This window comes from Azotobacter chroococcum, from assembly GCF_002220155.1.
GTDB classification, from domain to species: domain Bacteria; phylum Pseudomonadota; class Gammaproteobacteria; order Pseudomonadales; family Pseudomonadaceae; genus Azotobacter; species Azotobacter chroococcum.
Genome location: NZ_CP011835.1, coordinates 3,208,820 through 3,264,684 on the forward strand (window position 1 = coordinate 3,208,820; position 55,865 = coordinate 3,264,684).

The 55,865-nt window shown below is 64.4% G+C and carries 58 protein-coding genes, 1 tRNA gene and 3 pseudogenes (2 of these 62 running past the window's edge); 35 read left to right on the forward strand and 27 right to left on the reverse strand.

Annotation, left to right across the window (positions count from 1 at the left end):
* The 9 genes and pseudogenes from ACG10_RS14875 to ACG10_RS14915 form a co-directional block, all read right to left on the reverse strand.
* Positions 1-690 (reverse strand): annotated as a pseudogene (locus ACG10_RS14875) (phage terminase large subunit family protein) (it extends 1,276 nt beyond the left edge of the window).
* A 4-nt stretch (positions 691-694) separates the two neighbouring features.
* Positions 695-1,264: a terminase small subunit gene (locus ACG10_RS14880; RefSeq protein WP_089168804.1), complete on the reverse strand. Its 570-nt coding sequence runs from the start codon at positions 1,262-1,264 to the stop codon at positions 695-697.
* Positions 1,265-1,420: 156 nt separating this feature from the next.
* Positions 1,421-1,747, reverse strand: coding sequence for a phage holin family protein (locus tag ACG10_RS14885; protein WP_089168805.1), 327 nt, complete (start codon positions 1,745-1,747; stop codon positions 1,421-1,423).
* Between the two features lie 328 nt (positions 1,748-2,075).
* On the reverse strand, positions 2,076-2,492 hold the full coding sequence (locus ACG10_RS14890) for a hypothetical protein (protein ID WP_157731462.1): 417 nt from the start codon (positions 2,490-2,492) through the stop codon (positions 2,076-2,078).
* 27 nt (positions 2,493-2,519) lie between these two features.
* Positions 2,520-2,915, reverse strand: a complete 396-nt coding sequence (locus ACG10_RS14895) for a hypothetical protein (RefSeq protein ID WP_089168807.1) — start codon at positions 2,913-2,915, stop codon at positions 2,520-2,522.
* 314 nt (positions 2,916-3,229) lie between these two features.
* Positions 3,230-4,981 carry a DUF5906 domain-containing protein gene (locus tag ACG10_RS14900; protein ID WP_089168808.1) on the reverse strand — a complete coding sequence of 584 codons (1,752 nt, stop codon included), beginning with the start codon at positions 4,979-4,981 and terminating at the stop codon, positions 3,230-3,232.
* The gene (locus ACG10_RS14905) at positions 4,981-6,030 is read right to left on the reverse strand and encodes a PriCT-2 domain-containing protein (protein ID WP_089168809.1); all 1,050 of its coding nucleotides are present in this window, start codon (positions 6,028-6,030) and stop codon (positions 4,981-4,983) included. Before ACG10_RS14905 ends, ACG10_RS14900 begins: the two co-directional genes overlap by 1 nt.
* A complete protein-coding gene (locus ACG10_RS14910) occupies positions 6,023-6,463 on the reverse strand; it encodes a hypothetical protein (protein ID WP_232487121.1) in 441 nt (146 codons plus the stop codon). Before ACG10_RS14910 ends, ACG10_RS14905 begins: the two co-directional genes overlap by 8 nt.
* Positions 6,464-6,922: 459 nt before the next feature.
* Entirely contained in the window at positions 6,923-7,162 is a 240-nt protein-coding gene (locus tag ACG10_RS14915; RefSeq protein ID WP_089168811.1) for a helix-turn-helix domain-containing protein, read from the reverse strand.
* Positions 7,163-7,280: 118 nt separating this feature from the next.
* Here ACG10_RS14915 and ACG10_RS14920 point away from each other — a divergent pair, with 118 nt between their 5' ends.
* The 3 genes from ACG10_RS14920 to ACG10_RS14930 all read left to right on the forward strand — a co-directional run bounded on the left by ACG10_RS14920 (position 7,281) and on the right by ACG10_RS14930 (position 9,329).
* Positions 7,281-8,159 (forward strand): LexA family transcriptional regulator, encoded by an 879-nt coding sequence (locus ACG10_RS14920; protein WP_232487122.1) that lies wholly within the window; start codon positions 7,281-7,283, stop codon positions 8,157-8,159.
* A 219-nt stretch (positions 8,160-8,378) separates the two neighbouring features.
* Positions 8,379-8,909 (forward strand): hypothetical protein, encoded by a 531-nt coding sequence (locus ACG10_RS14925; RefSeq protein WP_157731463.1) that lies wholly within the window; start codon positions 8,379-8,381, stop codon positions 8,907-8,909.
* 6 nt (positions 8,910-8,915) lie between these two features.
* Positions 8,916-9,329, forward strand: coding sequence for a type II toxin-antitoxin system YafO family toxin (locus ACG10_RS14930; protein ID WP_089168814.1), 414 nt, complete (start codon positions 8,916-8,918; stop codon positions 9,327-9,329).
* A gap of 32 nt (positions 9,330-9,361) precedes the next feature.
* Here the strand turns inward: ACG10_RS14930 and ACG10_RS14935 are convergent, their stop codons facing one another.
* Both ACG10_RS14935 and ACG10_RS14940 read right to left on the reverse strand, forming a co-directional pair.
* Entirely contained in the window at positions 9,362-9,634 is a 273-nt protein-coding gene (locus tag ACG10_RS14935; RefSeq protein ID WP_089168815.1) for a hypothetical protein, read from the reverse strand.
* A gap of 132 nt (positions 9,635-9,766) precedes the next feature.
* Positions 9,767-10,240: a DUF1654 domain-containing protein gene (locus ACG10_RS14940; RefSeq protein WP_332460667.1), complete on the reverse strand. Its 474-nt coding sequence runs from the start codon at positions 10,238-10,240 to the stop codon at positions 9,767-9,769.
* A gap of 40 nt (positions 10,241-10,280) precedes the next feature.
* Between ACG10_RS14940 and ACG10_RS14945 the strand changes: the two genes are divergently transcribed.
* The 14 genes from ACG10_RS14945 (at position 10,281) to ACG10_RS23805 (ending at position 17,859) form a co-directional block, all read left to right on the forward strand.
* Positions 10,281-10,466, forward strand: a complete 186-nt coding sequence (locus ACG10_RS14945; protein ID WP_089168816.1) for a hypothetical protein — start codon at positions 10,281-10,283, stop codon at positions 10,464-10,466.
* A 9-nt stretch (positions 10,467-10,475) separates the two neighbouring features.
* Complete coding sequence (locus tag ACG10_RS14950; RefSeq protein WP_089168817.1) at positions 10,476-10,760, forward strand: hypothetical protein; 285 nt, start codon at positions 10,476-10,478, stop codon at positions 10,758-10,760.
* Between the two features lie 25 nt (positions 10,761-10,785).
* A complete protein-coding gene (locus ACG10_RS14955; RefSeq protein ID WP_157731464.1) occupies positions 10,786-11,073 on the forward strand; it encodes a pyocin activator PrtN family protein in 288 nt (95 codons plus the stop codon).
* 24 nt (positions 11,074-11,097) lie between these two features.
* Positions 11,098-11,439, forward strand: a complete 342-nt coding sequence (locus tag ACG10_RS14960; RefSeq protein WP_089168819.1) for a hypothetical protein — start codon at positions 11,098-11,100, stop codon at positions 11,437-11,439.
* A 42-nt stretch (positions 11,440-11,481) separates the two neighbouring features.
* On the forward strand, positions 11,482-12,303 hold the full coding sequence (locus tag ACG10_RS14965; RefSeq protein ID WP_089168820.1) for a DUF2303 family protein: 822 nt from the start codon (positions 11,482-11,484) through the stop codon (positions 12,301-12,303).
* Between the two features lie 62 nt (positions 12,304-12,365).
* Positions 12,366-12,866: a hypothetical protein gene (locus tag ACG10_RS14970; RefSeq protein WP_089168821.1), complete on the forward strand. Its 501-nt coding sequence runs from the start codon at positions 12,366-12,368 to the stop codon at positions 12,864-12,866.
* Positions 12,863-13,429, forward strand: coding sequence for a 3'-5' exonuclease (locus tag ACG10_RS14975; RefSeq protein WP_089168822.1), 567 nt, complete (start codon positions 12,863-12,865; stop codon positions 13,427-13,429). Before ACG10_RS14970 ends, ACG10_RS14975 begins: the two co-directional genes overlap by 4 nt.
* Positions 13,426-13,866, forward strand: coding sequence for a hypothetical protein (locus tag ACG10_RS14980; RefSeq protein ID WP_089168823.1), 441 nt, complete (start codon positions 13,426-13,428; stop codon positions 13,864-13,866). The genes ACG10_RS14975 and ACG10_RS14980 overlap by 4 nt, the downstream gene beginning before the upstream one ends.
* Positions 13,851-14,111 carry a hypothetical protein gene (locus tag ACG10_RS14985; protein WP_089168824.1) on the forward strand — a complete coding sequence of 87 codons (261 nt, stop codon included), beginning with the start codon at positions 13,851-13,853 and terminating at the stop codon, positions 14,109-14,111. Before ACG10_RS14980 ends, ACG10_RS14985 begins: the two co-directional genes overlap by 16 nt.
* Positions 14,108-14,485: a hypothetical protein gene (locus ACG10_RS14990; protein ID WP_089168825.1), complete on the forward strand. Its 378-nt coding sequence runs from the start codon at positions 14,108-14,110 to the stop codon at positions 14,483-14,485. Before ACG10_RS14985 ends, ACG10_RS14990 begins: the two co-directional genes overlap by 4 nt.
* Entirely contained in the window at positions 14,482-14,778 is a 297-nt protein-coding gene (locus tag ACG10_RS14995; RefSeq protein ID WP_089168826.1) for a hypothetical protein, read from the forward strand. The genes ACG10_RS14990 and ACG10_RS14995 overlap by 4 nt, the downstream gene beginning before the upstream one ends.
* Positions 14,775-15,044 (forward strand): hypothetical protein, encoded by a 270-nt coding sequence (locus ACG10_RS15000; RefSeq protein ID WP_089168827.1) that lies wholly within the window; start codon positions 14,775-14,777, stop codon positions 15,042-15,044. The genes ACG10_RS14995 and ACG10_RS15000 overlap by 4 nt, the downstream gene beginning before the upstream one ends.
* Before the next feature lie 81 nt (positions 15,045-15,125).
* Complete coding sequence (locus ACG10_RS23800; protein ID WP_157731465.1) at positions 15,126-16,580, forward strand: trypsin-like serine peptidase; 1,455 nt, start codon at positions 15,126-15,128, stop codon at positions 16,578-16,580.
* A 10-nt stretch (positions 16,581-16,590) separates the two neighbouring features.
* On the forward strand, positions 16,591-17,859 hold the full coding sequence (locus tag ACG10_RS23805) for a hypothetical protein (protein ID WP_157731466.1): 1,269 nt from the start codon (positions 16,591-16,593) through the stop codon (positions 17,857-17,859).
* 86 nt (positions 17,860-17,945) lie between these two features.
* Here the strand turns inward: ACG10_RS23805 and ACG10_RS15005 are convergent, their stop codons facing one another.
* Positions 17,946-19,565, reverse strand: a complete 1,620-nt coding sequence (locus ACG10_RS15005; protein ID WP_089168828.1) for a recombinase family protein — start codon at positions 19,563-19,565, stop codon at positions 17,946-17,948.
* Between the two features lie 28 nt (positions 19,566-19,593).
* On the opposite strand from ACG10_RS15005, the gene rimO reads away from it, so the two are divergent.
* Positions 19,594-20,916 carry a 30S ribosomal protein S12 methylthiotransferase RimO gene (rimO, locus tag ACG10_RS15010; protein WP_089168829.1) on the forward strand — a complete coding sequence of 441 codons (1,323 nt, stop codon included), beginning with the start codon at positions 19,594-19,596 and terminating at the stop codon, positions 20,914-20,916.
* A 166-nt stretch (positions 20,917-21,082) separates the two neighbouring features.
* Positions 21,083-21,454 (forward strand): hypothetical protein, encoded by a 372-nt coding sequence (locus ACG10_RS15015; protein ID WP_227028829.1) that lies wholly within the window; start codon positions 21,083-21,085, stop codon positions 21,452-21,454.
* Between the two features lie 135 nt (positions 21,455-21,589).
* Here ACG10_RS15015 and ACG10_RS15020 read toward each other — a convergent pair whose 3' ends face one another.
* The 7 genes from ACG10_RS15020 to ACG10_RS15050 all read right to left on the reverse strand — a co-directional run bounded on the left by ACG10_RS15020 (position 21,590) and on the right by ACG10_RS15050 (position 28,764).
* The gene (locus ACG10_RS15020; RefSeq protein ID WP_039802816.1) at positions 21,590-22,540 is read right to left on the reverse strand and encodes an alpha-E domain-containing protein; all 951 of its coding nucleotides are present in this window, start codon (positions 22,538-22,540) and stop codon (positions 21,590-21,592) included.
* Positions 22,541-22,554: 14 nt separating this feature from the next.
* Positions 22,555-23,964, reverse strand: a complete 1,410-nt coding sequence (locus ACG10_RS15025) for a circularly permuted type 2 ATP-grasp protein (protein ID WP_089168830.1) — start codon at positions 23,962-23,964, stop codon at positions 22,555-22,557.
* A 400-nt stretch (positions 23,965-24,364) separates the two neighbouring features.
* On the reverse strand, positions 24,365-24,931 hold the full coding sequence (locus ACG10_RS15030; RefSeq protein ID WP_089169905.1) for a DJ-1/PfpI family protein: 567 nt from the start codon (positions 24,929-24,931) through the stop codon (positions 24,365-24,367).
* 155 nt (positions 24,932-25,086) lie between these two features.
* Positions 25,087-26,247, reverse strand: a complete 1,161-nt coding sequence (locus ACG10_RS15035; protein WP_089169906.1) for a phospholipase D-like domain-containing protein — start codon at positions 26,245-26,247, stop codon at positions 25,087-25,089.
* 194 nt (positions 26,248-26,441) lie between these two features.
* A complete protein-coding gene (locus tag ACG10_RS15040) occupies positions 26,442-26,774 on the reverse strand; it encodes an amidase (RefSeq protein WP_089168831.1) in 333 nt (110 codons plus the stop codon).
* A complete protein-coding gene (locus ACG10_RS15045; RefSeq protein WP_089168832.1) occupies positions 26,774-27,895 on the reverse strand; it encodes a serine hydrolase domain-containing protein in 1,122 nt (373 codons plus the stop codon). The genes ACG10_RS15040 and ACG10_RS15045 overlap by 1 nt, the downstream gene beginning before the upstream one ends.
* An 83-nt stretch (positions 27,896-27,978) precedes the next feature.
* Complete coding sequence (locus ACG10_RS15050) at positions 27,979-28,764, reverse strand: oxygen-binding di-iron domain-containing protein (RefSeq protein WP_089168833.1); 786 nt, start codon at positions 28,762-28,764, stop codon at positions 27,979-27,981.
* 274 nt (positions 28,765-29,038) lie between these two features.
* On the opposite strand from ACG10_RS15050, the gene olsB reads away from it, so the two are divergent.
* On the forward strand, positions 29,039-29,797 hold the full coding sequence (gene olsB, locus ACG10_RS15055) for an L-ornithine N(alpha)-acyltransferase (RefSeq protein ID WP_039802801.1): 759 nt from the start codon (positions 29,039-29,041) through the stop codon (positions 29,795-29,797).
* A 73-nt stretch (positions 29,798-29,870) separates the two neighbouring features.
* The gene (locus ACG10_RS15060; RefSeq protein WP_039802800.1) at positions 29,871-30,641 is read left to right on the forward strand and encodes a lysophospholipid acyltransferase family protein; all 771 of its coding nucleotides are present in this window, start codon (positions 29,871-29,873) and stop codon (positions 30,639-30,641) included.
* Between the two features lie 4 nt (positions 30,642-30,645).
* Here ACG10_RS15060 and ACG10_RS15065 read toward each other — a convergent pair whose 3' ends face one another.
* A complete protein-coding gene (locus tag ACG10_RS15065; protein ID WP_039802799.1) occupies positions 30,646-31,227 on the reverse strand; it encodes an acyl carrier protein phosphodiesterase in 582 nt (193 codons plus the stop codon).
* A gap of 120 nt (positions 31,228-31,347) precedes the next feature.
* On the opposite strand from ACG10_RS15065, the gene ACG10_RS15070 reads away from it, so the two are divergent.
* On the forward strand, positions 31,348-31,650 hold the full coding sequence (locus tag ACG10_RS15070) for an ArsR/SmtB family transcription factor (RefSeq protein ID WP_089168834.1): 303 nt from the start codon (positions 31,348-31,350) through the stop codon (positions 31,648-31,650).
* Positions 31,651-31,733: 83 nt separating this feature from the next.
* On the forward strand, positions 31,734-32,783 hold the full coding sequence (locus ACG10_RS15075) for an alkene reductase (protein WP_089168835.1): 1,050 nt from the start codon (positions 31,734-31,736) through the stop codon (positions 32,781-32,783).
* 55 nt (positions 32,784-32,838) lie between these two features.
* Here ACG10_RS15075 and ACG10_RS15080 read toward each other — a convergent pair whose 3' ends face one another.
* Positions 32,839-33,750 (reverse strand): ATPase, encoded by a 912-nt coding sequence (locus ACG10_RS15080; RefSeq protein WP_089168836.1) that lies wholly within the window; start codon positions 33,748-33,750, stop codon positions 32,839-32,841.
* 248 nt (positions 33,751-33,998) lie between these two features.
* Between ACG10_RS15080 and sodB the strand changes: the two genes are divergently transcribed.
* From sodB to ACG10_RS15120, 8 genes are all read left to right on the forward strand, one after another.
* Positions 33,999-34,580: a superoxide dismutase [Fe] gene (gene sodB / locus ACG10_RS15085; protein ID WP_039802791.1), complete on the forward strand. Its 582-nt coding sequence runs from the start codon at positions 33,999-34,001 to the stop codon at positions 34,578-34,580.
* Positions 34,581-34,733: 153 nt separating this feature from the next.
* On the forward strand, positions 34,734-36,788 hold the full coding sequence (locus ACG10_RS15090; RefSeq protein ID WP_089168837.1) for a putative bifunctional diguanylate cyclase/phosphodiesterase: 2,055 nt from the start codon (positions 34,734-34,736) through the stop codon (positions 36,786-36,788).
* Positions 36,789-36,908: 120 nt separating this feature from the next.
* Positions 36,909-38,234, forward strand: coding sequence for an imelysin family protein (locus tag ACG10_RS15095; protein ID WP_089168838.1), 1,326 nt, complete (start codon positions 36,909-36,911; stop codon positions 38,232-38,234).
* Between the two features lie 56 nt (positions 38,235-38,290).
* Positions 38,291-39,709, forward strand: coding sequence for a di-heme oxidoreductase family protein (locus tag ACG10_RS15100; RefSeq protein WP_089168839.1), 1,419 nt, complete (start codon positions 38,291-38,293; stop codon positions 39,707-39,709).
* Positions 39,710-39,724: 15 nt separating this feature from the next.
* A complete protein-coding gene (locus tag ACG10_RS15105; RefSeq protein WP_089168840.1) occupies positions 39,725-40,789 on the forward strand; it encodes an imelysin family protein in 1,065 nt (354 codons plus the stop codon).
* Between the two features lie 7 nt (positions 40,790-40,796).
* The gene (locus ACG10_RS15110) at positions 40,797-41,891 is read left to right on the forward strand and encodes a DUF1513 domain-containing protein (protein WP_089168841.1); all 1,095 of its coding nucleotides are present in this window, start codon (positions 40,797-40,799) and stop codon (positions 41,889-41,891) included.
* 184 nt (positions 41,892-42,075) lie between these two features.
* Entirely contained in the window at positions 42,076-43,731 is a 1,656-nt protein-coding gene (locus tag ACG10_RS15115; RefSeq protein ID WP_089168842.1) for a ShlB/FhaC/HecB family hemolysin secretion/activation protein, read from the forward strand.
* 103 nt (positions 43,732-43,834) lie between these two features.
* Complete coding sequence (locus tag ACG10_RS15120) at positions 43,835-48,190, forward strand: two-partner secretion domain-containing protein (RefSeq protein ID WP_089168843.1); 4,356 nt, start codon at positions 43,835-43,837, stop codon at positions 48,188-48,190.
* A 367-nt stretch (positions 48,191-48,557) separates the two neighbouring features.
* On the opposite strand, the gene ACG10_RS15125 is transcribed toward ACG10_RS15120, so the two are convergent.
* Positions 48,558-48,785, reverse strand: coding sequence for a hypothetical protein (locus ACG10_RS15125; protein ID WP_089169907.1), 228 nt, complete (start codon positions 48,783-48,785; stop codon positions 48,558-48,560).
* Between the two features lie 974 nt (positions 48,786-49,759).
* On the opposite strand from ACG10_RS15125, the gene ACG10_RS15130 reads away from it, so the two are divergent.
* Positions 49,760-50,458, forward strand: coding sequence for a substrate-binding domain-containing protein (locus tag ACG10_RS15130; protein WP_232487277.1), 699 nt, complete (start codon positions 49,760-49,762; stop codon positions 50,456-50,458).
* 515 nt (positions 50,459-50,973) lie between these two features.
* Positions 50,974-51,996, forward strand: coding sequence for a substrate-binding domain-containing protein (locus ACG10_RS15135; protein WP_089168845.1), 1,023 nt, complete (start codon positions 50,974-50,976; stop codon positions 51,994-51,996).
* Positions 51,997-52,141: 145 nt separating this feature from the next.
* On the opposite strand, the pseudogene ACG10_RS15140 reads toward ACG10_RS15135, so the two are convergent.
* The 4 genes and pseudogenes from ACG10_RS15140 to ACG10_RS15150 form a co-directional block, all read right to left on the reverse strand.
* Positions 52,142-52,716: pseudogene (locus ACG10_RS15140) on the reverse strand (IS481 family transposase); the annotation flags it as partial.
* Complete coding sequence (locus tag ACG10_RS24915) at positions 52,676-52,972, reverse strand: hypothetical protein (RefSeq protein ID WP_408608446.1); 297 nt, start codon at positions 52,970-52,972, stop codon at positions 52,676-52,678. The gene ACG10_RS24915 and the pseudogene ACG10_RS15140, both read right to left, overlap by 41 nt.
* A pseudogene (locus ACG10_RS24500) lies at positions 52,954-53,186 on the reverse strand (Arm DNA-binding domain-containing protein); the annotation flags it as partial. The gene ACG10_RS24915 and the pseudogene ACG10_RS24500, both read right to left, overlap by 19 nt.
* Before the next feature lie 140 nt (positions 53,187-53,326).
* Positions 53,327-53,400: transfer RNA gene (locus tag ACG10_RS15150), tRNA-Gly, on the reverse strand.
* 337 nt (positions 53,401-53,737) lie between these two features.
* Between ACG10_RS15150 and aroQ the strand changes: the two genes are divergently transcribed.
* Together aroQ and ACG10_RS15160 are read left to right on the forward strand one after the other, a co-directional pair.
* Positions 53,738-54,181, forward strand: coding sequence for a type II 3-dehydroquinate dehydratase (gene aroQ / locus ACG10_RS15155; RefSeq protein ID WP_039802770.1), 444 nt, complete (start codon positions 53,738-53,740; stop codon positions 54,179-54,181).
* A 4-nt stretch (positions 54,182-54,185) separates the two neighbouring features.
* Positions 54,186-55,040, forward strand: a complete 855-nt coding sequence (locus ACG10_RS15160; protein ID WP_089168846.1) for a shikimate dehydrogenase — start codon at positions 54,186-54,188, stop codon at positions 55,038-55,040.
* A gap of 161 nt (positions 55,041-55,201) precedes the next feature.
* Here the strand turns inward: ACG10_RS15160 and ACG10_RS15165 are convergent, their stop codons facing one another.
* On the reverse strand, positions 55,202-55,865 hold the 3' portion of the coding sequence (locus ACG10_RS15165; RefSeq protein ID WP_089168847.1) for a TetR family transcriptional regulator. The gene runs 2 nt beyond the window's last position; the window shows 664 of its 666 coding nt (coding positions 3-666); its start codon straddles the right edge of the window (only 1 of its three bases is visible, at position 55,865); it ends in the stop codon at positions 55,202-55,204.

A 55,865-nucleotide genomic window follows, 5' to 3' on the forward strand; every position in this document is an offset into this window, starting at 1 on the left:
CTGGGCGAACAGGTTGGCGATCCGCGAGGCGCCCTTGATGGTGGGCGAGCTGGAGAAGTAGATCTTGGCGTTGCGCCCGAAGGTGCTCGCGCGGGTCTCGGCCAGCTCGATCGGGTCGCCCTCGTTGTCGACGTCGACATCCCAGCGGTCGACCTCGTCGCCGTAGATGTAGCGCGCCGCCAGCTCGGCCAGGTTGGATGCCGAGCCGGCGGTGGTGGCGTACAGGGTGCCGCCCTCGAACTCCTTGGTGTCCATGGTGTTGCGCGCGTCGCGCGAGCGCGGCGAGGCGACCCGCTCGCGCAGCACGGGGGTGGAGTCGATGGTCTTGCCGACCCGGCCGCTGACCCGCTTGGCCAGGGCTAGGCTGGGCAGCAGCATGAGGATGTTGGCCGGGGCCATGTGGATGCAGCCGCCGATCCAGTTGAGGGCGATCTGCGTCTTCATCAGCTGCGAGGCGACCATGGTCACCACGCGTTTGGCGGGGTGGCTGGGTGACAGGCAGCGCATCGGCTCCCGGGCGTAGGGCGTGCGCTCCGTGCGGTACGGGCCGGGCTCGGCGGCGCCGGTTTCGCGCGGGATGCGCATGTATTCGTCGGCCCATTCGTCGACCCAGAGTTCCGGGTCGGGCTGCAGGCCGCGCAGGTAGGCCGAGCGGTACTGCTCGGCACCGTCGGCATACCGTTGGTTCATGGCGTCAGCTCGGCGGCTTGATGGCGTGTTCGAGGTCGGCGGCGCTCAGGCGGTTGGCGTCCTCGAGGACGCGGCGCAGGCCGGCGGTCAGCCGACGCTCGAGCTCCCAGGGATCGCTGATGGCGGCCAGCTCGGCGCCGATCTGCTTCGGCAGGCCGAGCAGCAGGTCGCGCAGCAGGCGCCCGGTGGCGAAGGCGGCATTCTCGACGGCCTCGCGCTCGACCAGTTCGCCGTCGCTCTTGCGGGCCTCGTTCTCGGCAAGACGCGCCAGGTAGTGCTCGCGCCGGGCCCGGGCTTTCTGGAAGTCGATGCCCTCGTCCTCGGGATGATCCAGCGGCGTGGCGGCGGGTGCCAGGTGGGCGGTCACGCCACGCTCGACGCGCTCGCGCTGGTGGCGTTCGGCGACGCCGGCCTTGCTGGGGTCGGCGGTGCGCTGGAGCAGGGCTTCGGTGGCGGCGACGTCGACCTTGCCGGCGGCCGTCATGACCAACCGACCCTGCTTGGCCAGCTTCGAAACATAAGGCTTCGACCAGCCCTTATGCGCCGCGAATTCGGACTTGCTGAGTTCGATCATGAAGACACCTGTTAACCGTTTAACGGCAATCGTTAACCTGTTAACCCCCCGTTAACTAACCTCCAGGCCCAGCCGCTAACACAGAATCGCGGCTCATATGACCCGTACCCGGGCAGATTCCACAGGGTCCCCCGCTTCATCCGACCACCGACCACGCTAGCCATCGACAAGTCCCGACCGCTTCGCCAACCACCGCGCATACAGCGCCCCGGCGATGTCCGCGCCCAGCAGCCCGACCACAATGCCGATGCCGCCGGAGATCCACACATCGCCGATCAGCGAGTGCGCGATGAACAGCGACGCCATGCCGAACAGCGCAGACGACCCGAACCGCAGCAGCACCCGCTTGACGATCTCGCCGACCGCCACGCCGGCGGCATCCGCCTGGCGCATCTCGCCGACCAGGCCGGCAACCGCAATCAGGAGCAGCATCCAGGTGGGCAAATCAGCCAGTGATGGCTGTACTCCTTGCTCGACCGCCATGCCGGTCCTCCTTGATGAATAGGTGGCCCGCTCCGCGATCCCGCCTGGGAGCAAAGGAGCGAGGGGCCGGAAACGAAAAAGCCCAGCGCTCGGCCAGGCTCTTCTGAAAAAGAAACCCCGCCGAAGCGGGGTCCAGGGTGACCGCCAGGGAAAACGGTCAGGCGCACAGCAGGTGCTCGGGGGTCGCTGCAATCACAGCAACGACAAACGTAGCGGCTTTGTACCCCCCGACCTGCAGTGGCGTAAACGGTCGATTAACGCCAGTTCCGAATCGTCTCGCAATGTCCGCTGAATATCCGCGAATAGTCCGAACACCCCCGACGAACGGTCACGCCGCCAGCCCTGCCAATGCGGCCTTGAGCCGAACAGCCAGCGCCTGGTGCAGCTCATCCACCTGCACCCGATAGCTCCGCTCGCTCACCTTCAGCTCCTTGAGCTGCGCTGCCACCGAGGGCGCCTCGCCGACATGCACATAGCGCACCTTGGCCAGGGTATAGAGCACTGCGCCCCGACCACCCAGGCCGCCCTCCTCGCGCAGATCGCTCAACGACCGCAGCGCCTCGTCCACCAGCCGGCAGACCCGGCTGTGCTGCGCATACGCCACCAGCGGGCCGAGCCCGGCGCTGCCGCCCGTAGCCCGACCACCGCCCATCCACTGCTCGGCATCCCCCAGGGGCGAACGCACCGGAGCAACCCACTCAGGCGCAGCACGCTCCTGGCCCCACTGACGCAACAGAACATCCATCGATTTGATCATCCCTGCGCCCTCGCCTCAGCCGCGCCCCAACCGACGCAAATCTTCCTGGCGCATCTTCTCTGCACGCGCCGCGACGTCCCGGTCAGCAGCGACTAGAGGTTCAAGCAGGCGCAGAACCGCAAGGAAGTCAGGAAGGCGATCACCGACCAGAATGTAATCGATGCTGTCTCCATCGACGTTCACATCGAATATGAACTTCACACCAGGCAGCCTGCCCTCCGGCCAACTCTCAGCATGCGCCTGACGGCGATACAACTTGTAAGCGTCGCCAACCTCATCATGCACCCACAGACCAAGGTCCTTCAGCAGATCATCAAACTCCTTCCAGTTCGCCAACTCCTGGCAAAGCATCGACTCCAGAGTCTCTGCCAACAGCACCAGCTCACCCTTCTCAACACCGTAAACCGCCATATCCCTATTCCCCCCTTGAGTGAAATCAAACCCTAACCAAAATCAGCAAACACTAACCACAACCATAACCACCAAAAACCCTTTATAAATCAGCTTATTATCTTCTGCTGGTTATAGTGTTTAGGGTGGTTAGGGTTTACCGCGCATATAAGAAAAAATAACGACATGAAAGATCGACCCTTAATATTCGCGCACATACGCGCGCGCCCGCGTTAACCCTAACCACCCTAACCGCACACCGTGAAAGCCGCGAAAACACTGTCCCTCAGCGTGGTTATGGTCTGAAAACACAACCCTAACCAACCATAACCACCCTAACCAGCAGCCATGGACGATGGTGCGACCCAGCCCTTGCACTTTTCCCACTTTGACGGATCCCAACCTGCCCGCTTCGCCGCATTGCGAAAGCGCGCCACCAGCTTGCCCATCTGGTTCGCATTCGAAATATCCAGATCCGACGCCGGCGCCGCCAGAAAGAACATCGAAAACCGCCGTGACCCCATATCGTCCATCCAATGAATCTGCCCCTTCGGCTTCTCCACATGCTTGCTCAGGAACAGCGACAGTTTCGTAGCCGACATCGCATGCTCCCCGTTCACCGAACACCACTCCCGAAACAGATCGTGGATATCCGAGGTCAACGCCACATCGAACGGCACCCCGAGCACACCCCCGCGCCACTGCCCCAGAAACGTCTCCCAGGCCGTCCGCGACACCTCCACCAGCCACTGCCGCGCCTCGGTATTCGGCGGCCGGGTGCGCTCATCGAAGTCCCCAGTGTCGTAGTTCAGCAAGTACTGATAGAACGCCGCGATCCCATCGTTCGCCAGCTCCCACTTGATCCGCTGCTGCACCTGCTCAGACAACGTCTCACGCGGCCACATCACGAACATCCGCCGATCATTCTCGCCGATCGGCCAGGGCATCATCTCGTTCGAGAGAAACACCGCGTTCATGTAGTTGGTCTCCTCCCAACCGTTCACGAACTTCGACTCGATCCGCACCGTCTTCCCGGTCACCATGTGCTTGATCTTGCCCACCTGGTTGTACCGGTTGTCCCGGCTCACCACCTCCTCGAACACCCCATACAGCTTGTTCGCCTGCCACTGGCTCCACGACGACTCAAGCTGCGCCTGGCCAACCGTCGCGCCGTAGTCGCCATAGATTGGCCGCATGATGTCCGACAGCAGCAACGACTTCCCCGAGCCCTCCATCGTCGAATGCAGCAGCACCGCCGTATCCAGCTTCGCCCCCACATTCTGCAGCGGATAGGCCAGCCAGCAGGTCAGCCAGTGCATCGCCTCCTGGTCCCCGTTGCACAGAAACTTGATCAGATAGCGGATCGCCCGGCAGCGCTCCATATCGTCGACCGGAGCCAGCGGCAGCCCCTCGAACGTATTGATATAGCGCGCCGGGTCCCGCGTCATCCGAGGATCGAACAACAGATTGCCGGCCGGAATCACCCGGCGCTCAGGACTGTTCAGCCACAGCTTGAACGCATCGCCCATGGCGAGCTGAACCGCCCTCGCCGGCAACCGCTCGCGCAACTGCCGATCCCAGATATCCTGGCTACCGTCCAGGTACACATACCGCTCCGTTGCCGGCATTCCCTCCGGATCGCCTGTCCGTCGCGACTTGCCGGCCAGCTTCGCCTGCTCCTCGATCCGCTTCGCCTGCTCCTCGGCGATGCACTTCTTGTCCTCACGGTCGAACCAGGCCTTGGCCTGCGACCTGGTCACGAACGCCTCGAACGCCATCCGCTTCATCTGCACCTTCTTCTGCAGATCGAAGACAGCCGTCTTCCCCTCCACCAGCGCGAACCGCCGAAACACCTTGTCGGCATCCCAGCCAGCCCCCTCCCCCCCTTCTGGAGCAGGAGCCGCGCCGTCGGCGCCGGGCTCATCCCCGGAAAGGGCGCGGGAAAGGTCGGTCGCGGCGGCCGCCTCCGCAGATGGGGCGCGGGGAAGATCGGCATCATTCACCGCCTGCAGCAACTGCGACCGCACCGCATCCAGCCCGTGGGCCACATGCAGATCGTTCCAGTCCAGCTTCTTCGCCTCGGGCATCACGCAGCCTCCCGCGACGAATCGGCCGGCGCGACCGGGAAAGCCGCCACGCCACCCAGGGCAACGGCAGCCGCCTCGGCCTTCGTCCGCCCAGGATTGCCTGGCTTGATCGGATCATCGTCGCCGGCGAACACCAGCCGCGCCGCCGGATACAGCTCCCGCAGCGCCCGGCCAACCGCCAGCAGGTTGCCAGCGTCGAACGCCACCGCCACCGGCCAGCCTGTGGCCTCGTGCACACTGGCCGCCGTCGCATACCCCTCGGCCACCGCCAGCACCTCGGCATCGGCCACATCGCCCAGCAGATGAAAGCAGCCCGACTTGCGCCCGTACTTCGGAAACAGCTTGGTGCCCTGCCCGTTGATCACCTGCAACGCCCAGATCCTCCCGCCGGCATCGCGCAGCGGGATCGCCACACAGCCCTTGCGGAACACCAGCATCGACAGATGCGCCGGTCGCGGCTTCGGCACCATGCCCAGCCAGCGCTGCGCATCCTCACCGACCCAGATCTGGCAGCGCTCCGCCTGATCGTCGATCTCCAACACCACCAGCCTGGAGAAGTAGCCAACCCCGTGGCCGCCCACCTGCTTGCGCTGCAGATACTCGCTCTGCCCTTCGGCCAGGCACTGCTCAGCCCAGATCCGTTCGCACGCAACGGCGACTGCCTCACGCATGGTCGATGACCTGGCCTCGTCAGCCTCGACTTCGGCCTGACGCTCCTTGCGCCGGGCTTCCTGCTGCTCGGCGAACCTCCGCTTGTCCTCCCGGCTCAGCTCCTTCTTCTCAGGCCGCCAGCCGGCATCCATCGCCAGCTTGATCACCGTCCCCATGCCCATGCCCGACTTGCGGAAGCTGCGCCACACCGTCCTCGCATCGCGCGGACTGTACCCGGTGCCAGACTGGCTCCAATCGTCCCAGGCATCGAACGCCGCCTCGCCGAACTCGGCCTTGAGCCCCATTCCCACCTGAATCCAGACCTCCCGGCTATCGGCCGGAATGAACGCCAGCAGCAGGTGAAGGTCGGCCAACTGCAGGTCGATCTTCTCACTCATCTCGCCCCTCCAAATCCCGCTCCATCGCCTCGCGGGCACCGGCCATGATGCCAAGCACCGCCTCGATCACCTGATTACCGTGGCGCTCCAGCTCGAGTACCTCGCGTTCCTCCCAGCGGCCGTCGGCAGCGCCCTGGTGCAGGCTGCCCACGAAGGCCGCCTCATGCTGGAGAAGATCGGCCAGCGCCCGCAGCGCCGCCGGCGTGGCCGGTGCAGGAGCCGGGCGATAGAACACCCCGCCCTGAATCCGCGCGATGGTGCGCAGCGTCTCCCGGGCGTCGACCAGCTCCAGCCAGCGCTCGAAATCTCGCGTCGACAACAGATTGTCCGGGTAACTGATGGAGAGTTTTTTCTGATAGGCGTTGTACGGCCATCCGAGGGTGGCACAGACGGCCACCGGGCCGCCCCGCTCGCGGCGGGTGTCGTGGTCCACGGCCTGCTCCAGAGTCAGAGCTGGGCCGAGGTCACGAGTGGGGTCTACTCGAGACATTGGCGTTAATTCCCTGGTAACGCCGTGGCGAGACACAGAGCTTGTGCCCTATCATCCGCCTCGACGTGTTGTGCTACGTCAGCCAGAAAAAGTCATCAGTCGATGGCTCCACTGGCCCCCGTGTGAGGGGATGGTTGGTTTGCGTGCTGTGCTCCCTGACCATCCCCTCACACTGCCCGGCGCCCTTGTGGTGAGGACTCCGAGCCCGGTTGGCACGGGAACCGTGGTGGGTTTCCGTGCCGACCAACCTGCTGTGTTCCCCGCAAGCGCGGGGATGAACCGTGAAGTACCTCTGAAAGCTTTAGAATCGCGTCAGTGTTCCCCGCATACGCGGGGATGAACCGGCTTGATGTATGTGCCGTACTCCCTTGTGGCGAGGCCGCTGGTCAGGCCAGCGGCTGGTTAGGCCGCGGTTTTCTTTGGAGCCGCCTCGGCCAAAAGCCATGCGGCATCGAATGGAACCCCCCGCTCGGCTGCTGCTTTAGCCAGGCGGCCCGCGTAATCGGTTTCGCCGGTGTAGTCGGTGCGCGGCAGAGCCCCTGCGGAAATCCACTTGTAAACGGCTCGCTGGCTCACTCCACAAATGGCCGCTGCATTTGCAACGCCACCGGCCTTGTTGATCGATTTTCTTAGCGCGCTCATCGGCGCCTCCAAAGCTCAAATTGAACTTACGGTACATATTATGCCGGTACTGAAAGTACATGCAAGTGCGTGCAAAACTGAACCTATGGTTCAGCCAGAAGAAATACGCAGAGAGTTCGTGAAGCGCCTCAAGCAAGCCCTTGCCAAATCAGAAATTGCAGAATGGGGGGCCGGATCTCGTCTTGCGGAAATCACAGGGAAAACCCCTAAAGCTGCCAGCAAATGGTTGAATGGCGAAGCCATGCCTGGGCGGGCCAACATGCAAGCGATTGCGGACGAACTGCATGTCAGCATCCAGTGGCTCCAGTATGGAGAGGGGGAGATGCTTCCTGGTGGCGCAGGCAATAAGTCGAACGTCGAGCTAGGCCCGCTCGCACCTGCCGCCGATAACCACAAAGAAATCGCAGCGGCCAAGGTGATGGAGATGCTGCAAAAACACGGGAATGGGCTGAGCGCAGCAGTCCGGCAGCGGATCGTCGATGCCGTCGCGGACACTCGCAGCGAGCCAGAGCCTCCGGCCAACCAGCCAAGCACTGTGATCATCGCCGACTTCCTGCCCCCTGCCCCAGCCGGCGACGCGATTCGAATCGCGCACTACGACGTTCGGACAGCTCTAGGCAGCGGGCAGCTGGTCCCGGACTACCCCGAGATAATGCCGAATCTGCTCGTCAGCAAGCAGCACTTGCAGGAACTGGGCGTCATCTACAAAGACCCCGCCCACCTCAAGATGCTGACCGGCTACGGCCAGTCCATGGCGCCCACAATCCAGCACCTTGACCCGATGATCGTCGACGCGAGCATCCGTGAGTTCGAGGGTGATGGGATCTACTCATTCGTCTGGCAGGGCCATTTCTACACCAAGCGCCTGCAGGTGGCCGACGCGGAGCATTTCGAGATGATTTCGGACAATCCGAATCACAAGGACCGGCTGATCCGGATCGACGAGACCTACATCCAGGCTCGCGTCCTGCTGGTCTGGAATGCGAAGAAGCTGTGACCGTCTGCCCGCCGGGCAAGGTCTGGATGTAGGTGCCGCTGCTGGACGGATGCGTAGAGTCTCGCCGACCTAACGCATGAGCTCGCTGCTATGGTAGGGTGTACTAGTCAGCGGCGCCGTTGAACATTATAATCGCGCGCCGTTTTCTAGACCGTGGCCGTAAGCGCTTATCAAGCGCAGGAAATATGGCATAGTGTGAAAGGTCGCATGGAGGTTCGCATGGCACAAGACGATAAGGAATCTAGGGCCCTAGCAGGCTTGGGGGCCTCTGCGGCTGCAGCCATTAGCATTCTGCTTGGGGCTGACATTCCACCAATGAATGTCGCCGCCGGCGCTCCGTACATGCACACTCAGCAAGCAAAAGTGTCGCAGCAACTCGTAAATGTGCTGGAGGAAATCAAGGCCAGCGCTAACGAACTGAACGAAATACTGGATCAGGTGCTGATCAAGCTGGTAAATGATCCAGCTTCAGCACAGCAGCTTTCTGCAAGCCAATTCCCCTTGCTCGCAGAGACCCTGCGCAGCCTTGAGCGGTACGTGCGTCAGGCGGAAGACTTTTGTGCTGGTGACGTACAGCGCCGGGACTTCCTAAGAGCACTTGCCTCTATCCGCTCTCGCGTAGTTGATATCGTGTCGATTGCTCGTCAATCTAGCGAGCCGGAGGCGATATTCGAAAGCAGTATCGATCGGAAAGGCTTAGCTGCCCTTGCAGAGCTAGGAACTCGCAACCTGCATAAGCTGGCTGGATGACACTGGATGAAGGCAGTTGTGCGGATTCATCCTGAAACATATGGGCCGCTATTTTCCGATGTCGCCAAGGACTTTCCAGGACTGATCGATACGTTGATAGCCGACTTTAAGCGCTACGTTGATCAAGGCGAGCTGCCCGACTACTTTGGTCGTGATGTTCCGTACGTCGAGCCTGCTGCTGCTTTTAATGCCAGGCTGATGCACCTGCACTTGAAGGTTCCACCTGGCAGTTTCCCTGCTCGCCGCCCTCAGAGAGATAGAACCAGCGACACAGCTCTGGTTTATGTACGAGGAGAGCTTGAGGAGCACGAGTACTGCCTTCTGGCTCTATTTCACCCTGGGGCCCACAAACAGGCGAGAAATCCAGCGATCATGCAGAGTCTGGCCAGACTCGCCAAGAAATTCCGCGACGAACATTAACCAAAGCCCCGCCCCGCGCGGGGCTTTTCGTTTCAGCCCTTCGCGCACTCCCTCAGCCGCACCCGAAGCCACTCCCTCTCCTGCTCGGCGATCCGGGCCCTCACCCGCCGCTGATATACCGCCAGGCGCTTTCTCCTCTCGCCGGAGGTGAACCCGTCCCAGCCATCAAACAGCCCATCGTCATCGACAGTATCCAGATCCGGGCCATAACCTTGCTGTCCAGCCCCAGGCCTGACTGCCAGGTATCCCCCCAAGACAAGCAGGCAGCAAGCGAGCACAAGAGAAAGGATTGAGTTGATCATCATCGGCGCCCTCCTTGGCGGAATCGATTAACCCAAGGTAGCAGCTGCTCGGGGCTGCGGCATAGCGAGCGCTGAAGATGCCACCTGGTTCACGCCTTCGGCCGCCCGCAGCTACTCCCTTTCCCGCTCGCACCGTCAGAATTGGGCTTCGCCACCGTCGACCATCTCGAACTCCCGATCATCTGCCGGGGCAGCATCGTCCGTTTGGCGCTCCCACTTCAGCGTCACGCTGCCGTCTTCATTGGTGACCATCTCCAAGCCATCCGTCTCGGCCAGCAGCTCCAGCACTCCTTCCCACGCCTCGTCCAGATCGGTGTCCAGCCGGTGAATGGTCACCTGCCGCTCCAGCTGCGCTATCGGCGCGTTGATCATCGACGACACCCGTAGACCCAACCTTTCCAGCGGCGTGAGTTCCTGGGGTTGCTGCTTCTGAGCTTTCTGCCTGGCCATATGCCACTCCTTTTTCTGTATGCACATACAGTATTCGTTTGCACACAGATAGCCAAGCCTTGCTGCCAACTCGGCCCTCTTTGCCGACGGCATTGGCTTTTTGCGTTCGAAGAAAATTTGTACTTTTGGTTCTTGACGCAGTTTGTACTTATTGTTCATATTTGCCATCAACGCACACAGCGTTCGACAAGGAGCCGATATGCACACCGCCACCCTGCACGTCCACCCGGCGTGCGCCTCCAACCGCCGGCTGATCGAGCAGCTCCAGGCCGACACCAAACGTCTCGTGGTCATCCGCGGAGGCAAGGCCGAGCTGGTTCGCCGCACCGCCGCCTCCTCCGACCACACCGGCGGCTTCACCCCGTTCGGCGGCGACGCCGCGTAGGGAGGCCGCATGCACCGCACCCTCGACGCCACCGCCGCCCTGCTCGGCATCGGCCCGCGCAAGCTGCGCCGCCGCCTGCGCGACCTCGGCGTGCTCGACCACGCTGGCGACCTGACCAGCGCCCACCGCGACAAGGGCCGCCTCTTCGTCGACTGCCGCAGCCGCTGGAACCCCAGCATCAACGGCTGGAGCCACTACGGCGTGGTGATGACCACCGAAGCCGGCGTGGCCTGGATCGCCCAGCAGCTCGGCATCGAGGTCCGGCGCATGCCGCCGGCCAGTGCGACCGCCTGACCACGCACAGCAGGGAGTGAAACCGGTGAACACCACCAGCACGGCACGCACACCAGAGGGGCGCGAGGAGACAACCCTGCAACTGCTCCGCCGTCGCTACGGCTGCAACTACATCACCGTCGAGCAGCTGTTGCAGGATCACCTGACGAGCATCACGTCGCTGGATTCCCTGGACAAGGCAATCAGCAGAGGACACCTGCAGCTACGCATCGACCGCCTGTACGACAGCCGCAAGGCGCCCCGGATCGTCTACCTCCATCACCTGGCCGACTTCCTCGACCAGGCCGAGAAAACCGCCGCCACCGCGGCCTGACCACCACCACAGGAGCACAGCACCATGAAACCCACCGACGTTGCCGAGTTCATCAACTCGCTGAACGCCTCCATCTTCACCCAGCAGGTCGGCACCGCCCTGTCCGCCGTCGCCGCTGGCGTCGTCGAGCACAACAAGCAGGGCGAAGTCACCCTGAAATTCAAGATGAAGCGGATCGGCGAGAGCAACCAGGTCGCCATCACCCACACCCTGGACTTCGTCGAGCCCACCAAGCGTGGCAAGCGTCGCGAGGACACCACCCTCGACACCCCGATGTACGTCACCGGCAACGGCCTCGAACTCTTCCAGACCGACCCGACCGCGCAGCTGTTCAACCGCGAACAGGCCCCGGTCGTTCCGCGCTAACCCCAACCACCACACGCACAGCACCACCACAAGGAATACAGCATGTCTCTCAGCAAAGAAGCCCTGCAGCTCATCATCGACAACGCCCTCCTCGCCGCAGGCCACCTGCCGGACACCGACAGCCCCGTCGGCTACCTGCCCGAAGGTGCAACCGTCGTCGACATGGAGCGCTACCAGGCTGCCCGCTCCCGCTTCCGCGGCGCCCTGAGCACCGCCAGCCTGGCAGACTTCTCCGGCTACGTGATCGACCACCGCGGCATCGACCCGGCCAAGGGCTTCGTCGACCAGGACGCCATGCGCTGCGTCGTCTTCTTCAACCTGGGCGACGAAACCAGCCCGGGCCATGCCGACGACACCGCCACCCTCACCCTCAAGCCCACCGCCGCCTATCGCGCACTCCAGGCGATCGCCGGCGAACAGCTCAGCCAGAAGGCCCTCGCCGAGTGGATGGAGGACTGGCACGCCAACCTCCTGGCCGAGAGCGAATCCGGCGAGACGATGACCACCGTCCAGGCCATCGCCGCGGTGCGCAACATCACCATCAAGGCCGCCAGCGAGCGCACCCACACCGAAGGCAACTTCGCCGCCCAGCGCAGCGCGATGGATGCCATCGAAGCCAAGAGCCAGGAAACCCTGCCGGGCGCCCTGCACTTCACCTGCATCCCTTATGAAGGCCTCGGCAAACGCGTCATCACCCTGCGCCTGTCGATCCTCACCGGCGGCGAAAAGCCCTCGCTCAAGCCCCGCTGGGTCGGCGAGGAGCAGACCCGCGAAGAAATCGCCCACGAGTTCAAGGCCGTCCTGGCCACTGAGATCGGCGACGCCGCCAGCCTGACCCTCGGCATCTTCAACCCCGGCAAGTAACCACAGGAACACCCGCCGCCGGCCCACCACACCCGCCGGCGGCGGGCACAGGAGCACAGCACATGGAACTCACCCCCAACCATATCGCCATCGTCCTCGGCGTCACCCTCAGCGTCGGCATCACCACTGCCGCCTGCTACCTGACTGGCCACGACGCCGGCGCCCGCACCGGCCACAAGCGCGGCCATGCCGACGGCTACGACAGCGCCCTCGACGACCTGATGCCCGAACTCAACGAAACGGCCATGCGCCTGAACAGCGCCGAGCGCACCCTAGCCGCGACCCAGGCCGAACTGCGCCAGGTGAAGGACGAACGCGCCTGCGACCGCCGCAACGCCGCCGAGGCCATCGAAGAACTCACTCTGCAGCTCGACGAGGCGAAAGGCCTGAACGCCGCGCACGCAACCCTGCTGCGCCAGGCCGCCACCCACCTGGAACTGGCCGCCGCCACCTGGGACGCCATGACCGCCACCCGCAAGGCCAAGGACTCCCGCATCCTCGCCGAACTGCTGCGCGACCGGGCCTCCACCTTGGCACCCGAACAGCAGGAGGCCGCGGCATGAACAACGCCATCCACTTCGTCATCGACCTGGAAACCATGGGCAAGGGCCCGCTCGCCCCTATCGTCGCCATCGGCGCCGTGTGCGTTGCCAAAGGCGCAGTCGTCGATGAGTTCTACATCCGTATCAGCCTCGAATCGTCGCTCGCCTTTGGACTCGAACCGGACGCCTCCACCATCCAGTGGTGGCTGCAGCAGAGCGACGAGGCACGCCGCGAAGTCGACGGCCGCGAGCCGAGCGAACACCTGAGCCCCGCCCTGATCGACCTGAGCAACTGGATGCTCGAGCACGCCACGGAAGAAGAAGCCCACGTCTGGGGCAACGGCTCCAGCTTCGACAACGTTATCCTGCGCAGCAGCCTTGAGACGTGCGGCATCGAACTGTCCTGGCAATTCCGCCACGACCGCGACCTGCGCACCCTGCTCGCCCTCTACCCCGAGGCCAAGGATGTCGGCGCGTTCGAAGGCACCAAGCACCACGCCCTGCACGACGCCCGCCATGAGGCCAAGCAGCTGATCGCCGCCCTGGGCATGCACTACGGATCGGCATGGGGAAGCAAGGCATGAGCACACCAACCACCCAGCCCTACGCCTGGCTCGGCGCCGCCGGCCTCTACCGGACCCAGAGGGAGGGCGTGGCCAACGGCGAGCAGCAGCTGACGCCGCTCTACCTGCATCCGGCCACTGCCACCCAAGCATCCGCCGACGTGCTCGCCGAACGCATCCGCCAGATCGAGCAGGAACAGTGGTGCCCCGAGCACGACGACCAATACACCCGCGGAGAACTAGCCACCGCCGCTGCCGCCTATGCGACGAGTTCGCACTGGCATGCAATAGGCCACAAGTCAGGCATCCCACCAGCGCGCTGGCCTTGGGACCAATCAGGCTGGAAGCCCACCACCCCACGGCGCGACCTGGTGAAAGCCGGCGCCCTGATCCTAGCCGAGATCGAGCGGCTGGATCGCATCGAAGCAAAGGAGGGCTCCCCATGCGTGACGCCCTGACCAACCTGCGCAAACTCCCGGCCGCCGTCGCCCGACTCGCCGAGCTGCCAGCCGGCAGCCCGGTGGTACACGTCAGCGCCCCGGCCCGCCAGCGGCGCCTCGACGGCCTGTTCTTCGACCGCGGCCAGAACACCTGGATCGCCAAGCTCGACGGCAGCACAACCTGCCAGCCGCGCGACCTTCGCCTGCCCGGCGACCAGCTCGACCTGCTGGCCCCTTGCGAAAGCGGGAGGGTCTGGGCATGACCAGCCTCTACCGCATCCACCCGCAGCCTGCCTTCAACTTCGGCGGCCTGGTCATCGACAACTTCGGTGGCGGAGGCGGCGCCTCAACCGGCATCGAGCTCGGCCTCGGCCGGCCGGCCGACATCACCGCCACCGCTGGCTTCACCCCAGCCCACTGGCGCGACAACCAGGACACCGGCATCCCGGGAGTCAGCAAAACCGAAGTCACCCGCCGGGAACTGGCTCTCGCCGACAGCATCCGCGCCTACGCCTCGATCGGCATGAAAGAACGCCAGATCCGCAGCAAGACCGTCATCAGCACCGCGATCCTGCGCAAGATCGCAAAGCGGCACAGGATCGCCATGGCGAAAGCAAGGCGTAAGGAGGCGGCGTGACCACGACGATCTTTTATTCCACCGAAATGCCCAACGAGCAGGCCAAGGTCACCGGCGGCATCCCCACCAAGCCCATGCGCTGGCATGTCGGCTACGTCGTCAAAACCCCAGACGGAAGCACCGTTGTCCAGGGCGAGAAAACCATCCAGCGTGCTGCCTTCGAGGAACTGCGCGCCGTCATGAACCACACCATCGACGTGATCGGCGACGAAGTCGGCAACGAAGCCACCTTCGTCAGCTGGCGAGCCACCGCCCATGGCGGGAAGAAGGGGAAGAGAGGTAAACGCAAGTGATCGGCATCCCAGAAACCGACACGCTCGAGCACAGCCGCATCAGCGCGAACGTCAATACCGGCTTTCAGCTGACCACTGCGGACGGGCGCCAGGCACACCTGGCGATTATCGACGAGGACGGCAACGTCATCGAAGCTGGCCAAGCCGTTGCCCAAGAGGCTTGGAACGTGTGTATTGCCGTGCAAAAGAACTTCTGGCGAGGTATGGGACATTTAGTGGTACATAGCGAGCCGCCGGGCATAGCTAAGCCGGCTAACGTAGCATGAAAAAGGGCCGGCATCATGCCGTGCCCTCTGCTAAAGAGGGACTAAAATCTCTCATAAATAGCTATTTTGAGAGGCAAAAAAATGACACTAAAGTACAAGTTATCATCGGTAGCTATTAGCATTTTTTTCATCAACACTATTTATGCAGCTGATTTTCCCTGCGACCCCCCTCCATCCGGTCTTGCTACCTTAAATACAGCCCAAAATGTATATCCAAGACTGACAAAATTTGCAGTATCTGTAGAGAAAAACACACCACACCTAACTAACACTAAGGACCTTACCTCCTTCTCTGCTGGGTTTGTTCACCCCGGACCAATTGGAGCCCCCCGCCCCCCCTTAGACTTTCAACACCCTACTGAGCCACCACCTTTAAGACCAGACTCACTACCACAATTAGTTGATCCTGAGAAATTTGCAAAACTTTATTGGTATCAAAGAGAAGAGCAAAACCCAAAACTTATATTTGACACACAGACCAAGATTACCTTAGGCAACCTCTGGAAACCTGATCCCTCAATCCTGAGGCAATCAGACCCGAAGAGCGCCATCGATGAGGCAAAAAAGAGAAGTGTGTTGAAGCTATCAGATAGCGAGCATGAGCGAATTGAGAGCAGCGCAACCTGCTCTAAGGCATTCGACACATTACTCACAACTTTTGAATCCCAAAAGACCAAGATAGGCTTTTGGACTGACGAAACAAACAACAACTTAGCTAATTTTATTAACTGGTATTATCAGTCGGATCTACCCAAAGAAAATCGCGACAAGGCAGCCCCAATAATTAAAGCTCAAAAAAAATATGAACAAGCATGTTTAGAAAAAACAATTCCGACCGAAATCAACCCAGCACTTATACAGCAAGCCGTTGGGCTATTATCATTTGAGAACAAGGTTTTTTGCACCGCACTTCGGCTATCAAAAAATGAAATCCTCACCACAAAACACTGCTTTCTAAGTCCTGACAATGGCACCCATCTGGAGGATGTTATAGCTGCGCTAGAAAATAAAGGGCAAATATGGTTTACATATGAGGCTGAACCATCAAATCGCTTCGGCATTTGCAAAACCTCTTTACCTAAGGCAACATTTAAAAGCTTCGGCCCTGAAAGTGACAATGTTAAGTTGCGCATTAGCACGACTAATGCCCCTGTAGCACCGCTACGCTGGGCTTCCTCAAAAAAGGATGGAGGCCCCCTAGAGGATGGTACCTCCCTTTATTTACGTGGTTACTTTCCATTCACAGAAACTGCAAGTACGGATCTTGAGCGGCTTCGCTCTACCGCTGTAGGCGGTTGCTTTGCACATTCAATAGCTGGGCGCTGCTTTTTTCATGCATGCCAGACAACTCCAATTATGAGTGGCGCCCCTATTTTTATCAGACCCGAACCAGGCATCCAACGTAATCTCTTGGAGGTTGCCGGAATCCATATCGGGTCAGCTCCCCTATCCAACCCTATAGGTAAGAATGGCCCGGTTTGTAGCGGCGCAGATGGGACTAAAGTCCCCTTAAGCAATCTTGCTTATCAACCATAGAGGGAATTTTATGAAAACTTTAGAGCAAGGAAATTTCAAAATCTTAACTATAGCGCTATCTGCGGGAGCGATAGGTCTTTGCTTCTGGTCGGGCACATGTTCAGCACAAGAGCTCCGAGCAGCATTTGCACCCGAGTGCCCAACAACAAATTTTCCCCGCACTGAAGGTATGATTGAAACCCCAGCCATACCTTTGGCTATTGCCAGCTCATTTGCAGGACTACTTGTTGACAATGGAATTTCCTCTATCAAAAAAACAGTTAACCCAGAAAATGCAAATATCGAAGCACAGTTCCTAGAGCAAGGCCTTTATATGTATGAAGGAGACCCAAACGCAGAATCAAACAACCCACCCCCAGATAAGACCAATACGCCAAAGCCTATCGTAAAACCATCACACAAGATGGGCTGCCTAGTTGTAGCAGTTGGTGAATTCACAGTTGCAGAATATGGAGTACAAGGATGGAAATTACCTTTCAAATCAGAGCGACCCGACCCCAAAGAAGAAGATCGCCAAACAAGCTCTAACTGGAGAATTGGCAATACTCTTGGCTTGATGGGCCCTGCGACGCTGGCTCTTTACATGGAGGCAACCAGAGTCTTTTCGAGCGATAAAACTGCTATAACTTGGCGCCCAGTGAGACTCTACATAAGCAAGTATCTCAATGACAGTATCTGGGGAGGCAAATCAAGAAGCACATCTATAGAGATACGACTGTACAAGCCTGGCATAAAAGAAGCATTTTTAAGCCAAACATTTGCATTTGGAGCCGTAAGAAAACCCGTCGACAAAAACTCAAAAGACTTCGACAGTAGCAATATTGGAACATGGAGCACACTGCCCGCAGCGCCAGCTTTACCTGCCAACTTCAAACCATTAAAAGAAGGCCGAGCGTTCGCCCCCTATACGCTTGAGGTGAGAGTAGTCGAGGCTCCGAAACCATATATGCTCGCACAGGCGTTTGCAGGAGCAATCGAAACCAATAAGGATGCCATCAAAAAAGAAGCAAGCAATGCTATCGACCAAAACGCAAAAATAACAAGCAACCTTACTGCAGAGGATGCCACTCTCGATGCAATCAATATTTTCCTAACAACACTACAAACAGTGGCCACCACTTGTACAACCGACAAAACAAAGGATGATACTGGCAAATTTGCCTGCTTAATTTCTCGTGATAAAGCATTAACAGCAAGACAAAAGGCCGATCTTTCCTGTAAGTCTAATGCGGTCCCAAGCTGCGACTCACTACCTGAGGTGCCAAACATTCGTAGTTGAATTTCTTTTTCGGTCAAGGTGCGTGCTCCTAAAGAAAGCACGCATGTAAATAACCATGCCACCTATGAGTGCAACCTCCCAGCTATCTACCCTGCCCAATCCTCGCTTGCCACCCATGCCCCGCTGCGCCGGTCGATCTGGATCAGCCGGGGCGCTCCCCCCTTCGGCACCATCATCATGTCGATTGTTCGGCCCCGGCGCCCATCGGGCGCAATCCCTCGCATGTAGATCACCAGCCGCTCGAACGTATCCAACACCAGCTGCCGCACCTGCTCTCGGGCACCATAGTCACCCTGCTCGACCAGCGCAGCCAGCTCAGCCCAGCGCTCGGCCTGCGCCGGCTCGACATGAACCGCCGCCACCGACAGCTCCCGCTCCAACTGCTGCACTCGCGCCTGCGCAGCGACCTGCTGCTGCTCCAACTCCCGCGCCCGCCGCACGAACGCCAGCGGCGCCGCACCGCTCTCGTCGGCCAGCAGCGCATCGGTGATCCTCGCCAGTTGCTTGTCCAGTTCCTCGACCTGCAACCGCGCCTCGGCCAGCTGCTGTCTCAGGTCAGGACCATCGACCGCCGCCTGCTGCAGCCGCTGCAGGTTCATCTGGTCCGCGCAGTAAGCCAGCAGAGCCCGTTCAACAGGAACAACACTGCAGCTTCCGCCATCCGGACACCCTCTCCCCTTGCTGTAGGATGTGCAATGTAGGCGCCGATGGCCATCGGCAAGACTGCCATCCGCCCTGGCCCGCCCCATGAGGTTCTGTGCGACGATTGCTGCCCCGCAGTACCCACAGAATGCCAGCCCAACCCCGGTGATGATCCCCGGAATCTCCCCCGCGCCACGCCGCCTGTACCGCTGCCCGGCCAGCAGCTGCAACTCGTCGAACTCGGCATCGCTCAACACCCGCGGGTAATACTCCTCGAGGAGATAGTCCTCGCCATCCACCGAGATCCGCTTCGCCCCCCGCAGCGCCGGCAGCCGCACAAGGCGGTAGATCTGCTGGCCGGAAATCCCCCAGTCGCTGAGCATATGGCCATCCGCGAACATGCGCTTCGCCGCGCGCCCTGCGCCCAGCCCACAGCGGTAGAGATCCAGCGCCGCCCGCACCGCCTCCACCCGCTCCGGGATCAGCTCCCAGCCCTCTCCTGTCCAGCGCACCCACTGCGGGTCCTTCCCGTTGCGGATCAGCCCCCGGTAAGTGCCTGCCTGCCAGCCCTCGCACTGCCGCCGGATCGAGGCCTTCACCCGCTTGCTCTTGGTGTCTGACTCCTCGTGTGCACGGATCATCACCAGCAGCGAGTACACCAGGTCCATCGGCTGCGCCTTGAGCCCGGCCCGGTTGTACTCCCGCCCATCGCTCGCCGTCACGACCGTGATCCCGGCGTTGATGATCTGCGCAAGCTGCGCCTGCGCCTGGATCGGCTCCGCCCGGCTCAGCCGATCCAGCCCCTCGACGATCAGCACCGACCCAGCGGGAATCCGCCCCTCATCCACCGCCAGCAGAAATACTCCCAGCGCCCCCTGCTTGACGTGCTTCTGGTGGTAAGCCGACAGCCCCTCATCCCTCAGCGACAGCGTCTCGTCCAACTCAAACCCGCGCGCCGCCGCCCATGTCTGTGCATACTGCAACTGCCGATCGGCACTACTCCCCGTCGCCTGCCGCGGATCGGAAAACCGCAGATAGCTGTATACTTTCGCCCCATTTTTCACCGCCGGCCCCCGAGGTCTCTACAACGTCATGTCGAAGAAAGTCGGAAGTATAGGGTTTATATCGCTCGGGTGCCCGAAGGCCACCGTCGACTCCGAACGCATCCTCACCCAGCTGCGCATGGAGGGCTACCAGATCGTGCCGTCCTATGAGGACGCCGACGTGGTGGTGGTCAATACCTGCGGCTTCATCGACAGCGCCAAGGCCGAGTCGCTGGACGCCATCGGCGAAGCCCTGGCCGAGAACGGCAAGGTGATCGTCACCGGCTGCATGGGCGTGTCCGAGGACAGCATCCGTAACGTGCATCCCAGCGTGCTGGCGGTCACCGGCCCGCAGCAGTACGAGCAGGTGGTCAACGCCGTGCACGAGGTGGTGCCGCCGAGCACGGAGCACGATCCCTTCGTCGACCTGGTGCCGCCGCAGGGCATCAAGCTGACTCCGCGCCACTACGCTTACCTGAAGATTTCCGAAGGCTGCAACCACAGTTGCGCCTTCTGCATCATCCCCTCCATGCGCGGCAAGCTGGCCAGCCGTCCGGCAGGCGAGGTGCTGGGCGAGGCCGAGCGCCTGGTCAAGGCCGGCGTCAAGGAGCTCCTGGTGATCTCCCAGGACACCAGCGCCTACGGAGTCGATCTCAAGTACCGGACCGACTTCTGGAACGGCCAGCCGGTGAAGACGCGCATGCTCGAACTGTGCGAGGAACTCGGCAGGATGGGCGTATGGGTGCGCCTGCACTACGTCTACCCCTACCCCAACGTCGATGACCTGATCCCGCTGATGGCCGCCGGCAAGATCCTGCCGTACCTGGACATTCCCTTCCAGCACGCCAGCCCGAAGATCCTCAAGGCGATGAAGCGCCCGGCCTTCGAGGACCAGACCCTGGCACGCATCAAGCGGTGGCGGGAGATCTGCCCGGAGCTGACCATCCGCTCGACCTTCATCGTCGGCTTCCCCGGCGAGACCGAGGAAGACTTCCAGTACCTGCTCGACTGGCTGAGCGAAGCCCAGCTGGATCGCGTCGGCTGTTTCCAGTATTCGGCGGTGGACGGCGCACCGGCCAACGAACTGGAAGGCGCGGTGCCGGAGGAGGTCAAGCAGGCGCGCTGGGAGCGCTTCATGGCCCACCAGCAGGCGATCAGCGCCGCGCGCCTGCAGCTGAAGATCGGCAAGGAGATCGAGGTGCTGATCGACGAGGTCGACGAGCAGGGCGCCATCGGCCGCTCCGCCGCCGACGCCCCGGAGATCGATGGCAACGTCTACGTCGACAGCGAGCAGGAACTCAAGCCGGGCGACAAGGTGCGCGTGCGCATCACCGACGCCGACGAATACGACCTCTGGGCGGAAACCCTCTGAGGTCCGCGCCCGCACGCCGCTCCGGCCCTTGCGGAGTGGCGCGCTCCGCGGGACAAGCAGAGCAGAGATAACGCCTGCCTTTCCTGTCTGGCTCTTGACCTATCCCGATGCGGGTAGCAGCCTCCTCATCCAGGCCATCTCGCATCAGCCCAGCTCAAGGAGGCTTATGCATCCGATTTTCTACCTTCTCGCCGGCACCGTGCTGCTCGCCGGCTGCGCAGGCACCTCCACGACCAGGGACGGCGGCCCGTCAGCCGGACGCTATGAGGGCCATCTGGTCATGGCCCCGGAGATGCATGTCTTCGTCCCCTGCAATGCCGAGGCCCCCCTCTGGCTGGTGGCGGACGAAGCCACCGACCACCGTCTCGAGGCCCAGTACACGAGTCTGGTCAGCGAACCCTACGAGGAAGCCTTCGCGGTCCTGCGCGGCACCCCGGGACCGCAGCTGGACTGCCCGGGCTGCCGTGATTTTCCGGGCAGCTTCCGGGTCAGCGAAATCATCGAATATCGCCTGGCCGAGGCGGGAGACTGTCGGTGAGGTGACGGCGCGCCGTCCGAGCGGAAAGCCCCTGACCGTGAACGGAAAAGGGCCACAGGCCCTGTCCCGGACGACGCCCGTTGCGCCAGCGCCCAAGCCGCGACGCGCCGGCATCCAGCGGATGCCGGCAAGCACTCAGGCCACTTCCAGATAGCACTTGTGGATGGCGTCGCCCAGGCACTGCACCTGCTCGATGTACTCGGTGATCCAGGCATGCATCCCGGTTTCCAGGACCTCCTCGATCACCGTGTAGCGCAGCCGTGCCTCCAGCTCGGCCGCCAGGCGCTGCGCCGGACGGCCGTTGTCGCCGGGCAGCGCGGCGAGGTTCTGCTGCAGCTCGGTCAGGCAGGAGCGCAGCGAGCGCGGCACTTCCGCCCGCAGCAGCAGCAGCTCGGCGACCTTGCCGGCCCGCGGCGAGCCGCGATAGATCTCGGCGAAGGCCTCGAAGGCGGTCAGCGCACGGAGCAGCGCGCTCCACTGGTAATAGGCGCGCGCCGAGCGGTCGTTGGGGTCCTCGCTGTCCGCGCCGAGCAGCTCATAGCGGGCGTCGAGCAGGCGCAGGGTGTTGTCGGCCCGCTCGATGAAGGTGCCCAGACGGATGAAGCTGTGCACGTCGCCACGCATCAGGGTGCCGTAGGTGGCGCCGCGGAACAGGTGCGAGCGCTCCTTGACCCACTCGCAGAAACGGCTGATGCCGTAGCCGCTCAGTCCCTGCTCGGCGAGGTCGAGCAGGGTCAGCCAGGTGGCGTTGATGTTCTCCCACATGTCCGCGGTGATCCGCCCGCGCACCGCATGGGCGTTGCTGCGCGCCGCGGCCAGACAGTTGAACAGGCTGGCCGGGTTGCTCGCATCGAGGGCGAAGAAGTGCAGCATGCGTTCGGCGTGCAATTCGCCGTGGCGCTGCAGGTAGTCCTCGAGGGTGCCGGTGATCAGCAGCGGCATGGCCAGCTCGTCGAGGCCATTGCCGCGACCGTCCTGCGGCATCAGGGACAGCGAATAGCTGACGTCGAGCATCCGCGCGAGATTCTCGGCACGCTCCAGATAGCGCGACATCCAGTACAGATCGGCGGCGGTTCTACTTAACATGCTCGATAATTCCCTCAATCCTCAACGACCCAGGTGTCCTTGGTCCCGCCGCCCTGGGACGAGTTGACCACCAGGGAGCCTTCTCGCAGGGCCACGCGGGTGAGCCCACCGGGCACCAGGCGGGTTTCGCGGCCGCTCAGGACGAAGGGCCGCAGATCAATGTGCCGCGGCGCGATGCCGCTTTCGACGAAGGTCGGGCAGGTCGACAGGCTCAGGGTCGGCTGGGCGATGTAAGCCTCGGGACGCGCCTTGAGACGCTCGCGGAAGGCCTCGATCTCGGCCTTGGTGGCCGCCGGCCCCACCAGCATGCCGTAACCGCCGGACCCCTGGGTTTCCTTGACCACCAGCTCGGGCAGATGGGCCAGGACGTGGGACAGATCCTGCGGCTTGCGGCATTGCCAGGTGGGCACGTTCTGCAGGATCGGCTCCTCGCCCAGGTAGAAACGGATCATGTCGGTGACGTAGGGGTAGATCGACTTGTCGTCGGCCACGCCGGTGCCGATGGCATTGGCCAGCACCACGTTGCCGCGGCGGTAGGCCGAAAGCAGCCCCGGCACACCGAGCACCGACTCGGGATTGAACGCCAGCGGATCGAGGAAGGCATCGTCCAGCCGACGGTAGATCACGTCCACCGGCCTGGCGCCGGCGGTGGTGCGCATGAATACCCGCTCGTCACGGACGAACAGGTCGGCCCCCTCCACCAGTTCCACGCCCATCTCGCGGGCCAGGAAGGCGTGTTCGAAATAGGCGCTGTTGTAGCGCCCCGGGGTCAGCACCACCACGCTGGGATTGTCCAGCGGGCTGGAACTCCTCAGGGTCTCCAGCAGCAGGTTCGGATAGTGGTCGACGGGGGCGATGCGCTGGGCGGAGAACAGTTCGGGGAACAGCCGCATCATCATCTTGCGGTCTTCCAGCATGTAGCTGACGCCGCTCGGCGTACGCAGGTTGTCCTCCAGCACGTAGAAAGTGCCGTCGCCGTCGCGCACCAGGTCGACCCCGGCGATGTGCGCGTAGATGTCGCGATGCAGGTCGAGCCCGTGCATGACCTGCTGATAGCCGTCGTTGGACAGCACCTGCTCCGGCGGGATGATGCCGGCCTTGAGGATGCGCTGATCGTGATAGATGTCGGCGAGAAACAGGTTCAGTGCCTGGACCCGCTGGATGCACCCAGCCTCGATCCCGCGCCATTCGCTGACGGGGATGCTGCGCGGGATGATGTCGAAGGGAATCAGACGCTCGGTGCCCTGCGCGTCGCCGTACAGGGTGAAGGTGATGCCCGCCCGGTGAAACAGAAGATCGGCCTCGCGCCGGCGCTGGGCCAGCAGCTCCTGGGGAGTGTTCTCCAACCAGTTGGCGAAGCCCCGGTAATGCGGCCGGCAGACGCCGTCCGCATCGTACATTTCGTCAAAAAATTGGCGATCCATGCATGCTCCTCGGCTGTGCATAGAAGAAATTCGCAAAGCTCATGCCAGTTGCCAAGTTCCTATTCCTATCAATGTGTTGGAGACGCTTCACGACCGCTGCCGACGAATCGGAAGCGGGCCGGCGGCTGGTTCGCCACCCGCTCCAGTCGCTGTCCAGTCGCTACCGACCGGATCCGAACGCCCCGCTGCGCCTCCCAAGTTTCTCTCTTGCGGACAGGGTGCGGCGGAACCGGGAAGGCCATGCACCAAAAAAGCTCCCGATTTATCCAGCAAGATCCACCGCGCACCAAAAAAATGCAACACCCGGCGTAGACGGCCAGCCGGCAGACATTCGGCCGCTGCGCTGCGACGTATCGGGGCAGCGGGCCGACCACCGCCTGCCGGATCGGGCTCCGGACGCCTAGCCCTCATGAACGATCCGGGTGCCCAGCAATCCGACGAAGCTGGCCAGCCAGGCCGGATGGGCCGGCCAGGCCGGCGCCGTGACCAGGTTGCCATCCACATGGGCCTGGTCCAGTGGAATGTCCACATACTCGCCACCGGCCAGCCGCACCTCGGGGGCGCAGGCCGGATAGGCGCTGCACGAGCGGCCGTCGAGCACCCCGGCCGCGGCCAGCAGCTGGGCGCCATGGCAGACGGAGGCAATCGGCTTGTTCGCCGTGGCGAAGGCTTGCACCAGCTTCAGCACGCGCGCGTCGAGGCGCAGGTATTCGGGCGCCCGGCCACCCGGGATCAGCAGCGCGTCGTAATCCTCGGCGCGCACCCTGGCGAAGTCGAAGTTCAGGGCGAAGTTGTGCCCCGGCTTTTCGCTGTAGGTCTGGTCGCCCTCGAAGTCGTGAATGGCGGTACGCACGCTCTGCCCGGCGCTCTTGCCCGGACACACGGCATGCACCGCATGGCCGAGCATCAGCAACGCCTGGAACGGCACCATGGTTTCGTAATCTTCGGCATAGTCGCCGACCAGCATGAGGACCTTCTTGGCGGACACGGAAAACTCCTGAGCAAAACGCGGAAAACGCGCATGGCCTCCTCGGCCGGAACCTGGGGACTCTGCGCGACAGGGAGGCCCACCCTACCCTGCCGCCCCCCGGCCGTCGACCCACCCTCGGCCCGGCCAACGACTCAACCGCCGCGATCCAGCAGATCGACCACCAGCCGGTCCAGCCAGCCCCACAGCCGCTGGTACAGACGGCGGTACCAGGGCCGGGCCTGCCAGGAGGCCAGGTCGACCTCGTGGCTGATCTGGAAGTCGGCGAGGAAACATTCGACAACCTCGGCGATGAAGACGGGATCGCGCGTTTCGAGATTGGCCTCCAGATTCAAGCGTAGGTTCCAGTGATCGAAGTTGCAGGAACCGGCGCTGACCCAGTCGTCGACCAGCACCATCTTCAGGTGCAGGAAGCGCGGCTGGTATTCGAAGATGCGCACGCCGGCGCGCAGCAGGCGGCGGTAATAGCGTTGTCCGGCATAGCGCACCGGCGGGTGGTCGGTGTTGCGCCCGGCCAGCAACAGGCGCACCTCCACCCCGCGCCGGGCCGCCTTGAGCAGGGCGCGGCGGACCTTCCAGGTCGGCAGGAAATACGGGGTGGCCAGCCAGATCCGCCGGTTCGCGCGGCGCAGGCTGCGGATCAGCGCCAGCAACACGTCGCGGTGCTGGCGCGCCTCGGCATAGGCGAGCCGCCCGGAACCCTCGCGGCGCAACGGTTCCGGCGGGATGCGCGGCGGCTTCGGCGGGCGCTGCGAATGCCAGCGTCTACGCTCGTGGCAGAGCATCCACTGGTGGTCGAACAGCGTCCGCCAGTCGGCCAGCAGGGGGCCGGCGATTTCCACCATGATCTCGTGCCACTGAGCGCCTTTATCCTCCGGATTCCAGAACGCGTCGGTGGCGCCGGCACCGCCAACATAACCCAGGCGATCGTCCACCAGCAGCAACTTGCGATGGTCGCGATGCAGGTTGTGCAGCCCGAAGCGCCAGCGCAGGGGATTGAACTGCGCCAGGGCGACGCCGGCCTCGGTCAGCCGACTGCGCAGACCCGCACCGAACCCGAACGCACCGAAGCCGTCGAACAGGCAGCGCACCTGCACGCCGCGGCGGGCGGCGTCGACCAGCGCCTCGACCAGGCACTCGGCACAGCGGCCGTCCTCGATCAGGTACAGCTCCAGGTCGATGCGCCATCTGGCGCCGGCAATGGCTTCCAGCATGCGCGGAAAGAACACCTCGCCGTCGATCAGCAGACCGAAGCGATTGCCGCCGCGCCAGGGGAAGACCGCCCCCTCCCGCATCATGGCCCCCAGCCTGCAGGGACGCCGGCGAATGCTCCCAGCAGGGAACACCGCCGCCCTGCCGGTGACGGCCGCCTGGACGGCAAAGGGGTAAATGACTGGTGCATGCAACCTCTCGCTTGAAGACCGGGCGCAGGCCGATAACCGCTCCTGGCCAGCGCCGGAAGCTCACCGGCCGGTTCCGGGACACGGGTTCAGGGCACGGCTGCCGCCTCTTCCTCGGCCAGCAGACGGCAGCCCTCGCGCGGACCGAGCCAGACGGCGCTGTGGGTGCGCCCCAGACCACGGGCGGTCACCGTCCGGCTGGCCGGCTCGTCGTGCAGCTGGTCGATCGGGATGTACTGCTGGATATAGACCTGGCAATAGTCGGCCGGGTTGCCGCTCACATAGCGACACGAGCAGTACTCCTTGGCGCTATAGGCGCCGATGATGTCGGGAAAGGCCGCCAGATGCGCGCGGTTCGGCCAGACCACGGTGGCCACCAGCAGCACGGCCGAGCCCAGCAGCAGGGCATGACGACGGCGCATCAGCGGGCCTCCCCGGAAACGAAGGCCGCGCGGGCCAGATGCAGGAAGTCGTTGTGCCGATAGCTCGGATCGCGGTCGTCGGCGAAGCGGACGATCACCAGCTTTTCCGCCGGCAGCACATAGAGCGCCTGGCCCCAGTGGCCCAGCGCGGCGAAGGTGTCCGCCGGCGCGTCCGGCCAGGGCCGGGGCGCCCCCTCCAGCGGCAGGTTCAGCCACCAGTGGCCTCCCGGCACCAGCCCCGCCGCACGCGGCTGGTAGCCGGGTACCGGCGAGCGGTTGAAGGCGACCCAGTCCGCCGGCAGCAGCCGACGCTCGCCCCAGCGGCCGTCGCGTAGCATCAGCAGGCCGACCCGGGCCAGGTCACGGGCATTCAGATAGGCGTAGGAGGCACCGATGAAGGTGCCGGCCGCGTCCCTTTCCCAGACCGCCGAGGTGATGCCGAGCGGCTCGAACAGCGCCCGCCAGGGGTAGTCCGCATAGCGCTCGGCCGGGAGCATGCCCTTCAGCGCCGCCGCGAGCAGCACGCTGTCGCCGCTCGAATAGCTGAAGCGGGTGCCGGGCATGGCGTCTGCCTGATGCCGGGCGACGAAACGGGCCATATCGTTATGGCCACGGGTGTAGAGCATGGCGACGACCGAGGAGCGCAGCGGCGCGTACTCGTAGTCCTCCTCCCAGGCCAGGCCGGAGGTCCAGTTGAGCAGGTGGCGCAGACGCAGGTCGGGATGGGCGGCGAGGGCCGGATAGTAGCGCACCGCCGGATCGTCGAGCCGGAAGCGGCCCTCGCCGTAGGCGATGCCGAGCAGACAGGCGAGCAGACTCTTGCTCACCGACCAGACCAGATGCGGCGTGCGCTCGGTGGTCGGCGCGGCATAGCGCTCGTAGACCAGCACACCGTCACGGATCACCACCACCGCGTCGCTGCGCACGCCGCTGCGCTCGGCCTCGTCCCGCGGCGGGAAGGCATAGGCCTCGAAGGCCTCGAGCGCCGCCCCCGGCACGACGGGCTGCCGCGTCCAGTCGGCGCCCGGCCAGGCCTCCCCGGCGCCTGCCGGTCCGGCAGCGAGCACGGCGGCCGCCAGGCAGGCCAGCAGGAACCGGACGGGAAAGGCAATGGCGGACATCGGATCGACCTCGCGACAGGCAGAGCGCGAAGCCTAGCACGGGCCGGATGACGAAATGGGCACGACCCGGCAGCAGGGAATGCCTACTTCGGCAGCTGGTAGTCGGCCGGCCCGAGGAGGTCGATACCGCACTCCAGATGCTCGACCCAGTTGAGGAAGGCGTCGATCATCTCCTTGCCGACGAAGGGGCGGCCATGCTGCGGCACGATCATGTCCACCTTCATGTTGCGCACCATGCCCACCCACAGCCGGCAGACCTTGTTGCTGGCCATGTAGCGGCGATGGAAGGCATCCATGTGCGGGATATGGCTGGCGAAATCGCGCACCGGGGTGGCGTCGTCCACCAGCGAGGCGCCCATGTCGCCGGAGAAGAGGATGCGGCTCACCGGGTCGTACAGCTGGAAGTTGCCCACCGAGTGCAGGAAGTGCGCCGGCACCGCCTTCAGCTGGCAGCGACCGAGAGCGATCGAGTCGCCACGGTCCGGCAGGGCGATGATCCGGTCGTAGGTGGAGATGCCATGGCTCATGGCCAGGTAGTTGGCGGTCAGGTGCGGCAGGAAGCGCGCCCACAGCTTCGAGCAGAGCACCTTGGCCTTGGTGTGCAGCAGCCACTTGCCCAGCGAGGAGATGATGTCCGGGTCCTGGTGCGAGGCGAAGATGTAGGTCAGCTCCTGCAGCGAGATGCGCTTCGACAGCTCCAGCGACAGCGGCGTGTAGGTCAGGTCGCCGCCCGGATCGAGCAGCAGGTACTGGCCGTGGTCGGTGATCAGGAACTGGTTGGTCTGTACGCCCTCGCCCCTGACCAGATCATCGAAAAGCAGGCATTGATGGGTGCCGTTGTCGAACAGCACATGGGGTTCGCGTCGCATGGAAACCTCGCTGGATGCAGAGGCTCGCCAAAATACTCCGCAGTGCCCTCCGGCTTAGTGACGCAAATCAACCCGTTTCCTGCGGCCATTTCCAGGTAGCGCAGCCTGTCACGCAAGGATCACCCAAACGTCACGGACGTGACACCGCCCCCGCCTAGCTTGAGCGTACCCGACCAAGTCGATCCGACCCCACAACGACAGCAGCCGGTCAGGACGCGCCGCCGCCGCGGGGCGCGTCCTGCCGAAGCGCATCAGGCGGCTCACGGAGACCCCTATGACCCACGGTGCCCTCACCTCCGAACGCAAGACCCCAGAACGCCGGTTGCGCGCCGAACGCCTGCTCGGCGCGCATGCCCTGCGCGAGGCCCAGGCCCTGCGCTTTCGCGTGTTCAGCACGGAATTCGACGCCAAGCTCAAGGGCGCCGAACTGGGGCTGGACATGGACGACTACGATCCGCACTGCAGCCACATCGGCGTGCGCGACCTCGCCAGCGGCGAGCTGGTCGCCACCACCCGGCTGCTCGACCACCGGGCCGCCGCCGGCCTCGGACGCTTCTACAGCGAAGAGGAATTCAGCCTCCACGGCCTGGCCCGCCTGCAGGGCCCGCTGCTGGAGATCGGCCGCACCTGCGTCGCCCCCGGCTATCGCAACGGCGCCACCATCGCCGTGCTCTGGAGCGAGCTGGCCGAGGTGCTCAACGAGGGCGGCTACCGCTATCTGATGGGCTGCGCCAGCATCCCCATGAAGGATGGCGGCATCCAGGCCCAGGCGGTCATGCAGCGCCTGCGCGAACGCCACCTGTGCACCGCGCAGCTGCGCGCCGAACCCAGGACCCCGCTGCCGCGCCTCGAACTGCCCGGCAACGTCACCGCCGAACTGCCACCGCTGCTCAAGGCCTACATGCGCCTGGGCGCCAAGGTCTGCGGCGAACCCTGCTGGGACCAGGACTTCCAGGTGGCCGATGTGTTCATCCTGCTCAAGCGCGACGAGCTGTGCCCCCGCTACGCCCGTCATTTCAAGGCCGCCGTCTGACCGATATCCCGTGTGACGGACAGGACGCCCGGAGCGGCGCCCTGTCCGTCATTGTCCTGCCTTGCGAGAACCCATGAAGAAACTCCGCTTCTACAGCCGCCTCCTCCGCCTGCTGGCGGTGCTCGCCCTCGGCCTGGCCATGGCCGGCTGGGTCAGCCTGCTGGAACGCTTCAGGCGCAACGAGCTGATGGCCCTGCGCCAACGCCTGACCCGCCGCTTCCTCGCCCAGCTGGCCGCCGCCCTGCCCTTTCGCCTGAGCCTGCACGGCCAGTTGCCCGAGCGGCCCATGCTGTGGGTCGGCAACCATGTCTCCTGGACCGACATCCCCCTGCTCGGCGGGCTCGTCCCGCTGTCCTTCCTGTCCAAGTCCGAGGTGCGCAGCTGGCCGCTGGCCGGCTGGCTGGCGCACAAGGCCGGAACGCTGTTCATCCGCCGCGGCGCGGGCGACAGCGGCCTGGTCAGGAGCCAGCTGCTGCGCCACCTGCAGCACGGTCACGACCTGCTGATCTTCCCCGAGGGCACCACCACCGACGGGCGCAGCCTGCGCAGCTTCCACAGTCGCCTGCTGGCCAGCGCGGTGGAGGCGCAGGTGCCGGTGCAGCCGGTAGCGATCCGCTACCTGCGCGACGGGGCAGTCGACCCGGTCGCCCCCTTCATCGGCGACGACGATCTGCTTTCGCACCTGCTGCGCCTGCTGCGCAGCGAATGCAGCGAGGTGGAAATCCACCTGCTGCCGCCGCTGGACAGCCAGGGCCTCAGCCGCACCGAACTGAGCCGCCAGGCACACACAGCGATCGCCGAGCGCCTATTCGGCAGCCCCGCAGCCTTGCCGGTCGCCGCCTGAAGGATCAGGACTCGCCCCGCTGCGTCAGGGCGAACTCCTGCAACTGCGGATAGAAGACCCGGAAGTCGTCGCTCAGCGGCCGATAGAGCTGCTCCAGCTCGTCCAGCGCGCCGGCCAGCCCTTCCGGGCGCGACAGGCGCCGCTGCATGCCCAGCAGCACCCGCTCCAGCACGGCGAAGTCGCGGTAGCTGCCCAGCCAGTCCTGCTGCGCCATGCGCGGCGCCAGCCCGGCCAGCCGGCCGGGCAGCTGCGCCTCGCCGGCGAGCAGCGCGTAGACCCGCGCGGTGAAGGCCGGCAGCGGTTCCTGCGCATAGTCGCTCCAGTGGCAAGCCAGGCAGTGGTCGAAGAACACGTCCAGGAGGATGCCGGCATAGCGGCGCCGCGCCTCGGGAAAGCGCGCCCGGGCCTGGCACACCCGCGGATGGCTGTCGGTGAAGGCATCGATGCGCCGGTGCAGGCGGATGGCGGCCTCGATATCCGCTGGCCAGCGCCCCTGCAGCGGGCCCTTGACGAAATCGCCATAGAGGCTGCCGAGCAGGTCGGCCGGTTGCGGGCCGCCCAGATGGAGATGGGCCAGGTAGTTCATGGCGGAAGTCTAGCCCGGATCGCCGGCCGGCACGACGACAGCCACGCACCAGCATTGCTATATCGCGATATTACAATATAAGATTCGTCCCAACACGATTTATCCTGGCAGGACCATTCCATGCCCAACGACTTCGACGAGATCTACAAGGCCCTGGCGCACCCCGTGCGCCGGCAGATCCTGCAGTGGCTGAAGGAGCCCGAGCGCTACTTCCCCAACCAGGAGCACTCCCTGGAACTCGGCGTCTGCGCCGGCCAGATCGACCAGCGCACCGGGCTGTCCCAGTCCACCGTCTCGGCCCACCTGGCGACCCTGCAGCGCGCCGGACTGGTCAGCGTACGCAAGGTCGGCCAGTGGTGTTTCTTCAAGCGCAACGAAGCGGCCATCCAGACCTTTCTCGAACAGCTCCACGACGCGCTGTAAGCACGCGCACCGCCCACCTCTGCCGAAGGTGCAGCCTGACCGACGGCCCCGACCATCCGATCGAACCCCTGAGAGGACCATCCATGAGCACACTCTTCGACCCGATCAAGATCGGCGACCTCGAACTGCCCAACCGTATCGTCATGGCCCCGCTGACCCGCTGCCGCGCCGAGCCCGGCCGCGTGCCGGGCGCGCTGATGGCCGAGTACTACGTGCAGCGCGCCAGCGCCGGCCTGATCATCAGTGAAGCCACCTCGGTCTGTCCGATGGGTGTCGGCTATCCCGACACGCCCGGCATCTGGTCGCAAGAGCAGGTCGCCGGCTGGAGGAACGTCACCCAGGCGGTGCATGCCGCTGGCGGGCGCATCGTCCTGCAGCTCTGGCACGTCGGACGGATCTCCGATCCGCTCTACCTGAACGGCGAACTGTCGGTGGCGCCGAGCGCCATCCAGCCCAAGGGTCATGTCAGTCTGGTCCGCCCGATGAAAGCCTTCGAAACCCCGCGCGCCCTGGAAACCGACGAGATCCCCGGCATCGTCGAGGCCTACCGCAAGGGCGCCGAGAACGCCAAGGCCGCCGGCTTCGACGGCGTGGAAATCCACGGCGCCAACGGCTACCTGCTCGACCAGTTCCTGCAGGACAGCACCAACCGGCGCAGCGACCAGTACGGCGGCAGCCTGGAAAACCGCGCCCGCCTGCTGCTGGAAGTGACCGATGCAGCCGTTTCCGTATGGGGCGCCGGGCGAGTCGGCGTGCATCTGGCGCCGCGCGCCGACCTGCACGACATGGGCGACGCCAACCGCGCCGAAACCTTCGGCTACGTGGCCCGCGAGCTGGGCAGGCGCGGCATCGCCTTCCTCTGCACCCGCGAGAAGGAAGACGCCGACAGCCTGACGCCACAGCTCAAACAGGCCTTCGGCGGTGTGGTGATCGCCAACGAGCGCTTCACCAGGGAACAGGCCAACCGCTGGCTGGCCGAAGGCAAGGCCGACGCCGTGGCCTTCGGCGTCCCCTTCATCGCCAACCCCGACCTGCCGGCGCGCCTGGCAGCCGATGCGCCGCTCAACGAGCCGCACCCGGACACCTTCTACAGCTCGGGCTCGCAGGGCTACCTGGACTACCCGACCCTGTAGTCCGCCATCGGATCCGGCCCGATCCCGCGCCGGCCGTGCCGGGGCCGGCTCCGTCTCAGCGCCTGTTCAACTGCTGCTGCAGGCTGCGCATCTGGCTCTGCAGGGCGGTGAAGCTGCGCGTGGTCTGCGCGCGGAAGGCGTCGAACTCGGCGGTATCGGCGACGCCGCTGCGCGGGGTCGGCCGGTTGTCCAGTTCGCTGCGCAGCACCAGCAGTTCCTGCTCGAGGCGGCCGATGGCCGGCGCCGGATCGCTGCGCTTCTTCAGCGCCGCCATCTCCCCGTCCAGACCATTCAAGCGTGCGCCCAACCGTTGCTCCTGCCCGGCCTGCTGCTCCTTCAGCGCCGCCACCTCCCCGGCGAGACCGCCCAGCCGTTCGGCCAGCCCCTGCTCCTGGTCGGTCTGCTGGCTCTTCAACGCCGCCTGCTCGCCGGCGAGCGCCTGCAGCCGCTCGTCGAGCTGGCGCAACCGGCCGTCCAGCTGGGCTACCAGCTCCACGGCCAGCCCCTGCTGCTTCTGCAGGTCTCCGGCCAACTGCCCGAGGCGCAGATCCTGCTCCTCCTGGCGGGCCTGCAGCGCCTGCTGGCGCTTGTCCTGCTCGGCCAGACGGCCCTCCAGCTGGCGGATCTGCAGCCTCAGGCTCTCGCTGCCGGTGGTCGCACTGGACTCGGCGGCCACCACCTTGCCGCTGATGTTCTGGATGCGCAGCGCCGCATCCTCGCTGATCCGCGCGAAGCTTTCCTGAGTCGCCACCAGCTGCTGCTCCATCAGCGCGAGGCGCTGCTGGCTCCACCAGCCGAGCCCGCCCAGGGCAAGGGCCAGCGCAACGACCAGCGCCCCCAGGAAACCGTTGCCGGCCCGGCGTGCCGGCGGCGCCTCGTCGGGCGCGGCATGGCGCGAATCCGGGCCGCGAACCTCCGTTCGCAGGCTGGGGATATGCTCCACTTCATCGAAGGAATCGTTGCGCATGGGAATCTTCGCAAAGGCACGGCCGAGAGGTCCTGCAGTATAGCGATTCGGGCCGCCGGCCGGGTTGTCGGCCCTGCGGCAACGGGGCTCTAGCATGGGCTTTCCCACACGCATGCTGCGTGGATATGTCGCAACCCCGGTGCTATGATCCTTGGCCTACGGCGCCTCGCGCCCCGCTCCAAGCAGCACCCGAACCGGTCGCGCCCATGCCGCGTGTCCCACGACCTGATGAAGATGGAGAGTTGATCATGGCTTTTGAACTGCCGCCGCTGCCTTACGAGAAAAACGCCCTCGAGCCGTACATTTCCGCCGAGACCCTGGAATACCACTACGGCAAGCACCACAACACCTACGTGGTGAACCTGAACAACCTGATCCCGGGCACCGAGTTCGAAGGCAAGAGCCTGGAAGACATCGTCAAGACCTCCTCCGGCGGCATCTTCAACAACGCCGCCCAGGTGTGGAACCACACCTTCTACTGGAACGGCATGAAGCCCAATGGTGGCGGTCAGCCGACCGGCGCCCTGGCCGACGCCATCAACGCCGCCTTCGGCTCCTTCGACAAGTTCAAGGAAGAGTTCACCAAGACCGCCATCGGCACCTTCGGCTCCGGCTGGGCCTGGCTGGTGAAGAAGGCCGACGGCTCCCTGGCCCTGGCCAGCACCATCGGCGCCGGCTGCCCGCTGACCAGCGGCGACACCCCGCTGCTGACCTGCGACGTCTGGGAACACGCCTACTACATCGACTACCGCAACCTGCGTCCGAAGTACGTCGAGGCGTTCTGGAGCCTGGTCAACTGGGACTTCGTGGCCGCCAACTACGCCGCCTGATTCCCCGCTTGCCGCAGAAAACCCGACTCCGGTCGGGTTTTCTCGTTTCTGGTGGCGAAAAAACTCTTTTGCATTGCAAAACAAGCAGTTTTTGACGTCTACACGAGGCGTGCCAATACTTGACCGAGGCGGTACTCCACCAGGACCCCTCATGTGAAGCCGGCCCCGCGCAACAGCCTGTCCCTGAAACTGCTCCGTGTGGTACTGCTCTGCGCCCTTCTGCTCGGACTGCTGTTCAGCTGTGCCCAGATCGCCTTCGAGCTGCAGAAGACCCGCCAGCAGATCGACCACGAGGCGCAACAGATCCTCGCCATGTTCCGCGTGCCCGCGTCCCAGGCGCTCGACAGCCTGGACCGGGAGCTGGGCCTGCAGGTCGTCGAAGGCCTGCTGCACCACGAGTCCGTCGCCTCGGCCAGCATCGTCCTGCCCTCCGGTGCGCCCCTGGCCGAACGCTCCCGCGAACCGCCGGTCTTCACCGGCCACGTCCTGACCGACGCGCTGCTCGGCCGCGAGCAACACTTCGCCCTTCCGCTGCTCGGCCGCCCCCCCGACAACGCTCGCCACGGCGACCTGCACATCAGCCTGGACACCGCCGCCTATGGCCACGACTTCCTGGCCCGCGCGCAGGTCATCTTTCTCTCCGGCCTGCTGCACGCCCTGGTCCTGGCCCTGCTGCTCTACCTGATCTACCAGCGGCTGCTGAGCAGACCACTGGACCGGATCATCGCCAACCTCGCGCAGATCGACCCGGAACACCCCGGTGCCCGGCAACTACCGATGCTCGAGGACCACGAGCAGAACGAGCTGGGACTGTGGATCCGCACCGCCAACCAGCTGCTCGCCTCCATCGAGCGCAACACCCGCCTGCGCCACGAGGCGGAATACAGCCTGCAGCGCATGGCCTACTACGACGTCCTCACCGGCCTGCCCAACCGCCAGCACCTGCTGCGCCTGCTCGGCCAGCTCCTGGTCGATGCGCGCCGCCACCAGCGGCGCGTCGCCGTGCTATGCGTCGGCCTGGACGACTTCAAGTCGATCAACGAGCAGTTCTGCTACCGGAGCGGCGACGAGCTGCTGCTGGCCCTGGCCGACCGCCTGCGCAGTCACGACACCGCTCCCGGCGCCCTGGCACGCCTGGGCGGCGACCGTTTCGTGCTGGTCCGCGCCGATATCGAGGAGCCCTACATGGCCGCCGAGCTGGCCCAGGCCATCCTCGACGATCTGGAGGCGCCCTTCCATCTGGAACAGCAGGAGGCCCAGTTGCATGCCAGCATCGGCATCACCCTCTATCCCGAGGACGGCCGCTCCCCCGAGAAGCTGCTGCAGAAGGCCGAACAGACCATGACCCTGGCCAAGCGCTCGTACAGCCGCTACCAGTTCTACATCGCCAGCGTCGACCGCGAGATGCGCCACCGCCGCGAGCTGGAAAAGGACCTGCGCGAAGCCCTGGCGCGCGACGAGTTGCAACTGCTCTACCAGCCGCAGCTGAACTACCGGAACCTGCGGGTGGAAGGGGTCGAGGCCCTGCTGCGCTGGCGCCATCCGCGCCATGGCCTGGTGCCGCCGGACCAGTTCGTGCTGCTCGCCGAACACAGCGGCAGCATCATTCCCATCGGCGAGTGGGTGCTCGACCAGGCCTGCCGGCAGCTGCGCGAGTGGCATGACCAGGGCTTCGGCGAACTGCACATGGCGGTCAACCTGTCCGCCGTGCAACTGCGCCACGACGGCCTGCCGCGCCTGATCGACCGGCTGCTGCGCACCTACCGGCTGCCTGCCGGCAGCCTGGAGCTGGAGGTCACCGAAACCAGCCTGATGGAGGACATCCAGGTCGCCGCCCGGCACCTGCGCAGCCTGCGCCGCTGCGGCGCGCGGATCGCCATCGACGATTTCGGCACCGGCTACTCCTCGCTGAGCTACCTGAAGAGCCTGCCGCTGGACAAGATCAAGATCGACAAGAGCTTCGTCCTGGACCTGCTCAACGACGAGGATCACGACGCCGGCACCATCGTCCGCACCATCATCCAGCTGGCCCGCAGCCTGGGCAAGCAGGTGACTGCCGAAGGCGTGGAAACCGTCGCGCAGGAGGCCTACCTGATCAGCCAGGACTGCCACGAGGGACAGGGCTACCTGTACAGCAAGCCGCTGCCGGCGGCGGAACTGGCGGCTTTCATCCGCCAGGCACAGCTCCGCCAGGCGCCCGTCAGCTGATGCTCGCCCGTTAGAGCGCTGCCGATCGGCCATCGGTCCACTTTTCAAAAATGCAAATCCTTCGCATTATAGTCGCAACGCGCATCGCGCCCCGCCGACCCCGCCGCAAGGACTTCCGCCATGCCCCGCACTTCCCTGGCCGCCGCCAGCCTGCTCGCCGTCGCCATCTCGCTCGCCGGCTGCGACGACAAAAAGGAATCCGCCTCCAGCCAGGCCGTCGCCCCGGCAGCCACTGCTCCCGCCGCCACAGCGCAGGCCGACGAGGCAGCCGCCAAGGCGGTGGTCAGGCATTACGCCGATCTGGCGCTGGCCGTGTTCGGCGATGCCCTGAGCAGCGCCAAGGCCCTGCAGCAGGCGGTCGACGCCCTGCTCGCCAAGCCGGACGCCGACACCCTGCAGGCCGCCCGCGAAGCCTGGATTGCGGCGCGCGTGCCCTACATGCAGAGCGAGGTGTTCCGCTTCGGCAACCCGGTGGTGGACGAATGGGAAGGCCAGCTCAACGCCTGGCCGCTGGACGAGGGGCTGATCGACTATGTCGCCGCCGACTACCAGCACGCCCTCGGCAACCCTGGCGCCAGCGCCAACATCGTCGCCAACAGCGAGATCCAGGTGGGCGAGGAGAAGGTCGATGTCGCCACCATCACCGGCGAAACCCTGGCCAGCCTCAACGAACTGGCCGGCTCGGAGGCCAACGTCACCACCGGCTACCACGCCATCGAATTCCTGCTCTGGGGCCAGGACCTGAACGGCACCGCTCCCGGTGCCGGTCAGCGCCCGGCCAGCGACTATGTGGTTGGCGAGGGCTGCAGCGGCGGCCACTGCGAGCGCCGCCGCGCCTACCTCAAGGCGGCCACCGACCTGCTGGTCAGCGATCTGGAGCACATGGTCGGCCAGTGGCAGCCCCAGGTGGCCGACAACTACCGCGCCAGCCTGGAACGGGAACCGGCCGCCAACGGCCTGCGCAAGATGCTCTTCGGCATGGGCAGCCTGTCCCTCGGCGAACTGGCCGGCGAACGCATGAAGGTGCCGCTGGAGGCCAACTCCACCGAGGACGAGCAGGACTGCTTCAGCGACAACACCCACAATGCGCACTTCTACAACGGCAAGGGCATCCGCAACGTCTACCTGGGCGAATACCGCAAGCTCGACGGCAGCCTGCTGAGCGGGCCGAGCCTGTCGTCGCTGGTCGCCAAGGCCGACGCCCAGGCCGACGCCAGCCTCAAGGCCGATTTCGACGCCAGCGAGGCCCGCCTGCAGTCGCTGGTCGACAGCGCCGCCAAAGGCCAGCACTTCGACCAGTTGATCGCCGCCGACAACGCCGCCGGCCAGCAACTGGTGCGCGAGGCCATCGCCGCACTGGTCAAGCAGACCGGCTCGATCGAGCAGGCCGCAGCCCGCCTGGGCATCGGCGACCTGAGTCCGGACAGCGCCGACCACAGCTTCTGACCCCCGCCGCTTGCCGGGCGCGGCTCACCGCCGCGCCCCTCCCTGGAACGCCGTCGATGCCGTCACCGCTTCACCGTCTTTCCCTCCTGCTGCTGGTACTCGGCCTCGGCGCCTGCGACGGACAGTCTCTCGATTTCAGCCGGGCCGAGCCCGGCGAGGCACTGTCGGCCGGCAGCGCCACCGTCCAGCGCAGCGACCGGGACGCCTTCGCCCAGCCCTCGGCCAACCTGACGCCCGAGCAGCGCATGGACTTCGCCGTCGGCAACAGCTTCTTCCGCAAGCCCTGGGTGATCGCCCCGGCCAGCACCACCGCCCGCGACGGCCTCGGCCCGCTGTTCAACACCAACGCCTGCCAGAACTGCCATATCCGCGACGGTCGCGGCCATCCGCCGGAGGCGCAGGCGGACAACGCGGTGTCCCTGCTGGTGCGCCTGTCGATCCCCGAGACGCCGGACACTGCGCACTTCGTCGAACGTCTCGGCGTGGTTCCCGAACCGGCCTACGGCACCCAGCTGCAGGACATGGCAGTGCCCGGCGTCACCCCGGAGGCCAGGGTGCGCCTGAGCTACGACAGCCACCGCCTGCGTTTTTCCGACGGTTTCGAACTGGAGCTGCGCCGGCCCCGGCTGCAGCTCGACCGCCTTGGCTACGGCCCGCTGCACCCCGACACCCGCTTTTCCCTGCGCATCGCCCCGCCGATGATCGGCCTCGGCCTGCTGGAGGTGATCCCCGAAGCCGCCATTCTCGCCAATGCCGATCCCGACGACACCGACGGCGACGGCATCTCCGGCCGCCCCAACCGGGTCCGCGACCAGGGCAGCCAGAGCACCGCCCTCGGCCGCTTCGGCTGGAAGGCCGGACAGCCGAACCTCAGCCAGCAGAACGCCGACGCCTTCCTCAACGATCTGGGCCTCTCCACCCGCCGGCTACCCGGCAGCAACTGCACGGCAAACCAGGCCGTCTGCCTGGCCAGCGCCACCGGCGGGATGCCGGAGGTCGACGACCACCTGCTCGCCCGGGTGCTGTTCTATACCCGCCACCTCGGCGTGCCGGCCCGGCGCGCCGTGGACGATCCGCAGGTGCTGGCCGGCAAGGCGCTGTTCCACCGCGCCGGCTGCGCGCAATGCCATACCCCCACCTTCGTCACCGCCCCCGACGCCGCCGAGCCGGAGCTGGCCAACCAGCCGATCCGCCCCTACAGCGACCTTCTGCTGCATGACATGGGCGACGGTCTGGCCGACAATCGTGCGGAATTTGAGGCCAGCGGCCGCGAATGGCGGACTCCGCCACTGTGGGGCCTCGGCCTGACGCAACGGGTCAGCGGCCACACCCAGCTCCTCCATGACGGCCGGGCGCGCAATCTGCTGGAAGCGATCCTCTGGCATGCTGGCGAAGCGCAAGCGGCGCGGGATCGGGTCCTGACCTTCGACGCCGGCCAGCGCGCAGCCCTCCTGGCCTTCCTGAACTCCCTCTGAAAAAGGAACCGCAGCATGTTCCGCAGCACCCCGCTCCTCCTTGCCCTGACCGGCCTCCTGCTCGGCGCCTGCACGCCCAAGGAGCCCAACCTGCAGACCAGCAACGCCCTGACCGACGGCGTGCTGCTGCCGGCCTACAGCGCCTGGACCGAAGCCGACCGCCAACTGGCGGCCAGTGCCCTCTCCTTCTGCGCCGGCAACGAGGACCTGCAGCAGGCGCGGCAGATCTTCCTGACCGCCCAGGCCAGTTGGGCCGCCCTGCAGCCCCTGCTGCTCGGACCGCTGGCCGAAGGCAACCTGACCTGGCAGGTGCAATTCTGGCCGGACAAGAAAAACCTGGTCGCCCGTCAGGTCGAAAGCCTGCTGCAGCAGAAGCCGGAGCTGACCCAGGCCGACCTGGACCAGGCCAGCGTGGTGGTCAAGGGTCTCAGCGCCTACGAATACCTGCTCTTCGACAAGAGCCTGGACCTCGCCGATGCCGCCCAGCGCCAGCGCTACTGCCCGCTGCTGATCGCCATCGGCAAGCACCAGCAGACCCTCTCCGCGGAAATCCTCCAGCAATGGCAAGGAGAGGCTGGCATGGCCGCGCAACTGAAGAAGTTTCCCAACAGCCGCTATGCCGAAGCCAAGGAAGCCGTCGCCGAAATCCTGCGCGTCGAAGTCAGCGCCCTCGACGGCCTGAAGAAGAAGCTCGGCACCCCGCTCGGCCGGCAGAGCAAGGGCGTGCCGCAGCCGCTGCAGGCCGAGTCCTGGCGCAGCCAGTCCACGCTGTCGAACCTCGCCGCCAGCCTGGCGACGGCCGAACGCCTGTGGCTCGGCGGCAAGCAGGACGGCATCCGCAGCCTGCTCGACGCGGATCAGGCGGAGCTCGCCCAGCGCCTCGATCAGGCCTTCGGCGACAGCCGCGGGCAGCTCGCCGCCCTGCAGCGTCCGCTCGACGAACTGCTCGCCGACAAGGCCGGGCGTGACCAGTTGAACGCCCTCTACGACAGCCTCGACCGCCTGCACCGCCTGCACGAGCGCGAGCTGGCCAAGGCGCTCGGCATCCAGCTCGGCTTCAATGCCCACGACGGCGACTGAGGCGACGATGAAGCGACGCACCCTGCTCGCCGGCGGCGGCATCCTGCTCGCCGCCGCCAGCCTCGGTGGCTGGACCCTGGCGTCCGGCGGCCGCCAGCCGCTGCTGCTCTCCGCCCGCAACGACGCCGATGGCCGTCACTACGCGGTCGGCTACCGGCTGGACGGCAGCCGGGCCTTCGCCACCCGGGTAGCCGAGCGCTGCCACGACGTGGTGCCGCATCCGCAGCTGCCACTGGCGCTGTTCGTCGGCCGTCGGCCGAGCCGCGAGAGCTACCTGCTCGACACCCGTGACGGCCGCCTGCTGCAGACGCTGGCAACCCCCGCCGACCGGCACTTCTACGGACACGGCGTGTTCCATGCCGGCGGCGAATGGTTCTACAGCACCGAGAACGACACCCGCGAGCCGGGCCGCGGGGTGGTCGGCGTCTATCGCCTGCAGGCCGAGCGCCTGCAGCGCGTGGCCGAGCACGCCAGCCACGGCATCGGCCCGCACCAGCTGCTGTGGATGCCCGACGGCGAAACCCTGGTGGTGGCCAACGGCGGTATCCGCACCGAGGCCGACAGCCGCGAGAAGATGAACCTCGACGCCATGGAGCCGAGCCTGGTGCTGCTGCACCGCGACGGCCGCCTGCTCGGCAAGGAGCAACTGCCCGAGCGGATGAACAGCGTGCGCCACCTGGCCGTGGCCAGCGACGGCACCGTGGTCACTGGCCAGCAGTACGAGGGGGCCCCGCAGGATGCCGTGCCGCTTCTGGCGATCAAGCGTCCCGGCCAGGCCTTCCAGGCCTTCCCCCTCGGCGAGGCCCAGCGCCAGGCGATGCACCAGTACACCGCCAGCGTGGCGATCCACAGCGGACTGCGCCTGCTGGCGGTGACCGCACCGCGCGGCAACCGGGTATTCGTCTGGGACCTGGACAGCGCCGCGCTGCGCCTCGATGCGCCACTGGCCGACTGCGCCGGTGTTGCCGCGGTCGCCGAAGGCTTCGTCGTCAGTTCCGGACAGAGCCGCTGCCGGCTGTACGACTGTCGCCAGGCACAAATTGAAACCCGCCATCTGGAACTGCCGGCGGGGCTCTGGGACAACCATCTGCGCATGGCCTGATGCCACTATCTGGCAAAGCAGGGGCTGAACGCTGGCAGTTTTGCCTTGATAGACCGCCTGTCAGCTCTTACTCTGAAAGAGCCCGGTTTGGGCGACCCCAACCTTCAAGGATTGAAGCACGCTGTATCCGGTCCGGCTCACCAGCCCGCCGGATGCCATGGCTTCTTGGAAAGGAATCCGAACGATGCGCCATCTGCGGCCGCTGTTTGCCCTGTGCACCTCCCTGCCCGTCTGTACCGTTTTCGCGGCCACGCTTCCAAACGCCGGCCGACTGATCCACGAAATCGAAACCGCACCGCTTTCCGTACCCGCCCCCCAGAGCCTCGACCTGACCCTGCCGGACAGCAGCAACGGCAAGGTGGCCGCTGGCGGCCCCACACTGTCGGTGACGGGATTTCGCCTCACTGGCAACCAGGCCATCCCGAGCAGCGAACTCCTGCCCCTGCTCGATGACCTGAAAGGCCGCAGTCTCAGCCTCGGCGAGCTGCAACAGGCCGCGCAGCGCCTGTCCGACTACTATCGCCAGCGCGGCTATCCACTCGCCCGCGCCTACCTGCCGGCCCAGGAAATCGACCAGGGCGTCGTCGAAATCGCCCTGCTCGAAGGCCGCTACGGCCAGGTCCGGCTGCAGAACAGCTCGCGCGTCAGCGACCGCGTCCTGAACGCTCCGCTTTCCCCCCTGGAAAGCGGCACGGCGGTCGAGGGCAAGGAACTCGAGCGCAGCCTCCTGCTGCTGCAGGACACGCCCGGCGTCGAGGTCAAGTCCACCCTGCGCCCCGGCACCAGCGTCGGCACCTCGGACCTGATCGTCGAGGCCCGTCCCGCACCGCTGGTGAGCGGCTCGATCGACGCGGACAACTACGGCAACCGCTACATGGGCCAGAATCGCCTGGGCCTGACCCTCAACCTGAACAGCCCGCTGGGGCTGGGCGATCAGTTGAGCCTGCGCGCCATGCGCTCCGACGAGGACCAGAACTACCAGCGCATCAGCTACCAGCTGCCGGTCGGTACGGCCGGTACCCAGGTCGGCGTGGCCTACTCCGACATGGACTATGAACTGTCCAAGGACTTCGACGAACTGGACGCCCATGGCAATGCACGCATCGCCACCGCCTTCGTGCTGCAGCCGCTGATCCGCAGCCGCGCCTTCAACCTCTACGGGCACCTGCAGTTCGAGGATAAGTTCCTCGAGGACGACATCGACCTGTTCTCCAGCCGCAGCGACAAGCGCCTGCGCAACTGGAGCGCGACCCTCAGCGGCAATGCCCAGGACAGCCTGGGCGGTGGAGGTGTCACCAGTTTCGCCCTCACCTACACCCACGGCGACCTGAACATCGACAGCGGCGACGTGGAGCGGCTGGACTCGGCCACGACCCGCACCCAGGGCACCTTCAACAAGTGGAACCCGGCCATCCTGCGCCTGCAGCGCCTGACCGACCGCCTCAGCCTCTACACCCACCTGCAGGCCCAGCTCAGCGACGGCAACCTCGACTCCGCGGAGAAGTTCTGGCTCGGCGGTCCCTATGGCGTGCGCGCCTATCCGCAGGGCGAAGCCACCGGCGACCAGGGCTGGCTGGCCAACGTCGAGCTACGCTACGCCCTGACGCCGGCCTGGCAGCTCTCCACCTTCATCGACCATGGTGAGATCCGCCTGAACGAGGATACCTGGGACGACGGCGACAACCACCGCAGCCTTTCCGGCGCCGGGGTCGGCGTCAACTGGAGCGACCATGGCTGGCGGATCAGCGCCGTTTCCGCCTGGAAACTCGGCAGCGAGCGCACCGAGAGCGATGTCAACCGCACGCCACGCGTCTGGGTTCAATTAGTCCGCTACTTTTAATACCGAGCGGCACGCGTCTCATCGCCGAGTCGGCAGTACGGCCTTAGCGCACCGATCATGTCCGCAGTCGAACGTACGCCCATCGGAAGGGGACACGCCAACCATGAACAGGATCTTCAACGTCATCTGGAGCCATACGCAAGGCGCCTGGGTCGTCACCAGCGAGCACGCCGCCAAACGCGGCAAACCCGGCCGGCTGCGCCTGCCGACCATTGTCCTCTGCCTCTCGCCGCTTTCCCTGCTGGCCGCCGACCTGCCCGAGGGCGGACAGGTCGTCCTGGGTAACGGCACCATCGGCACACCCTCGGGCAACAACCTGCAGATCCAGCAGGACAGCTCGAAAATGGCCATCAACTGGCAGAGCTTCAACATCGGCGCGGACAAGAGCGTGACCTTCCAGCAGCCGAACAGCAGCGCCATCGCCCTGAACCGGGTGATCGGCAGCGATGGCAGCGCCATCCTGGGCAAATTGGATGCGAACGGCCAGGTATTTCTGATCAACCCCAACGGCATCCTCTTCGGCCAGGGTGCCAGCGTCAACGTCGGCGGCCTGGTCGCCTCGACCCTGGACATCACCAACGAGGACTTCGAGGCCGGCAACTACCGCTTCAAGGGCAACGGCCATCATCTGGCCGGCGTCAACAACCTTGGCAGCATCACCGCCAGTGACGGCGGCGCGGTGGCCCTGCTCGGCGGCCAGGTCAGCAACGACGGGGTCATCCAGGCGAAGCTGGGCACGGTGGCCCTGGCCGCCGGCAACCAGATCACCCTCGACTTCGCCGGCGACGGCCTGCTCAATGTCCAGGTCGACCAGGCCGCCGCCGACGCCCTGGCCCGCAACGGCAACCTGATCAAGGCCGATGGCGGCACGGTGCTCATGACTGCCAGGAGCAGCGACGCCCTGCTGAAGACCGTTGTCAACAACGAAGGCGTCATCGAGGCGCAGACCCTGGGCAGCAAGAACGGCAAGATCGCCCTGCTCGGCGACATGGACCTGGGCATCGTCCAGGTCGGCGGCACCCTGGACGCCTCAGCCCCGGACGGGGGTGACGGCGGCTTCATCGAAACCAGCGGCGCCACGGTGCAGGTCGCCGACACGGCCAAGGTGACCACCAAGGCCAGCACGGGCAAGACCGGCACCTGGCTCATCGACCCGACCAACTTCACCATCGGCGCCGGCAGCTCTCCGACCGGCAGCAACATCGGTGCCGATACGCTGTCCACCAGCCTGGCGAGCACCAACGTCGAAGTGGCCACCAGCGACAGCGGCGCGGAACCCGGCGACATCAACGTCAATGCCGCCGTCAGCTGGGATGCCGGCACCACGCTGACCCTGACCGCCCACAACGACATCAACATCAATGCCGACATCACCGCCACCGGTGCCGGCTCCGGCCTAGCGCTGAACCACGGCAGCAACGCCACCTACCGCCTGCTCAACGGCTCCAGCGTCACCCTTTCCGGCAGCGGCGCCAGCTTCTCCGTGAACGGCGATGCCTATACCGTGATCCAGACCCTTGCCGCCCTGCAGGGCATCGGCAGCAGCGATCTCGGCGGTCGCTACGTGCTGGGCAACGACATCGTCGCCAGTGACACCAGCACCTGGAACGCGGGGGCCGGCTTCGAACCGATCGGCAGCACCAGTACTCCGTTCACGGGCATCCTCGACGGGCTGGGTCATACGATTTCCGGGCTCACCATCGACCGGCCGACGACCGACAACGTCGGCCTGTTCGGCGCGACACAGAGCGCAAGGATACGTCAACTGGGCCTGACCGGCGTCAGCATCAATGGCCAGAACTACGTCGGCAGCCTCGTGGGCCAGGCCACCTCAGGCACGATCGAGGCCGTCTACTCCACCGGCAGCGTCAGCGGCTATCAGTACGTCGGCGGACTGGCGGGCAGCAACAGCGGCCTGATTGCCAACAGCCACAGCATCGGCGGTGTCGGCGGGGAGAGCTTCGTGGGCGGGCTGGTCGGCAGCAACAGCGGCCAGCTCATCAACACCTTCGCCCTCGGCAGCGTGATCGGCACGGCGTCGAGCATCGGCGGGCTGACGGGCTACAACTCGGGTGTGCTCATGGGCAACTTCACCGTCGGCGACACTACCGGAAACACCAATGTCGGCGGCCTGGTGGGGACCAATGACAGTGGCATCGTCGCGGGCAACTACAGCATCGGCCTGGTCAGCGGAAATACCAATGTCGGCGGCTTGGTAGGTTCCAACATCGGCGGCATCGTCGCCGCCAACTACAGCAACGCAATCGTTAGCGGCGCCACCAACGTCGGCGGCCTGGTGGGACTCAACTTCGCTGGCCTGGTCGCGGGTGGCGGCTTCGGCGCCGCCACCCGCGACGAGCTGGCCAGCTTGTTCGGACTCGACAGCGGCGTTCTGCTTGCCAGCGGCTACAGCATCGGCGGCCTGCTGGAAACCGCCACCAGCTCGGGGCTGCCGGGATTCGACGACAGTACCCTTTTCGCCGGCAGCTACGGACTGGGCAGCCTCGTTGGCATCAGCACCCTTGAGGATCTGCAGGCGCTTGTCGACAACAAACTGGCCACGATCGGTTACAGCATCGCCGACCTGGGTGGGCTCGAACTTCCGGGCTCCTTCGAACTCGACAGCAGCATTCTGGGCGAATATGCGGACCTTCTCGGCAGCGTCAGCGGCAACGCGAATGTTGGTGGTCTCGTGGGGCTCAATGCAGGCGGCATCGCTGCCGGCAGCCACAACTTCGGCAACGTCTATGGCTACACCAATGTGGGCGGCCTGGTTGGTTACAACAGCGGTCTGGTCATCGGCAACAGCGCCTCGGGCAGCGTCATGAGCGAAGAGGAAAACGCCGGCGGTCTGGTGGGCTACAATTCCGGCTCCGTCAAGGTTAACTATGCCACGGGCGATGTCGCTGGCAAGAGCAGGGTCGGTGGCCTGGTGGGTTACAACAGCGGCAGCATAGATACCAACTATGCCGCCGGTAATGTCGCCATCGGCACTGCCTCCGGAGGCGACGCGGGTGGCTTGGTGGGGGCAAACACGGGCAGCATCGAGAACAGCTTCGCCACCGGCAATGTCTCCAGCGCCTCGTCCCGCAGTGGTGGACTGGTCGGCTCTAACGCAGGCCTAATCGCCAACACTTATGCCACCGGCAGCGTCTCCGGTACCAGCGAAGTCGGCGGCCTGGTGGGTTACAACGACGGCTACATCGATACCAGCTATGCCATCGGCAATGTCGCCGGCACGAGCGGCAATATCGGCGCCCTGCTGGGCTACAATGGCGGCAGCATCACCAAGAGCTACTGGAATGCCACGACGGCCGGCAGCCTGCCCGGCATCGGGGGTGGAAACACCAGCGGCGCCAGCGGACTGACCGACGAGCAAATGATGCAGATGGACAGCTACGCCGGCTGGAGCATCTCCGACAGCGGCGGTAGCACTGCCGTCTGGCGGATCTACGAGGGCCATACCACTCCCTTGCTCCGCGCCTTCATGACTCCCCTGACAATTACCTCCGACAATGTCACCATCACCTATGACGGTACCGTCTGGGAAGGAGGCAGCAGTTATACGACCGGCTCGATAACTCCGAACTTCTGGCATCGATCCCCGAGGGTCAACCACAGTCTGATCTACGGCACCATCAATACCAGCCAGCCAGCACGCAACGCCGGTAGCTACGCAATCGACGGCGGCCTTTATTCCAGCCAGCTTGGTTACGACATCAGCTACGACCCCGGCACCCTGACCATCGAGAAGGCCCTGCTGATCCTGAGCGCCAGTTCGGACAGCAAGATCTACGACGGCACCACCATCTCCAGCGGTATGGTCGGAGTCAGCGGCCTCGCCACAGGCGACACGCTCACGGCGACCCAGGAATACGATTCGGCGGAAGTCGGCGAGCGTACCCTGCTGGTCAACGAAGCCGCCATCGAAGACGGCAATGGGGGAAACAACTACGAGGTGATTCGCCAAAGCGCCAGCGGCCTCATCCTTGCCGCAACAGACAATGGCGGAGGAACCGGTGGTGATGGCGGCTCGGGCGGCGATGGCGGAGCCGGTGGCGATGGTGGCTCGGGCGGCGATGGCGGAGCCGGTGGCGATGGTGGCTCGGGCGGCGATGGCGGAACCGGTGGCAATGGTGGCTCTGGCGGCGATGGCGGAACCGGTGGCGATAGTGGCTCTGGCGGCAACGGCGGCAACGGCGGAACCGGTGGCGATGGTGGCTCTGGCGGCAACGGCGGAACTGGCAGCCAGCGCGATGACGATACTTTTGTGCGGCTATCGCCCGCCTACCTCGCCAGCCTGGCCACCAAGGAGCCCTGCAGAACAGCGGACCAGCAGTTAGACGTACGCCAGCGTTACCGCTGCCCCGTCGTCAAAGTCAGCCAAGACCAGGCGGCAATCGAGGCGGTTCCCTATGCGATCGAAGATGGAGGCCTACGTCTGCCGGAAGGAATCTGACCGATGCAAGGCGGCCGGCCAGGATGGCCGGCCGCCCCTTGGCAATCTCGACGATGCCATTCACTCAGGCTGAACCGCCTGCCCCCAACGACCTCCAGAAGCTGAACCAACCGAGCGGCCAGTCAACCACTCCTTCCCCATCCATCCGAGCTCACGGCAGCTGACGAGCCGGCCCTCGCCATGGCTTGGCAATGAGCTGGACAGCAATCTATTTTAGACTTTCGGACAAAAGATCTTGAGTTAAACTGCCGTACAAGCCAGTATGGCGCTCAAGCAAAGACACAGACTCCAAAGAGTCTGCATGAGGTCATGCTAACCTCCCTGTTAGAGGCCAGCTGATCGATTTGAAAACCTATGCACGGGTAAATCAGTTAGCAGCTTTCAGGCCTTGCGATAGCCCGAACAGAAGCAGCATCAGGTCTTGATCGGGGCGGACTTGGGCGGAGCCTCTGGCATTGGGTGGCAATGGGCAATGATCAAGCCCACTTTTGGCGCTGATCACATCAGGTGTTGGCTCGTGCCAAGCTGCCACAGCCAGGGAAGCAACGGCCAAGGAACCTACAAAAAACAGACCCCGTGCGAGTGCTAGTTTCATTTTTATCATCCCCTGCTTGTGTTTGCTTACGAACACATTTAATACGTTAGATCACCGATGGCTCTGTTGCCTTGATCCATGACAACAAACAGCCGGTTGGTAGACAGGCGCATGCACTGCCTGTGCCGCGTCAACGACACCAGAGCGCTTTCCTCGGACAGAATTCCATTGCACTCCTTCTCCCCGACGAGCACGGGGCATCCTGCCTGAAGGCGCGTTTCCAGCAGAGAATGCGGCGAAGCAAGATCCGAAAAATCAGACTCGGCCGGGTAGCAAGCCATACAGCAGGGAAACGGATCTCAGCTGTCGTAAAAGCCATGTCGATGGCGACCTATCAAAAATAGAGGCCAATAAAACCCTTCCCCAAGGCCAGCCTTCCAGCGCTGCATTCGGCCAATACGTGAAGCATAACGAACCATAAAGGCGCATCCAGCTGCCTTATGGTGCAAAGAGCGGCTGGAGAAGAAAGCCAACTGCCGATAATGATGGGACGCTCAGACAGACTCAACGCCGAAGTGTCCCATAGCTAGCCGCTTAGCTTGATCGCTGGCAGGATTAGCTTCGCAAGTATCGCCAGTCCCCAATCCCGCAGGACAGAGGTTGTCCAAGACAATCTGATGGCATCTAAAAACATGGCATTCTGGTCTTCCCGATCCAGAATGTCAGAGCCTATGCCTGTTAAGGATCGCTGTGAAAAGACAGCTATATTCCCACTCTCTTGGCTGTTACCGGCCTGCTTTTCGAGCTGCTGCCCCTCCTTTGCTGGCACCGAGCCATTGCTGCTCGCCTTGGACGCCAAGCGGGTCGATCACCGCGCTGCCTCATCCAGGCAGGTCAAGGGTGCGCTGAAGCCGCCCAAGCCCAGGGGGGACACCTGTCTTTTGCCAGGCACGTCGGGAGCAGAACATTTCCGGCGTTATAACGAAGCCCTGGAGTAGACTCTCGAGAGGAATCTGGACGGTATCGCCTTGTCGGTGATCCATTCGCAATGGCTGGCCGAGCATGCCTTGAAACGGGCAGGCAAGAAACCGTTGATCACCTTTGACTCGGACTTGGATCTCGCAGAGCGCCATCTGCGCCGAGGCTACGTCGGACTCGACAACCCGGCCTTCGGCCAGCAGTTGGGCATGCTTGTCCAATACCTCAGGCCGCAGCGGCAAACTGTGCATTCTGACCGGCAGTTCCCAGGATACCAATCATCAGGAGCGGATCCAGGGCATCCGCAACAGTTGTGTGGCGAATTGACCAATGATGCCCTTGATCGGACCGGACGGCTGAACGGAGAGCATGGCTGGAGCGAATCGGACCGTTGCCCCCTGTATAACAGGGTCAATCAACAGAACGCGCTGCTCAAGCTCTCCACCCTGCTGAACTCTACCAGCCCGGTCGATGCCATCATCCGCATTGGCAGCAGGCCGATTCACCAAGCCAACCTCTATCGCCAACAACTCGGCCCCTGCTTGCCAAGCTGGATTAAAAAGGGCACATGCCCAGCCATTGTCATCGCTCTTCCCGAACTCAGTGCGGCACAGCATGCACTGCTCGATGACTGCCTGGTACAGGCCTATCTGAGCATGGAAAGCCGCGAAATCGGTCGTCAGAGCTACTGGCTACTGGATGATAAGGCGTCTGGCGCAGGGCGAACCCATCCCGGAAAAGGTTTTCATCGATAGCTACATTCACCGCTCCAACGCGCTGCCGGAGATCTCCGCGAAACCTTGAGGAAGCATATCCAGCCACTCTTCACACATGGCCAGAAGACATGCATCGATCGGGCACCGGCTTCTGGCCATGCGGATGGGCAGTCGTTGGCTCAAGGCGATACCGGGCATGCCTCGCCCTCGATGACCATGCGCTACGCGCATCTGGCAAAGGATCATCTCGAGATGCCGTGAACCGCTTCAGGCCTTACGAGCTGCCCTCCTCCGCCGTCTGATCGACAAAAAAGCTCTCTGTAAGCCCTTTCGCTTTCTGCCTTGTCCCGTCAGTGCTGAAACACCTGACCACTGGCGTGACATCCCATAGCGCGTCCACTTAGCTTGATCAAGGGCAGGGCCTGATCTCAACAGGCTTTCGCAGTCACCAGTCAGCCTGCTCCGCGAAGTAGGGATCATCCCAAACGACCTCATGGCATCTAAAAACCCCATAACAAGTCAGCTCTCCATGCTGGAGGCCACCAGGATCCGTTTTGAAAAGACGTCTATTTTTCCGCTTTCTTTCCGCTGCCACCCTGCTCTGCGGGCTGCCGCTCGGCCTCCCCGCCGGCGCCGAACCGTTACAGTTCGCGCTGATCGCCAAGCGGGTCGACCATCCCTTCTTCATCCAGGCCGGCGAGGGCTGTGCCGAGGCCGCCCAGGCCCAGAGCGATACCTGTCTGTTGCTGGGCGCCTCGGAGCTAGAGCATTTTCGCCTGCAAAATCAAGCCCTGGAGCAGGCCCTCAACATGGACCTGGACGGTATTGCCCTGTCAGTGACCCATTCGAAATGGCTGGCCGATCATGCCTTGCAGCGGGCGGGCAAGACGCCGCTGATCACCTTCGAGGCGGACTTGAAACCGGCAGAGCGGCATCTGCGCAGAGGCTATGTCGGGCTCGACAACCTGGCTTTTGGCCAACAGTTGGGCGTACTCGCCAAGCGCTTCAGGCCACAGGGCGGAAAGCTATGCGTCTTGAACGGCAGCGCGCGGGAAACCAACTACCAGGAACGCCTCCAGGGCATCCGCCAGCAACTGCGTGGCAGCCAAACCCAAACCAAGATTAGGGCAGCTGACCGGCTGAGGGGAGAGAATGGCTGGAGCGAGCCGAACCGCTGCCCGCTCTATCGCGCCGAAAACCCAGAGAAGGCGGTGCTCCAGCTTGCCGCCTTGCTGAATACCAGCGAGGTTGACGTCATTATCAGTACCGGCAGTTGGCCGATTTACCAAGCTGATGTATTTCGCCAGCAGCTCGGCCCGTTGCTCGCCGAACTCGACAAAAAGGGCGCGCGCCCGGCCATCATCATCGCTACGAATGAGCCCGACGCAGCACAGCGCGCGCTGCTCGACGACGGCCTGGTACAGGCCTACTTGAGCCTGGAAGGTCGCGAGATCGGCCGCCAAAGCTACCGGATGCTCAAACGTCTAGCCCAAGGAGAGCCTGTCCCCGAGAAGATTTTCGTCGACAGCCATATCTATCTGCCTAAAGCATCAACGGACATTCCTTCGGAGCCTTAATTGTCTGGTTGTGAGATGTCATTGGCGTGGAACAGTATGTCATCGACTTTATTCATGAGCTGACTGTCGCTCGAAAGGGGCGATGTGGAGCTGGCGAGCTCGGGCATTGCGCTAAGCCGCTGTTGGACTTTTCCGATGAGGGGCAGGCCATCCAGAAGGAGCCACGATCGGTCAGCACATGCGTGATCCGGAAAGGGAAAGCCGCCTTGACTGCGCGGAGAAAAGCACAAGCATTCGCGGCGTTCTCCGCATCGAAGACAGCGAGGTGGACATAGCGTGAGCGGCGATCGATGGCGACATACAGATACCGCTTGCAGATGTCGCCGTCCGCCGTTCTCAGCTTCGGCAGATGCTTTACATCGATATGAACGAAGCCCAGGTCGTACTCATGGAATTGGCCCTGTCCACGGACGGGATGGAGTTTGGGTGCCGGCGGGCGACAGTTAAGCCCTTCGGCCCGGAGGATACGCCAGATGCTGTCGCGGTTGAGGTGAGGCAGGAAGTGCCGGACACGAAGGTCAGATCATCGAGGCCGAAGCCCGTTGATCTGCGGAGCTGGGAGACAATGGCGCGCTCTTCCGCTGTGGCGCGCCAGGCCAGTCGCTGCGGGCGGCTGGAGCGGTCGTGACACGACCCAGCGCCTCCCTCGGTTCCCCGTTTGCGCCATTTACGTACCGTTTCATCGCTGATGCCGTAACGTTTTGCCAGAACGCCGGCTGGCGCAGTCGCGGCGGGTGATTTCGGTCGGCAGCTTGTCGCCCAGGGCGGGCAGCACGTCGTTGTCCAGATAGCCACGCATCAGGCGCAGGGTGCTGTCGGCGCGTCCGTTTTGTGCCTTGGGCTGATACCAGTACTCGGCAGCGGCGGCATGGCGCTGGCGGGCTTCCTTGGCCTCTCGCTGGGCGATCTTGTGCTGTACCGGATCGGCGCCACTGGCCACCAGGCGCTTTGCCTCCCGCGCCTTGTCGCGAGCCATGGCGCCAGACAGATCGGGGATAGCCGCCCAGCCCGTGCCAGCTCCATTTGCCGTCCGGTTTCTTGTAGCGCAGCTCCCGCAATTTGGTGCCGTTGGGCTTCACCCGGAAGTACAAGCCGTCGCCGCCCCGCTCCCTGTACGCGGTAGCTTCCGGCTCCAGGCCGGCCAGGGTGGTATCGGCCAGGGGGCGGCGTTTGATCTCGCTTCGCTTCATTTCCTTGTATGCCTAAGTTCGAGTTACACGAAAGCATACAAGGAGGCATATACGGGAGAACTCGGGCACAAAAAAACCGGCTCTAAGGGCCGGTTTCTCTGGGTTTCAGCTACATGCGGGAGCATGTGGAAACAAGTATGTGGAGCGGGCGAAGGGAATCGAACCCTCGTCATGAGCTTGGGAAGCTCAGGTAATGCCATTATACGACGCCCGCGAGCGGTGCCTTTTTACCAGAAGCAGGCTGGCAGGTGAAGCGCAATCTTTCTTTGCCAGCTTTGCCAGCGAGGCTTTCCCACCGCCAGCCCTGGCGTTCTCCCCGGCCCGAGTGGCCTCCCGGTCGATAACCGCACACTTTGTTCGTCACCGCCAGCGGATTCCGCAACCCACGGGAAGCCCCTGCCGTCGGGGGTTGCAGGCCCTTTCCGGCCGGCACGTCAGCAGTCACCCCACCACCACGCTCCCTGGGGCGGCTCCCGGTGGATTGACCAAATTAACCATACGGTACATTTTAGCCGTGCACCTCCAATTACCTAATAACAATGGAGAATCGTGTGACACACACAGTCCTCGTGCTCAACGGCCCCAATCTCAACCTGCTCGGCACACGCGAGCCGGCCACCTACGGGCGGGAAACCCTGGCCGATATCGCCGACCTCTGCGCACGCACCGCCGAGGAATGCGGTCTGGCCGTGGAGTTCCGCCAGACCAACCATGAGGGCGAGCTGATCGAGTGGATCCACCTGGCCCGCGGTCGCTGCGCCGGCATCCTGATCAATCCCGCCGCCTGGACGCACACCTCGGTCGCCATCCGTGACGCCCTGCTCGCCAGCGAACTGCCGGTCATCGAGGTTCATCTGTCCAACGTGCACAAGCGCGAGCCCTTCCGCCACCGCTCCTTCGTGTCGGACATCGCCGTCGGTGTGATCTGCGGCCTCGGCAGCCATGGCTACCGCATGGCCCTGCAGCATTTCAGTCAGCATCTGAAGAAGGATTGAGCCCATGATCGCCAAACCAAACAGCATCCTCGCCGGCCTGATCGGCGCCGGCATCCAGGCCTCGCGCACCCCGGCCATGCACGAGCACGAGGGCGACTCCCAGGGCATCCGTTGCCTCTACCGGCTGATCGATCTGGACAAGCTCGGCCTGAGCAGCGAGGCCTTGCCGGAACTGCTGAGCGCCGCCGAGCGCATGGGCTTCACCGGCCTGAACATCACCTTCCCCTGCAAGCAGGCGATCATCCCGCTGCTCGACGAGCTGTCGGCGGAGGCCCGCGGCATCGGCGCGGTCAACACCGTGGTGTTCAAGGACGGCAAGCGCATCGGCCACAACACCGACTGCCTGGGCTTTGCCGAGGGCTTCCGCCGTGGCCTGCCGGGCGTGGCGCGCGAGCGCGTGGTGCAGATGGGCGCCGGCGGCGCCGGAGCCGCGGTGGCCCATGCCCTGCTGCAGGCCGGCGTGCGCCAGTTGACCGTCTTCGATGTGGAGCCGAGCCGCGCCGCCGACCTGGCCGCCAACCTCAACGCCAGCTTCGGCGCCGGCCGCGCGGCCGCCGGCAGCGACCTGCCCGCGGCCATGGCCGAGGCCCAGGGGCTGGTCAACACCACGCCGGTGGGGATGGCCAAGCTGCCGGGCATGCCGCTGCCGGCCGAGCTGCTGCACGCCGACCTGTGGGTGGCGGAGATCATCTACTTCCCGCTGGAAACCGAGCTGCTGCGCACCGCCCGCGCCCTCGGCTGCCTGACCCTCGACGGCAGCAACATGGCGGTGTTCCAGGCGGTCAAGGCGTTCGAGCTGTTCAGCGGCGTCCAGGCCGATGCCGGGCGGATGATGGCGCATTTCGCCAGCCTCGGTTGAGTCCGGCCGGAATTGGCCACTGTTCCGACAGTGGCCAAGCCCGCCGCACCGCACCCCCGCGAGAAACAGGCCGCAGGCACTCTGCCCGTCGCCTCCACCTCAAGGCCAGCAAGAGTTCCCCGAGGTAGCCCCACTCCTCCAAACCGGCCGCAAGCGCCTTCTCACGCCCGGATATAGCGAATCACCGCCTCGCAGATCATCTCCCTGTGCCGTGCCTTGGCCTGCGATTCGCCGAGATCGACCTGGTGGATGGTCGAGAAGGTGTAGCGGTTGGACACCCGGAAGAAGCAGAACGAGCTGATCAGCAGGTGCAGGTCGAGTGGATCGATGCCGGCGCGGAACACCCCGACATCGGCACCGCGCGCAAGGATCGCGGCAATCTGGGTGACGATCGACTTGCTCAGCGAACGGATCAGCGGCGACCGGGCAATATGCTCGCCATGGTGGATGTTCTCGATGCTCGCCACCCGGATGAAGTCGACGTTGGCGTCGTGGTGGTCGAAGGTGAACTCGACCAGCCGGCGGATGGCCGCCTGCGGGTCCAGCTCGTCGAGGCGAAGCGCGGCCTCGGTGGTGCGGATGTCGCCGTAGAGCTTCTCCAGCACGGCCAGGTAGAGCTGCTCCTTGCTGCCGAAGTAGTAGTAGATCATCCGTTTTGAGGTGCTGGTGCGCTCGGCGATGGCGTCGACCCGCGCACCGCTCAGCCCCTGCTCGGCGAACTCGTGGATGGCCGCAAGGAGAATGTCCTGGCGGGTCTTTTCCGGGTTGTTCTTGCGCGGCTGGCGAGGACGCACGGCGGGCTCGGCGACAGGCTTGGTGTCCGGC

Coding starts and splice junctions, on each gene's coding strand:
- sodB (WP_039802791.1), top strand. CDS start 33,999: ATGGCTTTTGAACTGCCGCCGCTGCCTTACGAGAAAAACGCCCTCGAG.
- ACG10_RS23800 (WP_157731465.1), top strand. CDS start 15,126: ATGACACTAAAGTACAAGTTATCATCGGTAGCTATTAGCATTTTTTTC.
- ACG10_RS14940 (WP_332460667.1), bottom strand. CDS start 10,240: ATGAACAATAAGTACAAACTGCGTCAAGAACCAAAAGTACAAATTTTC.
- ACG10_RS24915 (WP_408608446.1), bottom strand. CDS start 52,972: ATGGCTCGCGACAAGGCGCGGGAGGCAAAGCGCCTGGTGGCCAGTGGC.
- ACG10_RS14890 (WP_157731462.1), bottom strand. CDS start 2,492: ATGGATGTTCTGTTGCGTCAGTGGGGCCAGGAGCGTGCTGCGCCTGAG.
- olsB (WP_039802801.1), top strand. CDS start 29,039: ATGACCCACGGTGCCCTCACCTCCGAACGCAAGACCCCAGAACGCCGG.
- ACG10_RS15065 (WP_039802799.1), bottom strand. CDS start 31,227: ATGAACTACCTGGCCCATCTCCATCTGGGCGGCCCGCAACCGGCCGAC.
- ACG10_RS15125 (WP_089169907.1), bottom strand. CDS start 48,785: ATGAAACTAGCACTCGCACGGGGTCTGTTTTTTGTAGGTTCCTTGGCC.
- ACG10_RS14965 (WP_089168820.1), top strand. CDS start 11,482: ATGTCTCTCAGCAAAGAAGCCCTGCAGCTCATCATCGACAACGCCCTC.
- ACG10_RS15030 (WP_089169905.1), bottom strand. CDS start 24,931: ATGCTGGTCGGCGACTATGCCGAAGATTACGAAACCATGGTGCCGTTC.
- ACG10_RS15105 (WP_089168840.1), top strand. CDS start 39,725: ATGTTCCGCAGCACCCCGCTCCTCCTTGCCCTGACCGGCCTCCTGCTC.
- ACG10_RS15050 (WP_089168833.1), bottom strand. CDS start 28,764: ATGCGACGCGAACCCCATGTGCTGTTCGACAACGGCACCCATCAATGC.
- ACG10_RS14930 (WP_089168814.1), top strand. CDS start 8,916: ATGAAGGCAGTTGTGCGGATTCATCCTGAAACATATGGGCCGCTATTT.
- ACG10_RS14945 (WP_089168816.1), top strand. CDS start 10,281: ATGCACACCGCCACCCTGCACGTCCACCCGGCGTGCGCCTCCAACCGC.
- ACG10_RS14895 (WP_089168807.1), bottom strand. CDS start 2,915: ATGGCGGTTTACGGTGTTGAGAAGGGTGAGCTGGTGCTGTTGGCAGAG.
- ACG10_RS15035 (WP_089169906.1), bottom strand. CDS start 26,247: ATGCGGGAGGGGGCGGTCTTCCCCTGGCGCGGCGGCAATCGCTTCGGT.
- ACG10_RS15060 (WP_039802800.1), top strand. CDS start 29,871: ATGAAGAAACTCCGCTTCTACAGCCGCCTCCTCCGCCTGCTGGCGGTG.
- ACG10_RS15040 (WP_089168831.1), bottom strand. CDS start 26,774: ATGCGCCGTCGTCATGCCCTGCTGCTGGGCTCGGCCGTGCTGCTGGTG.
- ACG10_RS14935 (WP_089168815.1), bottom strand. CDS start 9,634: ATGATGATCAACTCAATCCTTTCTCTTGTGCTCGCTTGCTGCCTGCTT.
- ACG10_RS15025 (WP_089168830.1), bottom strand. CDS start 23,964: ATGGATCGCCAATTTTTTGACGAAATGTACGATGCGGACGGCGTCTGC.
- ACG10_RS15100 (WP_089168839.1), top strand. CDS start 38,291: ATGCCGTCACCGCTTCACCGTCTTTCCCTCCTGCTGCTGGTACTCGGC.
- ACG10_RS14880 (WP_089168804.1), bottom strand. CDS start 1,264: ATGATCGAACTCAGCAAGTCCGAATTCGCGGCGCATAAGGGCTGGTCG.
- rimO (WP_089168829.1), top strand. CDS start 19,594: ATGTCGAAGAAAGTCGGAAGTATAGGGTTTATATCGCTCGGGTGCCCG.
- ACG10_RS23805 (WP_157731466.1), top strand. CDS start 16,591: ATGAAAACTTTAGAGCAAGGAAATTTCAAAATCTTAACTATAGCGCTA.
- ACG10_RS15095 (WP_089168838.1), top strand. CDS start 36,909: ATGCCCCGCACTTCCCTGGCCGCCGCCAGCCTGCTCGCCGTCGCCATC.
- ACG10_RS14915 (WP_089168811.1), bottom strand. CDS start 7,162: ATGAGCGCGCTAAGAAAATCGATCAACAAGGCCGGTGGCGTTGCAAAT.
- ACG10_RS15120 (WP_089168843.1), top strand. CDS start 43,835: ATGAACAGGATCTTCAACGTCATCTGGAGCCATACGCAAGGCGCCTGG.
- ACG10_RS14990 (WP_089168825.1), top strand. CDS start 14,108: ATGACCAGCCTCTACCGCATCCACCCGCAGCCTGCCTTCAACTTCGGC.
- ACG10_RS14980 (WP_089168823.1), top strand. CDS start 13,426: ATGAGCACACCAACCACCCAGCCCTACGCCTGGCTCGGCGCCGCCGGC.
- ACG10_RS15045 (WP_089168832.1), bottom strand. CDS start 27,895: ATGTCCGCCATTGCCTTTCCCGTCCGGTTCCTGCTGGCCTGCCTGGCG.
- ACG10_RS14900 (WP_089168808.1), bottom strand. CDS start 4,981: ATGCCCGAGGCGAAGAAGCTGGACTGGAACGATCTGCATGTGGCCCAC.
- ACG10_RS15075 (WP_089168835.1), top strand. CDS start 31,734: ATGAGCACACTCTTCGACCCGATCAAGATCGGCGACCTCGAACTGCCC.
- ACG10_RS14950 (WP_089168817.1), top strand. CDS start 10,476: ATGCACCGCACCCTCGACGCCACCGCCGCCCTGCTCGGCATCGGCCCG.
- ACG10_RS15160 (WP_089168846.1), top strand. CDS start 54,186: ATGATCGCCAAACCAAACAGCATCCTCGCCGGCCTGATCGGCGCCGGC.
- ACG10_RS14960 (WP_089168819.1), top strand. CDS start 11,098: ATGAAACCCACCGACGTTGCCGAGTTCATCAACTCGCTGAACGCCTCC.
- ACG10_RS15015 (WP_227028829.1), top strand. CDS start 21,083: ATGCATCCGATTTTCTACCTTCTCGCCGGCACCGTGCTGCTCGCCGGC.
- ACG10_RS15020 (WP_039802816.1), bottom strand. CDS start 22,540: ATGTTAAGTAGAACCGCCGCCGATCTGTACTGGATGTCGCGCTATCTG.
- ACG10_RS14975 (WP_089168822.1), top strand. CDS start 12,863: ATGAACAACGCCATCCACTTCGTCATCGACCTGGAAACCATGGGCAAG.
- ACG10_RS14970 (WP_089168821.1), top strand. CDS start 12,366: ATGGAACTCACCCCCAACCATATCGCCATCGTCCTCGGCGTCACCCTC.
- ACG10_RS14985 (WP_089168824.1), top strand. CDS start 13,851: ATGCGTGACGCCCTGACCAACCTGCGCAAACTCCCGGCCGCCGTCGCC.
- ACG10_RS15070 (WP_089168834.1), top strand. CDS start 31,348: ATGCCCAACGACTTCGACGAGATCTACAAGGCCCTGGCGCACCCCGTG.
- ACG10_RS15115 (WP_089168842.1), top strand. CDS start 42,076: ATGCGCCATCTGCGGCCGCTGTTTGCCCTGTGCACCTCCCTGCCCGTC.
- ACG10_RS14905 (WP_089168809.1), bottom strand. CDS start 6,030: ATGAGTGAGAAGATCGACCTGCAGTTGGCCGACCTTCACCTGCTGCTG.
- ACG10_RS14925 (WP_157731463.1), top strand. CDS start 8,379: ATGGCACAAGACGATAAGGAATCTAGGGCCCTAGCAGGCTTGGGGGCC.
- ACG10_RS14885 (WP_089168805.1), bottom strand. CDS start 1,747: ATGGCGGTCGAGCAAGGAGTACAGCCATCACTGGCTGATTTGCCCACC.
- ACG10_RS15080 (WP_089168836.1), bottom strand. CDS start 33,750: ATGCGCAACGATTCCTTCGATGAAGTGGAGCATATCCCCAGCCTGCGA.
- ACG10_RS15110 (WP_089168841.1), top strand. CDS start 40,797: ATGAAGCGACGCACCCTGCTCGCCGGCGGCGGCATCCTGCTCGCCGCC.